The following is a 57,149-nucleotide window of genomic DNA, read 5'->3' as shown; positions in this document are numbered from 1 at the left end:
AAGGACACCGCCGGTACCTGGTGGGTCAACTCGGCCACCCCGACCCTGCGCGACACCTTCGTCGACCCCAACAACGACAAGGTCGACGGCACCTTCCAGATCTTCGACGCCGCCACCGACACCCAGGTGGGCAACGTCCTGGTCTCCCCGTACGTGCCCAGCGGCGCCCCGGCCTCCGTCACGGTCCCGGCCGGCGTGCTGACCAACGGCAAGACCTACAAGTTCCGCACCTCGCCGTACGACGGGCTGCACTACAACAACAACTGGTCGGCCTGGGCCACCTTCACGGTCGACACCTCCGCCCCGTCGGCGCCCGCCGCGCTCTCCTCGGCCGACTACCCGTCGGGCCAGTGGGTCAAGGGCGCCGGCCAGCCCGGCACCTTCACCGCGACCCCGCCCGCGGGCGACCAGAACGCCCTGGAGTGGTCGCTCGACGGCGCGACCTGGACCAAGGTGGCGACCAACGGCTCCAGCGCGCCGGTCACCTTCACCGTGACCCCGGCCAAGGCCGGCACCAACACCCTCCAGGTGCGGGCGGTGGACCGGGCGGAGAACAAGTCCGAGGCCCTGTCCTACACCTTCCAGGTCGGCGCCGGCGGCGTCACCGCGCCGAACGACGGCACCCGCACCGCCGCGCGCCTGCCGCTGGCCGCCGAGGCCGACGCCGCCAAGTACGACAAGGTGTCCTTCTCCTGGCGGCGCTCCGACGCCGACGGCTGGACCCCGGTCCCGGCCGGCGACGTCACCGCCGGCGGCACCGCGCTCACCGCCTGGCCGGTGGCCCTCACCGCGGGCAAGAGCCCCGCGCTGACCTGGAACGCCACCTCCACCGTGACCCCGGACGGAACCGTCCAGCTGCGCGCCGACTTCACCGGCCCCGCCTCCGCGGCCGTCTCCTCGGAGCCGATCCGGGTCGTGGTCGACCGCAAGGCCGACGACGCCGCGACGGAGAACGTCGGCCCGGGCGCGCTGAACCTGCTCACCGGCGACCTCCGGGTCCCGGCCACCGACGTGTCGCTGTTCGGCATGACGGTCGGCCGCACCCACTCCTCGCGCGACCCGCGGGCCGCCGCCGGCCAGGAGGGCCAGGCGGCGATCTTCGGCCCCAACTGGGTGTCCAGCGTCTCCTCGAACCTCTCCTCCTCGGAGTACACCGAGATCCGCAGGACCTCCAACACCTCGCTCAGCGTGATGGCGGCCGACGGCTCGGCCGTCTCCTTCACCTCGAACGCGGCGGGCAACGGCTGGGCGCCCGAGCCGGGCAGCGAGGACCTCACCCTGGCCGGCTCCTTCGCCGGCGGCTTCACCCTGTCCGGCGCCGAGGGCACCGTCACCGCGTTCGGCAAGGCCGACCCGGCCGCCGCCACCTGGACCGTCACCTCCACCCTGCTGGACGGGCGCGCCAACACCACCACCACGGTCGTCTCCGAGGCCACCGTGGTCGGCGGCAAGACCCTGACCCGGCCGAAGCTGGTCATCGCCCCGACCTCCGCCGTCACCCCGGCCGTCTGCGCCGCGAACGTGACCGCCAAGGGCTGCCGCGTCCTGCAGTTCGTCTACGCCGCCACCACCACCGCCACCGGGGTCACCGGCCCCGGCGAGTTCGGTGACGTCGCCGGGCAGGTCAGCTCGATCAAGCTGTGGAGCACCGCCCCCGGGGCCGCCGCCGCCACCGCCACCGACGTCGCCGTCTACCGCTACGACTCCGCCGGCCGGCTGCGCCAGACCTGGGACCCGCGGCTCGGCCAGAGCAGCCAGAACCAGTACACCTACTACACCCAGGGCGCCGACGACGGCCTGCTCGCCTCCGTCCAGCTGAGCGGCACCCGCGCCACCTCGCTGGCGTACGGCACCGTCGCCTCCAACCCGGCCGCCGGCCCCGGCATGCTGACGAAGGCCTGGCACGACACGCTCGCCCCCGGCACCACGGGCACCGTGAACGGCACCGCCACCACCACCGTCGTCTACGGCGTCCCGCTCACCGGCGCGAAGGCGCCCGAGGACCTCGGCGCCTCCGCCGCCGCCGCGTGGGGCCAGCGGGACCTGCCGACCGACGCCACCGCGGTGTTCCCGGCCGACCAGGTCCCGGCCTCCAACAACGGCGCCGACCTGGGCGCCGGTGACTACACCAGGGCGACCGTCGGCTACCTGAACGCCTCCGGCCGCCAGGTCAACCAGCTCACCCCGGGCCACCACGTCACCACCACCGAGCACGACAAGCAGGGCCACCAGGTCCGCAGCCTGACCGCGGCCAACCGCGAGCTCGCCCTCGGCGGCACCCCCGCGGCCAAGGCCCGGCTCGCGGACCTCGGCATCGACACCCTGCCGTCCGCCGAGCGTGCCCAGCTGCTCTCCAGCAGCAGCGTCTACAGCGCGGACGGGCAGCAGGAGACCGAGGTCTACAACCCGCTGCACCGCATCACCCTCGCCGCCGACGCGGTCTCCGGCAGCACGGTCCTGGCCAAGGCCGGCACCCAGCTGCCCGCCCGTCAGCACACCGTGAAGACCTACGACGAGGGCCGGCCGACCGACGGCACCGCCAAGATCAAGAACCAGGTCACCCTCACCACCACCGGTGCCCGCCTGCGCGCCTGGCCCGACCTGCTCACCGAGTCCCGCCAGGACCGCAGCGCCTACAACTGGGCGCTGGGCGTGCCCACCGCGCAGACCAAGGACAGCGGCGGCCTCGCCCTGACCACCACCACCGGCTACGACGCCCAGGGCCGGATGGTCTCCACCCAGCAGCCGGCCTCCACCGGAGCCGACGCGGGCACCGCCTGGACCAGCTACTACACCGCCGACGGCACCGGCGTCTGCGCCAACCGCCCGGAGTGGGCCGACCTCGTCTGCCAGACCGGGCCCGCCGCGGCCGTCACCGGCGGCGGATCCAACCCCGCCCAGCTGCCCGTCCGGACCACCCAGTACGGGCAGTTCGGCCAGGCCACCCGGACCACCGAGACCGCCAACGGCGTCACCCGGACCACCGTGACCGACACCGACGCGGCCGGCCGTCCGACCACCGTCACCGTCGCCGACGGCCTCGGTACCGCCGCCCCGGCCACCACCACGACCTACCACCCGGGCACCGGCGCCGTCACCCAGCAGACCTCCGCCACCGGCGGCACGATCACCAAGGGCTACGACGAGCTGGGCCGGCTGATCTCCTACACCGACGCCGACGGCGCCGTCACCACCACGGAGTACGACGCCCTCAACCGTCCCACCAAGGTCACCGACACCGCCCCGTCCACCACCACCTACACCTACGACACCGCCGTCGACCCGCGCGGGTTGGCCACCTCGGTGACCGACTCCGTCGCCGGCACCCTCACCGCCCGCTACGACGCGGACGGCACGCCGCTCACCCAGGGCCTGCCCGGCGGCTACACCCAGACCGACACCAAGGACCCGGCCGGCACCACCGTCAGCCGCGTCTACACCCGTGACGGCGACGGCGCCGTCCTGGTCTCCGACGGCATCACCGAGACCGTCCACGGCCAGCGGGCCACCCACACCGGCACCCCCGGCGTCACCGCGGCCCAGACCTACAGCTACGACCGGGCCGGCCGGCTCGTCCAGGTCCAGGACACCTCGACCGACGCCGTCTGCACCACCCGCACCTACACCTTCGACCGGAACACCAACCGCACCGGCCTGGCCACCGCCGACGCCGCCCGCGGCCAGGCCTGCACCACCACCGGAGGCAGCAGCCAGACCAGCGGCTACGACACCGCCGACCGCCTGGTCAACCCCGGCTACACCTACGACGCGTTCGGCCGCACCACCGCGCTGCCCGGCAGCACCGTCGCGTACTTCAACACCGACCTGGTGCAGCAGCAGACCAGCGGCAACAACCGGCAGACCTGGACCCTCGACTCGGCCCAGCGCTTCCGCGCCTGGACCACCGAGGCCAACAACGCCGGCACCTGGACCCAGACCGGCGTCAGGACCAACCACTACGGCTCCGACACCGACACCCCCCGCTGGACCACCGAGGACACCGCGGGCAACCTGACCCGCAACGTCACCGGCCCCACCGGCACCCTGGCCGCCACCACCACCAGGACCGGCGGCGGCGTCCTGCAACTCGCCAACCTGCACGGCGACATCACCCTGCGCCTGCCGCTGGACACCGCCGTCGCGCCGACCGTGCTCGACTACGACGAGTACGGCCAGCCGCGGGCCGGCCAGCCCGGCGCCCGTTACGCCTGGCTCGGCGACAAGCAGCGCTCCGACGAGACCCCCGGCGCGCTCACCCTGATGGGCGTGCGCCTCTACAACCCGGCCACCGGCCGCTTCCTGTCCCCGGACCCGGTCCAGGGCGCGAGCGCCAACGCCTACGACTACTGCAACGCCGACCCGGTCAACTGCACCGACCTCAACGGCCGGATGCCCGGCTGGCTGAAGGCCGCGCTCAAGGCCGCCGTCGCCCGCGCCGTCCAGCTGGCCGTGACCGCGGCCGTGGCCGCCTGGGTCCCGTTCCTCGCGCCGTGGGCGCTGCACATCGGCAACTGCGCCGGCGGCGCCTGCGCCGGCGTGCTGTTCGGCAGCGGCAACTGGAAGCAGCGCATCGTCTGGGCCGTGGCCGGCTGCCTGGCCGGCTTCGTCTTCGACCGCGGCGTCTCCCAGAAGATCATCGACAAGGTGATCGGCGTGGTCCGGAGGTTCGTGTGACGCCCGAGCAGGAACCGCCGGCGCGGGGCGCGAGCCCGCTGCGCCTGGCCGCGGCGAACGGGGCCTGGCTCGCCCCGTCGTTCCTCGCCGCGTTCCTGCTCGCCGACCGGCTGACCGCCGACGCCACCGCCCGCACCTGGTGCACCCTGCTGCTCGCACCGGTGATCGGCCTGGCCCTGCGCGCCGCGACGCAGCTCGCGGCCCGCCTGCGGCACCGGCGGAGGCACCGCCACTAGCCCGACCCGCACACCGCGCGGGCCGGCCCACCGCACCACGGTGGGCCGGCCCGCGCCGTTTCGGGCGGTTCCGGCGCCGTCCCGCGGGGAACCGGGCGCCCCACCGCGCCGTCCCCTGTACGAGGGAAGCCCGACGCCCGGGAACAGTGCCCCAACTCCGGCCGAACAACCACCATCCGAGGGGTTGACGGACGGGTGGGGCGGGAAGAGGCGGGGGCGGGACGAAGGTCCGGGGCGCGGAACTGGGGGTCGTGTGACGAAGCGTGCAGCCCATGCGATACGGAGCGGTGCCGTCGCACTGGCCGTCTGGTGGCTGTGGATGCCACTGGTCGCGCTGCTGGTGTGGCTGGTCAAGCACTTCGTCTTCGGCGGCTTCGGACAACAGGACCAGAGCTATCTGCTGCTGATCGAGCGGGAGTTCTTCCCCAACGGCGGCCCGCTGGACGCCGCTCCGCTGTTCTGGTTCTGGATCGCCGTGGGCCTGTGCGGCACGGTGTGGGCGGTCGTGCACATCGCGGAGGAGGCCGGGGCGGCCCTCCACGGCCTGCGGACGCGCCTGGCGGTGGCGGTCGTGGTGCTGGCGGTGGCCGGCTCGCTGGTGCGCGCCGGCACCGGACTGTGGGACGACGACAAGGACGCGGGCCGCTTCTACGCGGCGGCGACCGTGCTCGACGTCCCGGCCTCCGGCGCGGGCACCCCGCGCTCGGTGCTGCCGGTCATCGAGCACACCCGCCCGGGCGACGGCACCCGCTGCGACCTGCTCGGCACCGCGGACGTGCCCGCCTGCGTGAAGACCGCGCCGATGCCGGACTTCGACTTCGAGGCGCGCACCGCCTCCTACGCGGCGGCGACCAAGGCGCTCACCGACAGCGCCGGCCTGACCTCCGGGATCAACCTGCTGGGACACAGCCTGCACTACCTGCCCGACGGCTCGGCGGGCGGCGGTGTGTGGACGGCGGTCCTGGACGGCTCCGGCGAGCAGCCGATGGAGGGTGTCGCCGTCTGGGACGGCCGCTCGAACTCCGTCGTCACCTGCGCCTTCCGCGGCGACCACGCCTTCGGCCGGGCCTTCGGCGGGACGGGCGCGGTCAGCCTGCGCAACCTGCTCGCCGAGCGCTTCCCGGACCTGGTCTACAGCGACCAGGACATCTGGGGCTACTGCGACGGCACCGCCCCCCGCACCGCCCGGCCGGTGGTGGTGATCTCGGTCACCCGGCAGATCGGCTACCGGCAGCGCACGGTGCTGGAGCCGGCCGGCGTGCTGGTGCTGCGCGGCTCGCCGGACGGCCGCCCGGAGGTCACCCACCGGGCGGAGGTCTCCCCGGGCGAACTGCCGGGAGCGGTGTACCCGGCCTCGGTGGTCCGCTCGCAGATCCACGAGGTGCAGTGGCTCGGCGGGCGCGGCGCCAAGGACGACCGGGGCTTCGGCTACGACCACACCTCGGCGGCCACCAACGCCACCAACCCGGGCGAGTTCCTGCTGCGCTCCAAGGCCGACGGCCACCTGTACTACGTGACCCCGCTGGTGCCCCGCGAGAGCTCCTCGCAGCTGGTGGTGGCCTTCGCGGTGCTGCAGGCCGACCGGGTCGGCGGGGGCCTGGGCGACCTGCACGTGTACGTGCGCGGGGACGACGAGCCGCCGGTGAACCTGGACGTGCTGGCCGGCCGGATGGTGACGTACATGGCGCAGCAGACGTCGATCACCATCAGCGCCGGGAAGGACGGGGCGCTGCAGGAGATCATCCCGTTCGGCCGGGACAAGTGGCGCGGCTTCGTGGACTTCAACGGGCAGACCCAGGACTACATCGACCTGTCGGGCGACGCCGGGGTGACGCCGAACCTGGTGTCGGTGAACGGCGGCATCACCCCGCCCGGCGGCCAGCCGTCCGCGTCCCCGAGCCCGAGCCCCTCCGCTACGCCGGCTCCGTCCGCGTCCTCGTCCGCGACCGCACCCCCGACCGTACCGGTGGGCGAATGCGGGGGCGACCCTGCGAAGTTGACGACCGGACAGCTCGCCGCCTGCGTCGCGGAACTGTCCAAGGCGCTGCAGGGGCGCGTCCAGGACCAGGCGTCCCCCCGGCCCTGACTCCGCCCTGGTCCCGTTGTCGGTGGTCGGGTCTAGGCTGCGGCCGTATCGACGATCCGGTCGACGATCCGGGAGGTATGCGTCCGATGGCGACCTACGTACTGATCCACGCGGCGGCGGTCGACTCCTGGTACTGGGGGCCGCTGTCCGCCGAACTCCGCGCCCGGGGCCACCAGGTGGTGGCCCCGGACCTGCCGTGCGAGGACGAGTCGGCCGGGCTCCAGGAGTACGCGGACACCGTCGTCGAGGCGATCGGCGACCGCACCGGTCTGGTCGTCGTGGCCCACTCCTTCGGCGGGTTCACCGGCCCGCTGGTGTGCGAGCGGGTCCCGGCGGACCTGCTGGTGATGCTCCAGGCCCAGGTCCCGGCGCCGGGCGAGTCGCCGGGCGCGTGGTGGGCCGACACCGGCTACCCGGCCGCGCGGGCCGAGGCCGACCTGCGGCGGGGTGTCGCACCCGGCACCGAGGAGGACGCGGCCTCCCTCGTACTGCACGACACCCCGCCGGAGCTGGCCGCCGCGTTCCTGGCCGGCCACCAGCGGCGGCAGGCGCCCGCCCCGTTCGGTCGGCCGTGGCCGGCGGCCTCCTGGCCGGACGTGCCGACCAGGTTCCTGCTCTCCGCCGGCGACCGCTTCTTCCCCGCCGGGTTCATGCGGCGCCTGGTCGTCGAGCGCCTCGGTTTCGAGCCGGACGAGATGCCCGGCGACCACTGCCCGATGCTCGGCCACCCCGAGGAGGTGGCCGAGCGGTTGGAGGCCTACCGCACCGCGCTCTGAGCGCGGCGCGTCAGGAGACGGCGACCTCGCCGAGCTGCAGGTAGTGGTCACCGAACTGGTCGGTGCTCAGGCGGGTGCCGGTGATCTTCACGTAGCGGGCCGTGGCCGGTGCGAACGGGAAGGTCACGGTGCCGCCCGGGCGGGGCTGGCCGTGGCGGTCGGCGACGGTGGTCCAGGTGGTGCCGTCGGCCGACACCTGGATGGTGAAGTCGACCGGGAAGCCCAGGCCGGTGTTGGCGCCGTCGGTGCGCGGGGTCAGCCGGACCTGTTCGATCCGGCTGGCCCCCTGGAGGTCCACGGTGAGCGACTCGTTGGCCGTCGCGGTCGGCGACTTGAGGCTGCTCCAGCCCATCGAGTAGCCGGCCGCGGAGTTCAGCACGCCGTCGGTGGCCGCGGCCCGGCCCCAGCCGGAGACCTCGACCGAACTCGACGTGGTCACCGGCCGGTTGGCGGCCAGATTGTCGCCGGCGGCTTCGATCTCGGCGAGCTGCATGTGGTAGTTGCCGCGGGGGTCGGTGCGCAGCCTGGTCCCGGTGACCTTGACGTAGCGCACGTCGGCGGGCGTGAACCCGAAGACCTGTGCGGAGGCGTCGGGACGCGGGTAGTCGTGCCGGTCGGCGACGGTGGTCCAGGTGTTCTTGTCGGCCGAGACCTCGATGGTGAAGTCCACCGGGAAGCCGAGACCGGTGTTGGCGCCGTCGGCGCGGCCGAACAGGTCCAGGCGGCTGATCCGGCGGGTGGCGCCGAGGTCGACGGTGACGCCCTCGATGTGGTCGGTGGACAGGTTGTCGATGCTGCTCCAGCCGAGGGTGCCGGTCGGCAGGCCCCGGCGGCCGTCGGTCAGGGCGGCGGCGCTCCAGCCGTCGGACTCGTAACTGCTGGTGGGGGAGACGCCGGCGGCCTCGGCGGGGTCGCTGCCGGGGTTGAGCCGGACGTTGTCGAAGCGGGCGGCGGCGCCACCGGTGGCGAGGCCGATGTTGCCGACCGGGTAGCCCGGGTCGTCGACGGTGATCAGCTTCTTGGCGCCCGCGTACACGTCGAGCCTGGAACCGCGGGTGACCACCCGCAAGGTGACCGTCTGGCCCGGGGTGAAGCCGGGAACGGTCGCGGTGTCGAGGGTGGTGTTGCCGCGATTGACGAAGACCTCGCCGTTGTTGCGCAGGGCCACCAGGTAGCCGGTCTGACGGTCGGTCGGGTGTTGGCTGTGGACGGTCAGGCCGGCCCAGTTGGCGTTGCCGCCGCTGGCGTTGACGTCGGTGATCCGGACGTCCACGGAGGCGGCGACGTCCGCGTAGGCGCGCCCGGCCACCGCGGTGACGTTGTTCCACTCGTCGCCCGCGCTGGTCTGCGCGTAGGCCTTGTCCCCGGTGACGGTCCAGGTGCCGTGGGTGTGGCGCCACTGAGTGTCGGCGCCGGAGGAGAAGTCGTCGGTGAACGGGTAGGAGGCGTCGGGCCCCGGGTCGGTGAGGGCGTCCAGGATCTGCTTGTGGCGGTGGTCGATCTCGGCGCCCGAGGTGGTGAACTCGGTGGTGCTGGTGATCAGCGACGAGGTCAGGGCGTGGGCCAGCACGGGCTTGGTGGCGGCGAGCCGGGTGAGCAGCTCGTAGTCCTGGACGCCGGCGAGCATCGCCTCGCTGCGCAGGCTGTCGTAGATGTCGAGGGCGCCGTTCTCGCTCTTGGGGCGCACCAGGAACGGGTCGCCGGTGGTGGCGTCCTTGAAGGTGTCGACGTGCGCGTACCCGCCGTTCTTCGGCTGCGTCCAGATGTTCCAGCCCCAGTGGAGGTACCCGTTGCCGCCTGCCGCCGACACCATCCACGGCGTCAGCCGGGAGTCGGAGAGGGGGTAGCTGATGTAGCGGTTGGGGTGGGCGTCGTTGGGGTCGTTGCTGTAGTAGAGCCAGAGATCCTTGCCGGCCAGCCGCTTCTCCTGGTAGTAGGCGGCGTTGTTGTCGTACGAGTCGTCGACATGGGCGGCGATGGTCGAGATGCGGGAGTCGATCGCCTCGTTCGGCTGGAGGTGCGCTTCGCCGGTCATGGCCTGCGGGAAGTACTGGTGGAAGCGGTCGTTGAGCCAGGTGACGGCGGAGACCTGGGCGGTGTTCTCGGACAGCGGCTCGTCGGTCGCGGAGAGGTAGAACACGTCGCTCCAGCGCCGGCCCGGTGCGCAGCCCGGTCCCGGGTCCAGGCACTTGGTGTCCAGGTGGGCCTTGAGCGCGGGCAGGGCGGCGGCGAGGTACTTCGTGGCTTCGTCCGAGCCGGGTGCTACGTGGCCGACCCGCACCCCGCCGCTGCCGTCCTCGACGAGCGCCTCCAGTTCCACGCCCTCCAGGAGGTGAGGGGTGTAGATGTACTGGAGGGCGCCGGCGTCCTGGAAGAGCTGGACGAATCGGTCGAAGGTCGTCCAGTCGAAGGTGTAGGTGCCGTTCACCAGCGTGGTGCCGCGGGCGGCCAGTGCCTGGAAGTCCGCGAAGACGACGTTGTTGCGGTGCTTGGCGTGGTTCCTGGCGATGTTCCCCATCAGGGTCCACCAGCCGTCGGAGTACGCGTCCACCCCGTACTGGTCCGGGATCGAACTGGCCGTCCAGGTGTAGTCCCAGCCGACCGAGGTGAACCAGTTGTTCAGCCGGAACGAGGAGCGGTTGGCCGGGGGTAGTTCGACCGCGTACACCGTCACCGAGACCGGGACGTCCACCGGACCCGAGGAACTGTTCACGGTGGCCTTGCCGGTGTATGTGCCGGGCGCCTGCCCGGGGGGCACGGCCACGCTGTAGTGGTAGGGCTGGGTGGTGTTCGCCGCGAGGTCGTAGGGCGCGTTGCCGTAGAGCGAGTCGTAGTAGTCGTTGCCGCCGTTCGGGGGCTCCTCGCGGTGAGGGCTGCCGATCTTCACGACGTTCGGGTGGTTGTACTCCCGGTTGACGCTGATCCTGGAGGACGGGATCACCGCCCCGCCCGGTCCGGCGAGATCGCTCGCCTGCACCGACAGGCCGGTCAGGGCTGCCGCCGAGCGGACGGCGATCTGGGCCGCCTGGACCTCGTTGCGTGCCGCGAACAGGGTCACCCCTCCGGTCGGCCGCTGAGGGGTCGGTGAGGAGCTGAAGACGTGGTCGGCGCCACTGGCGACCCAGACCGAGGGCGGGGCGGCGGCGCCGGCCTGCCCGGGCAGTACGGAAGCCAGGACCAGCCCCGCCAGTGTCGCTATTGACACCCTTGTGGATATTTTCCCCACGGTATCCCCTTCGTGAATTCTGACTGTTCTGTACACGTCTAATAACTGGCACTGCAAGTCATATCGCATGAAGAGCATCTGGGTTGAGGGTTCGATGGAATTGGCCGTATCCGCTCCCTCTGTCGCCCCCCCGTCGCCCCTCCTGTCGTCCTCGGCCGGGACGCGGTGGCGGAAACGTCACCGGGCACCGGTATGTTGATCACCCGCCGGAGGTGGCCGGCCGTGCCTCGTCCCACCACTTCTCGAAGGAATCCGGATGACCCTCCCCGCCCCGTCCGACGGTCCCAAGCCCGCCGAGGAGGCCGCCGGCAACCCCTGGGCGCCGCCGGGCCCGGACCCGAGCGACCGCGGCGGTGCCGCGCCGGGCGGGGTCCCGGGCCAGGGCGGCCAGGGCTGGTCCCCGGCGCCCCCGACCCCGGGCGCGCCGTACTGGGGCCCCTACGCGATGCCGGTGCCGCCGCCGGCGCCGCGCAACGGCGTGGGCATCGCGGCCATGGTCATCGGGGTCGTCGGCATGGTGCTCAGCCTGGCGGTCCTCCTGTTCTGGCTGTCCTGGCTGCCGGCCCTGCTGGCCGTGATCCTCGGCGCCGTCGGCCTGGTGCAGGTGCGCAAGGGCATCGCGACCAACCGCGGGATGGCACTCGCGGGCGTGATCCTGGGCGTGCTGGGCCTGCTGGTCTCGACCGGCGCCGGAGTGTTCGTGGTGTCGGAGGTGCGCGCGGTCGAAAGGGAGCGCAAGGCGGAGGAGGAGGCCGACCAGGCCCGCTACGACGCCGCGATGAAGGAGGCCGAGGAACGGGCGGCCAAGGAGCGCGAACGGATCGAGGCCGAGCGCAAGCGGCTGGAGGCCGAGCGCGAGAAGGCGGCCGCGGACGAGAAGGCCCGGCGCCTGTCGTTCGGGCAGTCCTACACCTACCCGGACGGCCTGAAGGTCACCATGGGCAAGCCGGAGCGCTACGTCCCGGACGAGACGGTCTTCCGGGCCCCCAAGAACTCCAGGTTCTTCCAGGTGAGGATCACCATCGTCAACACCGGCTCGGTGAACCTCGCGCTGGAAGGGGCGGGCCTGCCCCTCGTCCGGGACGCCGACGGCGGCCTCCTCCTCGTGATGATCGACGGAAGCTCGCGGATGAAGGTCCCCACCGGGTCGCTCGCCGTCGGTCAGGAGGTCACCAGCCTGACCGCCTACGCCCTGCCGAACACCGCGGGCGAGTCGTTCTCCGTCGAGTTCGTCCACGGCTCCGTACTGAAGCACGTCACCTGGTCCGGCCCGGTCGGCTGACCCGGCCTGCGGGCCTGACCGGTCGGGCCGGCCGGGGCCCGTGCGGTCGATCCGTGTGCGCCGCGCGGGCGCATGCACCCGCCCGGGCGGCTCCGCCGTGCGTAGCGTGGGTGGTGATGAACGAGATGATGTCGTGAACGCCGAAGCGGAGCCGGCCGGGCCGCCGGGAGCGGGGGACCGGTCGGAGCCGGGCGGCGGGCTGGAGGGCGTCGCCCTCCAGCTGCACGCGCTGGCCAGGGCGAAGAACCGGTGGCAGGGTCTGTTGTCGGCGGTGCTGGCCATCAGCGGAGACCTGGAGCTGCCCGTGGTGCTCCACCGCATCGTCACGACGGCGATGGACCTCGCCGGTGCCCGCTACGGGGCCCTCGGTGTCCTCGGCCCCTCCGGCGACCGGCTGGAGCAGTTCATCACCGCGGGTCTGACACCCGAGGAGCGCGGGGCCCTCGCCGGGATCGACTTCCCGCACGGTCGCGGTGTGCTCGGCCACCTGATCCGCCACCCCGAACCGCTGCGGGTGGACGACATCCCCTCCCATCCGGCCTCGGCCGGCTTCCCGCCCGGCCATCCGCCGATGCGCACGCTGCTGGGCGTGGCGATCACCGTCCGCGGCGAGATCTACGGCGACCTCTACCTCTCCGAGCGCGTCGACGGCCGGCCGTTCGACGAGGACGACGAGGAGATCGTCCGGGCCCTCGCGGGCGCGGCCGGCATCGCCATCGAGAACGCCCGCCTGTTCGGCTACATGCGCGACAGCGCGGAGCAGTTCCAGCGGTTGCTGCTGCCCACGCTGCCGGACCTGGCCCCGTTCTCCGGCGCCGCCGTCTACCGCACCGCCCACGAGCCGGCCCGGGTGGGCGGCGACTGGTACGACGCCGCCGTGCTGCCCGACCGGGCCTGCGTGGCGGTCATCGGCGACGTGGTCGGCCACGACCTGCACGCCGCCGCGGCCATGGCCCAGGCCCGCAACATGCTCCGCGCGCTGCTCTACGACCGCAGGACCCCGCCCAGCTCGGTGCTGACCCAGCTCGACCACACCGTGCACGCCATCACCGACCTGCCCGTCACCACCGCGTGCCTGGCCCGGATCGAACCGGCAGCCGACGGCTGGACCCTCCACTGGAGCACCGCCGGCCACCTGCCGCCCCTCGTGCTCACCCCCGACGGCCGCGCCTGGTACCTGGAGGGCGAACCCGGCATCCCGCTGGGCGTGGACTTCGCCGTCGGCCGCCCCGACCACACCCACCCCCTGCCCGTCGGCGGCACCGTCGTGCTCTTCACCGACGGCCTCGTCGAGGACCCCGCCCGCTCCATCGACGAGGGCCTGGACGCCCTCGCCGCCCTCGCCGCCGCGCACGCCGCCGAACCCCTGGACGACCTCGTCCGCGCCCTCGCCGACCACCACCCCAGCGACGGCCACGACGACATGGCCATCCTCGCCATCCGCACCCCCGTCACCCGCTGACCGCCCCCGCCCGCAGGACGTCCGGAGCGGCCGACACGCCCGCGACCGGGCCCTCGGCAGGGCCCGGTCGCGGAACAGGTCGAACGGCGGGTCGTCACCGACGGACCATCACCGGCGGATCGTCACCGGTGGGTCGGGCCGGTCACCCGGAACAGGGCTTGCACTCCTTCACCTGGACGTTGTCGATGACCGGGCCGAACGCCCCGGCGACGGTGCTGGCGAAGCTCAGGGTGGTGGTGGTGTTCTGCGCGACGAAGCTGAACTGGCGTCCCACGTAGCCCATGGCGGCCTTGGTCTTGCCGGTGACGTCGAAGGAGAAGTCCTGGAAGTTCTGGCCGTCGATCAGCGCCCGGCCGGTCCGCACGGGGTTTCCCCCGGCCGGGTTGCCGGCCAGCGCGTAGGTGACGGAGTAGAGGGTGCCCGGGACGGTGGTGAAGCTCTGGGCGATGGTGCCGGTGGTGTTGCCGTTGAGGTCCACCGCCTGGTCGCCCTCGGCGACCTGCCAGAAGCCGGCGCCGGTCAGGTCGGCGCTGCCGGCGATGACGGTCCACGGACCGATGGTCTGACCGGCGTTCAGCTCGACGAAGTTGTTCGCCGGGGCCTTGGGCGTCTCGAAGCTGCCGTCGTCGAAGCGGCTCAGGGCGCGGTGGCCGTCGGCACCCTGGGCCGGGACGGCCGCGGCGGTGGCTCCGGCGACGAGCAGGACGGCGACGGCGGCGATGCGGGCACGCGGGAACGGCATGGGTGGCCCTCCTGGGGCTGGTGGACGGGGTCAGCCGGATCGGCTGCGCACCGAGCGTCCGCCGTTCGGGTGATCGCTGCCAAGGCCGGAGGCGGGGCGCCCGGTGTCGCACGGCGCTCGCCGCCGGGCTCTCGCGCGCCGGTTTGGCCGGGCCCGAACCGTCGTACCAGGCGGTTGTTCCGCCCCGGACGGCGCCGCGCGGCCACTCGCCGTCCCCCGTGCGGTCCCGTCCGGGGGAGCGGAGCCGGTCGCGCACACCCCCATCGCACCGCACGCGCCGCCGCTCCCGGCCGTGCCCCGGCGTGTACGCACGCCGGGGCACGGCAACCGGTCAGCCGTCCTCGTTCTCGCCCTGGGAGTCGCCGCCGCCACCCCGGTGGCGCCCGACGAACGCGGCGAAGGCCTGCCAGTCCTCGGTCGGCGGGGCGTCGGTGCCGGCCACCAGGTTGCCGCTGGTCGAACCGAACACCACCGCACGGCCGGCGGCGTCCACGAAGGGCGCCGTCGACGAGCCGTTGCCGAGCGAGCCGTCCGGCGCGGTGGACACCCGCTCGGTGCGGCCGGTGCGCAGGTCCTGGCGGTAGACGTCCCAGCCCTGGTGCTGCGGGCCGGGCACCAGGTTGTCGGCGGCCGACTCGAAGTAGACCCAGCGGTTGTCCGCGGTGATCGAGCCGTGGTCGGAGGAACCGACCGAGCTGGTGCCCGGCAGGCCGCCGCTGACCTTCGTCACCGTGCCCGTCCTCAGGTCCCGGACGTGGAGCACCGTGTGGTAGCGGTGACCGCTGGTCGAGCCGCCGGGCTCGGGCAGGGTGTAGATCGCGCGCCGCCCGTCCGGACTGATCGTCGCGTCGAAGCTGGAGTTGCCCAGCGTGCCGTCGAGGCCCGCGCTCACCGGGGTCAGCTTCCCGGAGCGCACGTCGTACGTGTAGTAGACGGCGGACGTCGGGTGGGAGAGGACCGTCTCCGTCGGGCCCTGCGGGGTGCTGCGCCGCGCGGCCTCGGCGGCGCTCGGGGTGAGCTCCGTGTCCGCGGACGCGGCGGCCGACGCCGCGGCGAGGCCGGGGGCCTGCTCCTCCGGCAGCAGCTGGGACAGCGAGGAGAAGCCGATGGTGCGGCCGTCCGCGCTGATCGTCGGGTGCAGCGAGAGGCTCTCGCCCGGCTTGCCGTTGGCGTCGCGGGAGATCAGCCGGGTGGTGTGGGTCCGGCGGTCGGTCAGGTAGACGTTGTACTTCCAGGTGTACGGCCTGTTCAGCGAGGGCTCGGTGTCCACCACCGTCGGGTCCAGGTCGGTCCGGGAGGACACGAAGGCCACGTACCGGCCGTCGGCGCTGATCGACGGCGCGTACGAGGCGTGGTACCGGTCGGTGTCGGTGTTGGCGAGGCTGCCGCTGATCAGCTCGGTGTGCCCCGTCCAGCGGTCGCGGATGTACACCTCGTCGCGCCCCGCCACCGGTGTACCGGGCACGACGCCCTCCGCGTCGCTGTTGAAGGCGACGTAGCGGCCGTTGGCGTTGATCGCGACGTAGTCGGTGAAACCGGCCAGCGGCTCGCCCGAGTCGGACAGGTTGACGCGCTCGGTGCGGCCGGTGCGCAGGTCCTTCACGAAGGCGTCGCGCCAGCTCTTCCCGGGCTGCTCCACCAGGTTGGTGGCCCAGGAGGTGAACAGGGCGTAGCGGCCGTCGGCGCTGATGCCCTGGCCGGAGGACTGGCCGTCCGGCACGGCGCCGTTGAACCCGATGCTGACCTGGACGGTGCCACGTGGCACCGGGCCGGCCTGGGCCGGGGCGGCGATCGCGGTGGCGGCGGTCGCGGCGACCAGCGTGGCCGCGGCCAGCAGACCGCCGCCCGCCCGCCAACGGTTGCGGATCGTCCGGGTGGTACGTGTCATGAGGTCTTCCCCTCTGCTCGCCCGGCCGGGCTCCCTCCCGGTGGCGGGCTTTCCGGGCAAGCCAATCCCCGGTGCGCCCCGCGGTCAACGCCCGGGCGCGTTCGGCGGCGAATAATACGTCAACCTGCTTACCCCACAACGGAGTCGGGCCGTCGCCGGAAGCGTCCGCCCCGGCCGTCGTCGCGCGAGACTCCGCTCCATCGGCTCGGCCATGTTCTCCTCCGGTCCTGTCGGCACCTCCGATGATCATCGCGGGCGGCACCGACAGGGGCGGCCGGCAGGAGGCGCCGACCCGGCCGGGGCCGGGTCGTTCGCAACCGGGGGACCTGACGCGGTGTCGTTCCTGTCGACGGTCCGATTCCGTGATGCGGGGGCATGGTGGGGACGATCGCAGTGGTGGGCGCGGTGGCCGGGCCCGAGGAGACCGCGCTGCTGGCAGCCCTGTACGGTCGCCGCGCCCTGGGCCGCCTCCTGCCGACCTTCGCCGCCCGGGCCGCACTCATCGGCGGCCGCGCGGCCCGGGAGACCGTCGCCCGCACGGATTCCGGCGGTGTGCGAGGGATCCGACGCCGGCCCCGCCGGGGACTACTGACGCCCCCTCGGGCCCACCCCGGCACCAGCCGGGCGGGCCCCGCTATGCACTCGCGGCCGATGCGGCGGCCGGTGCGGTCGCAGGGGAGCGCCGGTCGGCTCGGGCGAGCCTGGCGGCCGAGGCGAGGTGCAGGACCGCCAGCGCGCCGGCCCCGACGGCCATGCCCGGATTCCGCGTCGTCAGGCCAATGGCGACGTCCCCGATCTGGACCACTCCGGCCACCGTCAGCAGTGGCAGCAGCCCGCGTTTGGTGCGGCTGACGAGCAGCTGATGGACCAGGGCCGCCCCGAGGGGAAGGGTCCGAGCCGCGTATGCCTGGGCGTAGAGACGGACGCCGTCGGTGACCGCGCTGCCGTGGGGGAGGGCCAGGCCGGGGTCGACCAGGCCGGCGACGCAGAAGGCCGTCGAGAGCAGGGTGCCGGTGGTGTTCGCGACGACCAGCGACCGGGGCAGCGCGTCGTGGCGGCGAGCAGCCCGGTCGGGAGCGGAGGGAGCACGATCGGCGTCAGGCATTGCGTCAACTCCAGAATCGTTCGAGCTCTGAATCATTGGAGGGAAGCTAGCATCGTCGTCATGGACGATGTCAACCGTGCGCCGCTGACCTCCTCGCTGGTCTTCCGTCTCGGCACCCTCGGCACCGTGGCGACCGCACGCTTCACCGCGGCGATCGAGAGCCGCGGCCTCAAGCCCAAGCACGTCGGTCTGCTCGCCGCGCTCAGCTCCCGCGCGGCGCCGTCGCAGCTGGAGCTCTCCCAGGCCATGGGCGTGGCACCGAGCCTGGTGGTGAGCCTGGCCGACCAACTGGAGGCGATGGACGCGCTCCAGCGCGTCCGTGATCCGGCCGACCGCCGCCGCCAGACCCTCGTCCTCACGGACACCGGCCGCCGTCTGCTCGACGAGTGCACGGCCCTGGCACGGGACCTCGACACCGAGCTCGCCGCCGCCCTCACCCCCGACGAACGCGAGACCCTCCGACGGGTGCTGGGAGTCCTCGCCCGGGACGCGGGTCTGCCGGCCGAGTGACCGGCGCCCGCCCCCCCGGCCACCGAGGACCGGAAACGGTGTTCCTGCCCGCAGGATGGGAGGCCGCCGGACGCGCGGCGGGTCTCCTCGGGTGGAGGCCGATGTGCCGCGCCAGGAGCAGCGCGTCCGACGGTCGCCCGGCTCCCGATCGAGCGGGTTTCTCGCGGCCGGTCGTCACCCCCTGGCGAGGGTGACGACCGGCCGGTGGGCCGACAGGTCGTGCTCAGGCGGTGCTCAGGCGAGCTTCTGGCAGAGCAGCGCGTACGGCCGCGCCGCCCACAGCTGCCACCAGGGCTGGCTGTAGGCCACGCCCGCGATGAACTCGTCGTTGGAGCACTGGCCCTTGGCGAAGCCGTACGCGAAGTCACCGCCGCCCGGCACCGCGGGGCGGTTGTCGCCCTTGTCGAACCAGACCGTGCGGCTCGAAGTGCCCAGCGGAGTGGCCGACCTGGCGCACAACACGCTCATCGTCCGGCCGTTGCGGCCGTATCCGGACACGAAGGATCCGGCAGGGCACTGGGCCTTCGTGTAGCCCGGCGCCCAGTCGCCGGTCACGTAGGTGCCGCCGTGGTCGACGACGAACGCGTGGCCGGCGTCCCAGAGGTCCGCCTTCGTGGCGTCGGTGCACAGGCCGTCGTCGCCGCCGTGGCTGAGCCCGATCAGCCGGCCGCCGTCCGGGCAGGAGGCCTTGAGGGCGTACGGGTCCCAGTCCGGCCGGGTCCTCAGGTGGGCGGAGTGCTGGTCGTCGCCCAGACCGGAGCTGAGCGCGGTCCAGTCCACCAGGCGCGGGGGGTTCGGGCCGGTGCTCGCCGAGGTGAGCAGCCATTCGCGGTGGAAGGCGAGGAAGGGCAGATCGGCCGAGAGGATCGGCGTGCCGAGTATGGCGAGCTGCGCCGTCAGCGCCCCGTTGATGTCGATTCCGCCGTAGAGCGCGGCCGTGCCGTTGACCTCCGGCGTGCCGCCGGCGCCGCCGAGGACGACCGAGCCGCTGACAGCGGCCCGCAGGTACGGCTCGATCGAGGCCTTCACGCCGATCGTGTCGTACAGGGCGATGGAGCCCTCGGCGAGCAGGCCGGCCTTTGCCGAGGCGGAGCCCTTGAGGTCGAGGCGCAGCGGGGTGACGGTGGAGGTCCCGGGGTCGGTGGTGGTGGTCCAGCCCGGGCCCTTGACGTAGTCGGAGTGGACGCCCCACTGGCCGTCGTAGGTCTGCTCGGCGTCGAGGGTGACGGTGCCGTCGGCGGCGATGTCGGCGGAGAGGGTGAACTTCAGGTTGATGACGACGGGCAGCGGGCCCACCATCACCACGGGACTGGCGCTGTACGTGGCCAGCGGTATCCGGATGCCCGCGGCGCTCGCCGTGAGGTCCGCGCTGACGTGCCAGTCGGCGTGGGCGCCCAGGCTGAAGCCGATCCGCGCCTGCTGGGGGTCGATCAGACCGAGGCCGCCCCGGTATGAGAAGTCGACGGCCGGGGTGAGCGAGACCGAGCCGGAGAGCCTCGCCGAGGAGCCGTTCGGCAGCGGGACGGTGGTGTCGGCGCTGAGGCCCAGGCTGCCGGAGACGGAGCCCCGGCCGGCGGTGGCGCCGAGGTCGGTGGTGACCTGGACGCCGCCGATCTGCGGCTGGACCTGGAAGGCGCTGGGGCTGACGGCGCTGTGCAGGCTGGTGCTGGTCGCACCGAGCAGCTCGGGGAGCGTGGCCGGGCGGGTGGTGACGGCCACCTTGCCGTCGGTGGTCGGCTGCACGCCGGTGACGGCGACCAGCGCGCCCTGCGGGGCCGCCGGGGTGGGCGGGCTGTCGATCAGCTGCCCGGGCCGGACGGCGGCCGCGGCGGTCTCGGCGGCGCCCGGGGCCGCGGCCGGGCCGGACGGCGACTGCGCGTCGGCCGCGACCGGCGCGAGCTCGGCGGTGCCGGTGCCGGCGTCGTACGCGGAGAGCGTGAGGCCGGGGGCGGTGGTGGCGGTGGCCGGCGCGCTGCCCTGCGCCGGGGTCGCCACCGTGGCCGCGGCCGTTCCGGTGGTGGTGTCGGAGGCCGTGTCGGAGCTCGGGGGTGCCAGGGTCGCCGGCACACCGGGCGACGCGGGCGAAGTGGGCGAAGTGGCGTCCACGGCGTTCACGGCGTTCACGGCGTTCACGGCGGCCACCGTGGTCGCGGTGGTCGTGGTGACAGCGGCGGCCGATGCCACCGCCGCCCCGTTCAGGACGGTGCCGCAGAGGAGGAGCACGGTGGTTGTCGCGGCTGCTGACAGGGTCAGCTTGCGCACGGTCACGTGGAGGGTCCCTTCCGGTCAACGGTGCTGGAGCAGTGGTGACTTGCGGTGGGGCACGACGGCCGGAGCAGCCGCACGCCGCTCCTGACCGACGGGTAACTTAGCAGCCGCCCACGGCTCCGCTGACCGGTTCGCACGGTTCTCGGATTGCGCTTACCGAGATTTCACGATTCGGGAACAGGCCTTTCCCCCGCGGTTAATGCGGCGCCCTGGGCGATTCGGTCCCGGAGGCTCCGACGGGGCGAAATCGGACGATCCGACCAGCGGTCACATTCGCGCACGGAACGGTGAATTGCTGCCGAGGGCCGATCTCCGTGCGCACCGCCGGGCGTATCGGACTACCTATTCTTTCCGCCCGCCGTGCGGCAATGAATGGGGAAGGCCCCGGATTGATCCGACCGGCCGCGCAGGCTTGGCTCGCCGGGCGGCTCCCCTGTTCGTGGGTGCCGGTCGGACGTACCGTCAGCACTCCCTGCCCCCGCTCCCGATGGAGACCTCGTGAACCCCAGCAGTCCGGCCCGCGTGCCGCGGATCCGACGCCGATGCCTCGCGGCCGCCGTCGCGGCAGTGGCCCTCCTCGCCGGGGCGGCGGCCACCGCCCCGGCGACCGCGCGGCCGGCCGCGGCCCCGTACGCGGCCCCGCCCGCCCCCGCGGCCACCGCGCCGGTCCTGGACGGCGCCGCGCTCGCCGCTTCCTGGACCGGCCCGTTGAGCACACGGGGCCGCTACATCGTCGACGCGAGCGGTGACCGGTTCAAGCTGAAGGCGGGCAACTGGGCCGGCGCCCAGGGCACTTGGGAGGGCAGTGGCTCGACCACCGACCCGGCCAACAACCAGGCCCGTCAGGTGTCGTACAATATCCCGCTCGGTCTGGACCGGGCGCCGATCGGCCGGATCCTGGCGGACCTCCACGGGCTGGGCCTGAACAGCGTCCGGCTCCCGTTCGCCAACGCGATGATCCACGACACCACCCCGGTCCCGGACGCCGCCGTCACCGCCAACCCGCAGCTCAGGGGCAGGACCCCGCTCCAGGTGTACGAAGCCGTCGTCGCCGCGCTGACCGCCGACGGCTTCGCGGTGATCCTCAACAACCACACCACCGGCTACCGGTTCTGCTGCGGCCTGGACGGCAACGAGCGGTGGAACAGCGGCCAGACGACCCAGCAGTGGGAGGACGACTGGCTGTTCATGGTGAACCGCTACCAGGCCGACAAGCGCGTCGTCGGCGCCGACCTGCGCAACGAGGTCCGCCGGGACGTCTGGGACGACCCCAACTGGGGGATGGGCGACGGCCACGACGCGTACGCCGCCTTCGAGGAGGCCGGCAACCGGATCCTGCGGGCCGACCCGGACATGCTGGTGATCATGGAGGGGATCAACTGGTACGGCATCCCCGCCGCCGGGTTCTCCCACGGCCGCCCGGTGCTCGCCCCGGTCGCCACCCTGTCGAACACGCTCGTCCGGTCCGACAAGCTGGTCTACGCCGCGCACTTCTACGCCTACACCGGCCCGGCCAACACCGGCGCGGCCGGCGGCGCGGGTGCCACGAACGACCCGCGCTACCAGGACTTCACGCCCGAGCAGCTGGCGCGCGTGGTCGACGAGCAGGCGCTCTTCGTCACCCGCTCCGGGCAGCACTTCACCGCGCCCGTGTGGATCAGCGAGTTCGGCGCCGCCGGACGCGGTTCCACGAACACCGCGGAACAGGGCTGGTTCGACCGCTTCACCGACATCCTCGCCGCCAACGACACCGACTTCGCCGTCTGGCCGCTGGTCGGCTGGCAGAGCGGCGGCGTCCCGAACGACAACTGGGCCCTGCTCTCCTACGACGCCGACGGCCGGCGGATCGGTCTCGGCGACCCGGGCGACTGGCGGGCCGCCGACTGGAACAAGCTGCTCGACGCGCCCTCGTACCGCGGCCGGGTCGCGCCGGTGGACCACTGGAACATGCTCGACCTCGACCACGGCGACCAGAACGTCTCCGGTCGCATGCTGGCGCTGCCGGACTGGAGCAGCGGCAACCGCAAGGGCAACTGCCCCGACGGCCAGCGCCTGGTCGGCCTCGGCCGGGGCGACAGCCGCGGCCTGTGCACCGACGCCGGCTCGCCCGCCACCGGCGGCGGCACCTGGGTCACCGTCGCCGACCAGCGCTACGTCACCGAGGGTGACTGGGCTCCGGGCTACGACAAGCTCCAGTGCCCCGCCGGCACCTTCGCCGTCGGCTACAGCGTCAACCGGAACGCCATGTCCGCCCTGCTCTGCGCCCCGTCCGCCACCCCGCTGCCCCGCACCGGCCGGACCGTCTGGTTCGACCACGGCGACAACCGCCCGGCCACCGGCGGCTCCACCGGCAGTGACTGGGCCCCGGGGCACTACAAGGGCCAGTGCGCCGACACCGAGTACGTCGCGGGCGTCGCCTACACCTGGAAGTGGCTCCACTACGGCGTCCCGGACGCCCTGCTCTGCCGCCCGCCGGCCTGACCCCGCCGGCGCAACGCCGCAGTGGGCGCTGCCCATACGTGGCAGAACCGGACCGCCCGGCCGCCGGCTCCACTGAGCCTGCGACCGGGCGGTCCGGGGGTGTCCGCGGGGTCAGACGGTGACCGCCTCGCCCCGCTCCACCTGAAGGTCGGAGGCCGGCTCGGTGGCCGACCCGGTGGCCGGGGTCTTCTCCCGGGGGGTGGGGAGCACGGCCATGATCACGGCGGAGATGACGATGGTCGCCGCCCAGGCGAGCCCGTACCGGCCGATGGGCGTACCGGACAGCGGGCCGGCGAACCAGTCGCACTTGGTGAAGGCGAGCCCGGTCAGCAGGGCGAGCACCCAGGAGACCATGGCCTGCCAGCAGAAGCCGCCTGTGTACCAGTAGCGGCTGTTCCGGCTGGTGTCCATCAGCGCCTCGGCGTCGTAGCGCACCGCGCGCCTGCGGCGCCGGAACATGTCCACCGCGTAGACGCCGATCCAGGCCGAGAAGGAGACGGCGAGCAGGATCAGGAAGGTGATGAAGGAGCCCAGGAAGCTCTTGGCGACCAGCATCAGCAGCAGGCCGGCGACCAGCGAGATCACGGCGTTGATGCTGACGGCCATGGCACGCGGCAGCTTCACGCCCATGGTCTGCGCGGTGAAGCCGGCCGAGTACATGGAGAGGCTGTTGATCAGCAGCATGCCCACGATCGCGGTCAGCAGGTACGGCACGGCCAGCCAGGTCGGCAGCAGGTCGCCGAGGAAGGAGACCGGGTCCGCGGCGTCGGCCAGTCCGGGGGAGGCCACCGCCATCACGGCGCCCATCAGCACCATCGGCACCATCACCAGGCCGGCACCGGAGACCGTCACACCGACGATCTTCCGGCCGGAGGCGGAGTGCGGCAGGTAGCGGGCGAAGTCCGGGCCGGTGGGGACCCAGCTGATGCCGCCGGCGGCGATGGTCCCGATGCCGGCGATCATCATCGCGGTGGTCCCCGCGGGCTTGGCGAAGACCTCGCTCCAGGGCATGGTCGCGATCAGGTAGCCCAGCACCAGGACGCTGAAGACGCCGAAGAGGTACGTCGACCAGGTGTTGCAGATGTTCAGCGCCTTGCGGCCCAGCCCGGAGACCAGGAAGGTGGCGGCGACGAAGCCGACGAGCGTGACCACGATCAGCGCGGTGTTGCTCCTCACACCGAACAGCAGGTCGAGGACGGTCAGCACGGCGTAGGCGCCGGTGACGGCGTTGATCGTCTCCCAGCCGAACCGGGCGATCCACAGGATCGCACCGGGGAAGAGGTTGCCGCGCACCCCGAAGGTGGCCCGGGAGAGCGTGGCACCGGGGGCCCCGCCCCACTTCCCGGAGACCGACACCACGCCGACCAGGCCGAAGGAGACGAGTGCGGCGCACGCGGCGACGACCAGGACCTGCCAGAAGTTCAACCGGTTGAACACCACCAGGGCCGCACCCATGGTGAGAAGCAGGACGCTGATGTTGGCCGCGACCCAGGTCGGGAAGAGCTCGCGGACCCTGCCCCGGCGCTCGTGGTCCGGGACGGGCTCGATACCGCGGGTCTCGACGGCGCCGCCGGTGTCGGCGGTGGACGGATTGTCCATGAGGGTGGCTCCGTGCATGTGAAGCGGGAGATGAATCGGGCAAAATGGATCATTTATGGATCTCTCCGCGCATAGCGCGGGAGTCTATTCATCCTACTTTGTCCGTTTCGGTTCCATCGTCGGCCCAGTTGTGGACGTACCGTCCCTACGGCTGGATCACGAAGTGCGCCACCGTGCCGGCGGTCGGGCACAGGAACAGTTGCACCATGAAACCGGCGGGGATCGGCACCTCGCCCTCGCGCCCGGACCACACCTTCGATGGTGCGCTGTTCCATCGAAGGTGTGAACTTCCCCCCGGGTCATGGCCTCGCCGTTCGCTTTCGACCTAACGTGCGTCGGGAGCCGCGGCGGGCCGGCGGGCTGCGCCGTCGGGCGGGAGCGAAGGAGAAGGCATGCCGGCCAAGGTGAAGAAGCAGAAGTTCACCATGCTCTTCGACTGGTTCGACCAGGGTGGTGACGGCCTGCTCACGCAGGACGACTTCCAGGCGATGGGGGATCTCTTCGGCGGGCTGGCCGCGGACGACGACCGGGAGAACGCCTCGGCGATGCGGGAGGCGTTCGAGGAGTGGTGGCGGGTGCTGCTCGCGCACGGGGACGCCGACGGGGACGGGAGGATCACCCGCAAGGAGTTCCTCGACGTCATGGAGGTCAACGTCACGGCTCCGGAGCACTTCGGGACGGCGGTGCTGGCGATCGCCGACGCTCTGATGCGCGCGCTGGACACCAACGGTGACGGGGAGCTGAGCGAGGACGAGTACGTGCGCATGTACAGCGCCCTGGGAATCCCGCCCGAGCACTCGGGGGAGGCGTTCCGGCGGCTCGACCGGGACGGCAACGGGGCGATCAGCCACGAGGAGTTCAGGACGGCCATCACCGAGTTCTACCTGAGCACCGACGAGAACGCACCGGGGAACTGGCTGATCGGCCCCATCGCGTAGCGGCTGAGTGGCGGCGTTCCGGGGCCGGCCCGTGGTCGGCCCCGGGGCGGGGTTCAGCAGGCCCGTTCCCGGGCCAGCTCGGCGTGCAGTTCGGCCCGCAGCTCGGGGTCCGGGCCGGGGTCGGCGGCAAGTGCGCGGGTGAAGTCCTCGACGGCGGCGGACCGGTTGCCGAGCCGGCGGTGGGCCAGTCCCCGGTTGTAGAGGGCGAGGGGGTCGGGGTCCAGGGCGATGGCGCGGTCCAGGTCGCCGACGGCGCCGGGGACGTCACCCCGTTCGAAGCGGACCGCCGCGCGGTTGGCCCACGCGGTCGGCAGGTCGGGGGCGCGCTCGACGGCTCGGGTGAGCAGGGCCTCGGCCTCGGGGAGGCGGCTGCGTTCGGACTCGACCAGGCCGAGCACGCACAGCAGGTGGGGCTGGCCGGGGGACAGGCTCAGGCCCGCGTTCGCGTCACGTTCGGCGAGGTCGGGTTCGCCGCTGTCCAGGTACAGGCCGGCCCGGTTGACCAGCGCGTCGAGGTGGTCGGGGGCGATCCGCAGGGTCCGGTCGAGGTCGGCCAGGGCCGCCCGCGGCCGGCCCAGGTCGGTGTGGGTCTCGGCGCGGTTGTAGTAGGCCTCGGGAAGGTGCGGACCGAGGCGGATCGCGGTGCCGTAGTCGGCGATCGCATCGTCCGCCCGTCCGGTGGCCCGGTGGAGGGCGGCCCGGTCGACGTAGTACTCGGCGTTCTGCGGGTCCTGCGCGATCACCGTGTCGAGATCGGCGAGCGCGCGGTCGGGATCGCCCAGCGCGAGGTGCAGCTGGGCCCGGTTGTGCACCAGCCGGGCGCGGTCCTGGGGGCGTTCGCCGGGCGCCAGGGTCTCGGCGAGCCTGGCGATGCCCTCCTCGACCGTCCGCAGCGCCGCCGCGTGGTCGCCGGCCCGGCTGTCCAGCAGGGCCAGGCCCTGGCGGTGGAAGACCGTGGTCACGGTGCGCTCGCGCGGGTCGTCGATCTGTCCGGCGAGCGTGAGGGCGCGCTCCAGCCAGGTGCGGGCGGCGGCCAGGTCCCGGGCGGGCGCCGGAAGGTGGCGGGCGTGCAGCATGGCGGTGGAGTAGGCGGCGGACAGGTGGATCCTCGGCTCGTCGGTGACCTGCCGGGCGTGGTCGTAGAGCGCGAGCGCCTCCGCCGGGCGGTCCAGGGCGGTCAGCGCGGTGGCCAGCATGGTGGTGAAGGCCCACCAGTTCCGGGTGTCCGCCGACGGGGTGACCAGCGGCAGGCCGCGCTCGGCGAGCCGGACGGCGTGCTCGTAGAAGCCGCTGTTCAGGGCCGCGCCGAGGGCGGTGCGCAGCGCGTCGACACCGTCGGTGGCCGGGCGGGTGCCCCGTTCGCGGTGGTAGGGGATCGCGCCCAGTTGCCAGGACCACTCGCCGGTGGCGGCGAGTTCGTCGGCGCGCTCGTCGTGCCAGACGGGGCCGTGGGCCGGGGCGGCGTCCTCGGTGGCCGGCCCGGACGGGGCGACGGCCAGGGGCCGGGCGAACTCGGCGACGGTCTCCGCGAGCGCGTCGGGCAGCGAGGCGCCACCGACGTACAGCCTCAGCCGGGACGGGTCGACGCGCCGCAGCAGGACGTCGACGAGCTCGACGGTGGTGGCGTCCGCCTGGTCCAGCCGGTCCAGTACGACGGCGGCAGGCGCCCTGCGCTCCGCCGCCCAGGCCGCGACGAACTCGCCGATCCCGTAGGCGAGATGGCGGGTGCGCCGGGCCGGGTGGAACCTGATCTGGACGTCCGCGACGTCCAGGGCCGCGACGGCCTCGGCGGCCCACGGCATCGCTGGTTTCAAGTCCCTTACCGCACCGAGGAGTTCGACCTGGTGGCGGGCCACCAGCGGGGAGTGCCCCAGGTCGAGGACGAGGCGGCGGACGAACTCACCGACTCCGCCGTAGGGGCCGCGTTGCCAGACCCGGCAGTCGAAGGCGCCCAGGAGCCCTTCGACTCCCGCGGTCGCCGCGCGCCGGTCCCGGGGCCGGGGCGCCTCCAGCCAGACGTGCCGCATGCTCGACTCAATCCTCCTCGCGCCGGCGGGCCAGCGGCGCCCGCCGCGGGCTGCCGGTGGCCGTCGGCGGCTCTCGCTTCCGGGCGGCGGCGGCCGCCTGGTGGCGCGCCGGGGCTCCTGGAACGCCCGGCACGCCACCGGTGTCAGTGGTGGTACGCCGGAGTTACCAGCACCACTCGAACCAGAGCCGGCGGGTGTTGCCGGTCAGCGCGACGGTGCCGGACTTACGGATCGTCATCTTCCGCATGTCTGTCTCCTTCGGTGTGGGGGTGGTCGGCCGGGACTCGGGGCGACCTCCGTTCATGGTGTGATAAGTCATATGGCCTGTCAAGGAATTGGAGACTCCGCTTCCGGCGGATGCCGGGTCAGTCCGGCAGGCCCTTGAAGCCGCCGAGCAGCGCCGTCAAGGCCTGCTGCGCGGCCGGGTACGCCTCCTCGGCGGCGGGGGTTTCGGACGTGCTCGTCGAGACGTGGTTCTTGCCGACCTTGACCAGTTCGACCAGGACGCGGCCGTTGGTGCCGTAGAACACCGCCTCGCCGTAGTCGACGGGCGCCGGGCCGGGCTTGGAGGCGGCCAGCAGGTCGCCGTCGGGCGCGAGCTTCCCGTCCGGTCCGATGGTCCAGCCCGGGGTCTTCGGCGGGGTGGTGGTGGCCGGGGTGGCGGGGGCCGACCTGCTGAGCACGGCCACGCCGGGGCCGTCCGGTCCCGAGGTGATTCCCGCGGTGGTCAGCACCGGCGCCGTGGAAAGTGCCGGCGCGGTCGCCGTCGCGGGGTGGTCGGTGCTCGTGACCTTGCGCGGCTCGCACGCCCGGCCGGCCGTCACCAGGTCGGTGAGCACTTTGGTCTTGTCCGCGTCGCGCGCGAGCACGTACACGCTCACCCACAGACCGTCGGCCTCGGCGGGGACCCGCAACTCGTAGAGCGCCGGAACGGGCACGACCGGAACCCCCGCGCGGTCCTTGTCGGCGATCTGCACGCCGACCTGCGGCTGCTCCAGCCGGCAGGGCGAGAGGGTCAGCGGCTTTCCCGGCTCGGGACGGAACACCTGGCCGCCGCGCAGCCCCGCGGTTCCGGAGATGTACACCGACTCGACGATGTTCCGGAGGTGACCGGACGCGAACTCGCCGGCCTCGATGTCCTCCGCCGCGCTCCCTATCGTGCTCCCCGCCGCGCCCGAGGCCGTGTCCGCGGCCGGGGTGCCGTCCCCGGAGCAGCCGCTCGCTGCGAGGCAGGCGATCGTCAACACCACTGCCGCCCAAAGGCGTTCGGTCGTTCCCATACCGCAGACGCTACCCGTGCCGCTCGCCCGCTGTACGGTCAACGGCCAACCGGGCCGACGGTGACGGGCACGGAACCGACCGGCCGCCGGCCCGGGGCGGCTCCGCCGGTTGACGGGCAGGCGTCGACTTGCCTGTGGTGGGCCCCGCCGTCGGGCCGTACGAGGAGGCGCTGGTCGGCGACGGGATCCCCGCGGCTCCTTCGCCGTGGACGACGTGCGCGCCGAGTCCGAGCGGCTGCGCGGTCCGGGCGTGCGCTTCACCCAGGAGCCGGTGACGACAGGGCCGGTCACCACGGCGGTCCTCGACGACACCTGCGGCAACCGGGAGTGAGTCGACGGCGTCACGGGCGTGTGAGCAGCGGGAAACCCTCCGCCGCGGGATCGGGACCGGGACCAGCGCCGAGGCCGGGGCCGGCCCTGCCGCGGCGGACACGCCGTCCGGCCGTTCCCGGGGCGGGAGGCGGCGGATTGTTACGATCGACGCCCCGCCGTCGCCGGACCGGTGCAGAGGCACACCCCGAACGGCCGCTCCGTGGCCCGCGGCGCCATGGATGCCGTCGAGGCCGTTGAGAGGGAGTCCGTCATGACCTACACCGTGGATTTCGACACCGTGTCGACCGTGGGCCTGGAGTCGTCACCCGTCGCGGAAGCGCTCGCCGGGCTCCGCGCCAACGAGGCCCGCTACTTCAAGAACAAGTACGACCACGTCTTCACGGTGGAACGCGCGGAGGACGCCGCGGAGGTCGTCGACTGGGTGCACCGCGTCCTCCGCGAGGAACGCGAGATCGTCATCGTGTCCAGGCCGCTGGAAGCCACCGCGTTCCAGGTCGAGAACATCCGGATGGCCTACGTCTTCTACGAGAGCGGTCTGTCGGTCAACGTGATGTACACCGTGGACGATTCCGGCAAGCGGGCGGTCGGGTTCAAGCTCTCCGACGGGATGGAGGTCCCCGAGGAACTCGCCTCACGGTTCAAGTTCGCACGGCAGAAGTCGAAGCTCGCCGGCACCATCCGCGGATCGTTCTTCGTCATCAAGAACGAGTACTGAGTTCCGGCGCGGCGGAGACTTCCGGGCCGCGGGGCCTCAGAGCGTGGAGGCGTGCAGCAGGGCTCCGGCCGCGTAGGTGATCGCCATGGCCAGGGCGCCGCCGGCGACGTTGCGCAGGACGGCGGGGCGGACGGGTGCCCTGCCGAGGCGCGCGGAACCCCAGCCGCACACGGCGAGCGCCACGAGCACGGAGGCCACGGTCACCGCGATCCGCGCGTCGGCCGGTGGCAGCACGATGGCCAGCAGCGGCAGCAGGGCGCCGACCGTGAACGCCGCGAAGCTGGCCCCGGCGGCGTGCCACGGGTTGGTCAGCTCCTCGGGATCGATGCCCAGCTCGACCTCGGCGTGCGCGGCCAACGGGTCGTGTGCCGTCAGTTCCACCGCGACCTGCCGGGCCAGCTGGGGCGTCAGACCCTTGGCGACGTACAGGCCGGTCAGCTCGTCGAGCTCCTCCTGGGGCGCGGTGGCGAGCTCGCGTCGCTCCTGCGCCAGCGCCGCCCGCTCGGAGTCCCGCTGGGTGCTGACCGAGACGTACTCCCCGGCGGCCATCGACAGCGATCCGGCCAGCAGCCCGGCCAGACCGGCGGTCAGGAGTTCGCTCGACGTGGCCTGCGCACCTGCCACGCCCACCACGAGCCCGGCCGTCGACACCACTCCGTCATTGGCCCCCAGCACCGCGGCGCGAAGCCAGTTCAGCCGGCCGCCCAGGCCGCCCGCCTCGTGCGGCTCGCCGCGGTGCCTTCCGGCCGCCGCGAAGGGTTTCCCCGGGTCGTCGTCCGCGTTGCCCATCTGCGGAGTATGGCAGCCGGCGGCGGTGGACGGCGGAAGACCCACCGCGACGGCGGCGGACCGGGTGTCACGCGGCCGCGACGTACCGCTCGACCAGATCGCGCTCGGCGTCCCGCAGGTAGGAGGTCATCTCGTTGGCCGCCTTCGTGAAGGCCCCCGCCTCGATCAGCTCCAGGATCCTCCGGTTGCGCGCGCCGTAGACGACGTGGAACTCGCGGAGGTCCGACATCGCGTAGAACACGAGACGCAGTTCGGCCAGTACCCGGCTCATCAGCTCGTCCAGGCGGCGGCTGCCGGCCAGCGCCGTGAGCGCCAGGTGGAACCGCAGGTTGGCGGTGCCCAGGACCCTCCAGTCGGCCTCCGGCCCGGCCGCCTCGGACTCTTCGACGGCCGCCCGGGCCCGACCGAGGTCGACGGCCCGGCCCTTCAGGTCCCTGATGGAGGCCGGCTGCACCACCCGGCGCAGCCGGTACAGGTCGGTCACGTCGGCCACGGTCAGCCGGCGGACGAACACGCCCCGGCCGTGCCGGTGTTCGACGATCCCCTCGTGCGCCAGCAGGCGGAACGCCTCGCGCAGGGTGTTGCGGGAGACCTTCAGTCCCTGGCTGATCGTGTCCTCGGGCAGCCGGTGGTCGGGCAGGTGCTTCCCCTCGGAGATCCGCCTGCGCAGGATCGACGCGATGTGTTCGGCCTTGCTGCTCCAGCCCGCCTGGGCGAGTTCCTCGGCCCAGTCCTCGACCGCACTGCCCGCTTCGCGTTCCATGGCGTTGTCCACGGCGCCCCTCCCGGCTCTTCACCTGTGTCGCACCTTCGTACCACCTCGGGCGACGTTCCGTCAGGTCCCAGGGGGTGCAATGCAATTGTTCAACAATCCTCCTGGTGGATCGTCCTCCTTCCGACAAAGTGGATTGGGTGCCGACGATGCCTTGCGGGCCGATTCGTGAGGCTGTCACTGTCGATGACGAAAGAGCGTTCACCACAACGCAGTTGGGGGAAGATCATGCCACGATCGCGACAGGGCCGCCCGGCTCGGAGACGTACCCGCCGACCTCAGCGCACCGCCCGGTACGACCGCTCGCCGGTCGTGGCCGCGCTGTCCGCGGCGGTGATCGACGCGGGGCTGGACCTCCATCCCTTCCTACGACTGGCCGTCGCCGCGACCGCCGTGGTGCTCACCCTCGGAGGCCGGCTGCTCGTGACCGGACCCCTCTCGCTGTTCGCCGGACGCTACCGCGCTGCCGGTGCCCGCGGCCTGAGCGTGTCGGTCAGCAGCGGACCGGGGCCCGCCCGCCACCTGGCGGTGGGGGTGCGGCTCGGCGACCGCGGGGTCGGCATGGCCGCGGTCCTCGGACCCCTGTCGCCGATGACCACACTCTCCGGCCTGCTGGACCCCTCTGCGCGCTGACCCGGCGGTCGCCGCCCCCGCGCTTCCCCCGCGCCGCCCCGCGCTTCCCCCGCGCCGCCCCGTGCGCAACCGACCCCGCGCGACACGCCCCGCCGAACCGCCCCGGCATCCCCCTGTCGAGAAACCCCGCCCCGCCGACGAAGGAGATCCCTCCCATGACCGAGAACCACGCCACCCTCGCACCCGCCCGCGCCCGTGGACTGTTCCGGGCCGGCACCGCGGTGCCCACGGCCGGCTGGTGCCTGGGCCGCACCCAGGCGAACCTGATCAGCGTGCCCGTGGACTGGGCCGCCGACGTGGCCCGCTTCGCCGAACTCAACCCCGCCCCCTGCCCCGTCCTCGAACAGACCGTTCCCGGCGCCCGCACCAGCGCCCTGGCCCCCGGCGCGGACCTGGCCACCGACCTGCCCCGCTACCGGGTGTGGCACGACGGCCGGTACCAGGAGCACACCGAGGTCTCCGCGCACTGGCGCGACGACCTCGTCACCTTCCTCATCGGCTGCTCCTTCACCTTCGAGTCCGCACTGCTGGACGCCGGCATACCGCTGCGCCACGTCACCGAGGGCCGCAACGTCGCGATGTACCGCACCACCCGGCCGTGCGCGCCCGCCGGACGGCTGCACGGCCCGATGGTGGTCTCCATGCGTCCCGTCCCCCGCGACCTGGTCGCCGACGCGCGGGCGATCACCGCCCGGATGCCGGCCGTGCACGGGGCACCGGTGGCCGTCGGCGAGCCGGGGGACCGCTCCAACGCCGAGCTCGGCATCGCCGACCTGGGGCGCCCCGACTTCGGCGACCCGACCGTGATCGGGCCCGACGACGTGCCGGTGTTCTGGGCCTGCGGCGTCACGCCGCAGTCGGCCCTGATGGCCTCCCGTCCGCCCTTCGCGATCACCCACGCGCCGGGGCACATGTTCGTGACCGACCGGTTCGACCGTGACTACCTGCTCGCCGAGAGGGGCTGAACCGTCCTCATGGAGATCCTCCAGTACGGCAGCCGGGCCCTGCTGGTCGAGGTCCGCGACCTCGACCAGGCGGCCCGGCTGCACACCGCGCTGCTGCGCGACCCACTGCCCGGGGTACGGGAACTCGTTCCCGCCGCCCGCACTGTCCTGCTGCGCTACGACCCCCGGACCACCGACCGGGCCCGCCTCACCGCGGCCCTGCGCACCGTCGACCTGCGCACGGTCGACCCGGGGGCCTCCACCACCGCGGGCGCCGACGGGGCGGGGGTCGGGACCGTCGAGATCCCGGTCCGCTACGACGGCGCGGACCTGGCGGAGGTCGCCGGGCTCTGCGGTCTGACGGTCCACCAGGTGATCGCCCGCCACTGCGCGGCCACCTACCGGGTGGCGTTCTGCGGATTCGCGCCCGGATTCGCCTACCTGACGGGCGCCGACCCCGTCCTGCGGGTTCCGCGCCGCACCGTCCCGCGCACCCGGGTCCCCGCGGGCTCGGTCGCCGTGGCCGACGAGTTCACCGGCGTCTACCCCCGCGAGTCCCCCGGCGGTTGGCACCTGCTCGGCACCACCGGCGTGTCGCTGTGGAATCCCGGGGCCCACCCGCCGACTCCGCTCACACCCGGCACGACCGTCCGCTTCACGCCGGTCGGCCCGCCGGACCCGCAGGCCCCGCCACGCCGCCCGTGACGCGACCCGCCACGGCGGACCCGCCCCCGGAGCCGGCCGCTCCGGGGACGGGGACCCCCCCGGGGCCTGCGGCGGGCCCCGCGGGCCACGGCCACCCACCGACCCACCAGCACCTCACGGAGGACCTGATGACGGGCAGCCCCACAGCACCCACGCGCCGCGTACGAGTGATCCACCCGGGCTTCGGAGCCACCGTCCAGGACCTGGGCCGCCCCGGCCACGCCGCGCTCGGGGTCGGCCGCTCGGGCGCCGCCGACCGCCGCAGCCTGAGCCTGGCCAACCGGCTCGTCGGCAACCGGGAGGGCGCCGCGGCCGTCGAGGCACCCCTGGGCGGGCTCGTGCTGGACTTCGACCACCACGCCACCGTCGCCCTCACCGGCGCGCCCTGCCCCGCCCACGCCGACGCCCGCGTCGTCGACCTCAACGCCCCGGTCCGGCTGGCCCCCGGCAGCCGGCTGACCATCGGCGTCCCGTACGAGGGCCTGCGGGTCTACCTCGCCGTACGCGGCGGCGTGGCCGTGCCGCCCGTCCTCGGCTCGCGATCCACCGACACGCTGTCCGGAATCGGTCCCGCCCGGCTCGCCGCCGGCGACCTCCTGCCGGTCGGGGACCTCACGGCCGGCTGGCCCGCGGCGGACTTCGCCCCGCAGCGCGCGCTGCCCGCCGAACCCGTCCTGCGGATCCTGCTCGGCCCCCGCGACGACTGGTTCACGCCCGGGTCCCTCGCCACTCTGTGCGCCCGGCCCTACCGGGTCACCGACCGGAGCGACCGGGTGGGCATGCGGTTGACCGGGGCCGCGCTGCACCGCGCCCGCCCGGGCGAACTCCCCTCCGAGGCCGCCGTTCCGGGCGCGCTCCAGGTGCCGCCGGACGGGCAGCCGATCCTCTTCCTCGCCGACCACCCGGTGACCGGCGGCTACCCCGTCGTCGCGACCGTGCACGAGGACGATCTCCCGCTCGCCGCCCAGACCCGACCCGGGCAGGCCCTGCGCTTCCGTCCGGTGTGACCGGGCGCGGGCCACTGCGGTCACTGCCGGCCTCGGCCACGGCCCTCCGCCGCCGCTTCCCGCTCTTGTTCTCCGCCGGGGGAGGGGTGCCCGTGGGCGAACCAGGTGGGTGCCGGTGGTGGTGAGCCGGTGGGTCGCGCCGTGGCGGGCGTCGGCCGGGTCGCCGGACAGTTCCGTGCGGGTGAGTGTGCCGGGGCCGGTGGCCTCGCCGGCGAGGGCCCGGGCCGGGACGCCGGCGGAGCATGGGTGGGGCGTTGCTCCGGCCCGGGGAGCACGTGGTGGTTCCCGGGCCGGAGCAAGAGGTCAACCGGCGGTGTGGGTGCGGGCCAGGTGGGCGCCGGCGGTGGTGAGCCAGTGGGCGGCCCGGTGGCGGGCGTCGGCCGGGTCGCCGGACAGCTCCGTGAGGGTGAGCGCGGCGGGGTCGGCGGACTCACCGGCGACGACCCGGGCGGGGACGTCGGCCCGCCGTGCGCGGGTGAGGACCTCGCCGACCGCCTTGCCGAGCAGGCTGGTGCCGTCGAACCGGCCCTCGCCGGTGATCACCAGGCCGGCCCCGGCGAGGGCCTCGTCGAGCCCGGTGAGCCCGGCCACCGCCGCCGCTCCGGGGACCACCCGGGCGCCCCAGGCGGTCACCAGGCCGTAGGCGGTGCCGCCGGCCGCGCCCGAGCCGGGGAGGTCCGGGTCGCCGCCGAGGAGCTCGGCGAAGCGGCGCAGCCCCGCCTCCAGCAGGGCGGTCCCGTCCTGGTCGGCGCCCTTCTGCGGTCCGTAGACCGCGGCCGCTCCGGCGGGGCCGAGGAGCGGGTTGGTGACGTCGGTCAGCACCCGGACACCGCCCGGCGGGGCGGCGCGCAGGCCGGTGCGGTCGAGCCGGGCGGCCCGGGGGAGGGCGCCGCCGCCGTCCGGGAGGTCGGCGCCGGTGTCGTCCAGCAGCCGCAGGCCGAGGGCGGCCAGCAGTCCGGCACCGCCGTCGGTGGACGCGGACCCGCCGAGCGCGACGGTCACCTGCCGCGCGCCGGCGTCCAGCGCGGCGGCGATGGTCTCGCCGGTGCCGCGGGTGCCGGCGGTGAGCGGGGCGAGGGCGCCGCCGAGCAGCGGCAGGCCGCCGGTGTCGGCCAGTTCGACCAGCGCGGTGCCGTCCGGCAGCAGTGCGAAGCGTCCGGTGACCGGCCGCCCGTCGGGGCCGGTGCAGCCGGGGACCGGGTGCAGGACGGCGCCGGGCAGGGCCGCCGCGAGCGCGTCGAGCGTGCCCTCCCCGCCGTCGGCCATCGGACGGATCAGCAGCTCGTCGTCCGGCCGTACCGAGCGCCAGCCGGTGGCCAGCGCCCGGGCGGCGTCCCGGGCGCCGACGGTGCCCTTGAAGGAGTCGGGCGCGAGGACGACCCTCACGGCGAAGCCAGATGGGTGAGGTGGCGCTCGATCAGGGTGCGCAGCGTCAGCTCGCCCGGGGTGTCCCAGATCTCCTGGTTGAAGATCTCGACCTCGATCCAGCCCTCGTACCCGGCGGCGGTGACCAGGTCGGTGAGGGCGCGGAAGTCGATGTGGCCGTCGCCCACGTGGCCGCGGCCGAGCAGGGCGTCGGCGGGCAGCGGCAGGGTCCAGTCGCACACCTGGTAGGAGGCGATCCGGCCCTCCCGCCCGGCACGGGCGATCTGCTCGCGCAGCGCCGGGTCCCACCAGACGTGGTAGCTGTCGACGACCACGCCGACCTGCCGGGCGGGGTGCGGGGCGGCGAGGTCGAGCGCCTGGCCCAGGGTGGAGACCACCGCGCGGTCGGCACAGAACATCGGGTGCAGCGGCTCGATCGCCAGCCGCACGCCGAAGTCGCCCGCGTGCGGGGCGAGTTCGGCGAGCAGATCGGCGACGGCGGCGCGCGCGCCGACCAGGTCGCGGCTGCCCGCCGGCAGGCCGCCGACGACCAGCACCAGGGTGTCGGTGCCGAGTTCGGCGGCCTCCTCGATGGCCAGCAGGTTGTCGGCGAGCGCGGCCCGGCGCTGCTCGGGCCCGTCGGCGGTCAGAAAACCGCCCCGGCAGAGGCTGCTGACGGCGAGCCCGGCGTCCCGGCACAGCTTCGCGGAGCGGGCCAGGCCGGTCTCGGCGACCTTGTCGCGCCACAGCCCGATGGCCGGGATGCCGGCGTCCGCACAGCCCCGCACGGCCTCCGGCAGGCTCCAGCCCTTGGTGGTGATCTGGTTGAGCGACAGCCGGTCGAGGCCGTTCACCACGGGGGAGCCGCTCATGCCGCCACCCCCGCGACCGCGAGCAGCCGGCGCATCCGGTCGGCCGCGAGATCGGGGTCGGGGAGCACCCCGGCCGCGTCCGCGAGCCGGAACAGCTCCACCAGGTGGGGCAGCGAACGCCCGCTCTGCGCACCGCCGACCATGGTGAAGTGGTCCTGGTGGCCCGCCAGCCAGGCGAGGAAGACCACGCCGGTCTTGTAGTGGAAGGTCGGCGCGGCGAACAGGTGCCGGGCCAGCGGCACGGTCGGCGCGAACAGCTCGTCGTAGCGGTCGAGGTCGCCCTCGTCGAGCGCCCGCAGCGCGGCCGCGGCGATGGCCGCGATCGGGTCGAAGACGCCCAGCAGGGCGTGGCTGTGGCCGAGTTCGTCGCCGCGGATCAGCTCGGGGTAGTGGAAGTCGTCACCGGTGTACATCCGCACGCCGGGCGGCAGCGCGCGGCGCAGCGCGATCTCCCGGTCGGCGTCCAGCAGGGAGACCTTGATGCCCTCGATCCGGTCGGCGTGCGCGCCGATCAGCTCCAGCACGGTGGCGGCGGCCGCGTCGAGGTCGGCGGAGCCCCAGTAGCCGGACAGCGCCGGGTCGAACATCTCGCCGAGCCAGTGCAGCAGCACCGGCCGGTCGGAGGCGGCGATCAGCCCGCCGTACACCTCCAGGTAGTCCTCCGGGCCGCGCGCGGCGGCGGCCAGGGCGCGGCTGGCCATCAGGATCGGCTGTGCGCCGGCCTCCTGGACCACGGTCAGCTGCTCCTCGTAGGCGGCCCGGACGGCGTCCAGCGGGTGGGCGCCGGGGGCGAGCTGGTCGGTGCCGACGCCGCAGGCCAGCCGGCCGCCGCAGGCGCGGGCCGCGGCTCCGGAGCGGGTGATCAGCTCGCGGGTGGCGGGCCAGTCGAGGCCCATGCCGCGCTGGGCGGTGTCCATCGCGTCGGCCACGCCCAGGCCCAGCGACCACAGGTGCCGGCGGAAGGCGAGGGTGGCGTCCCAGTCGACGGCGGCGGGTGCGCCGGGGGCGTTGTCGCCCAGCGGGTCGGCGACCACGTGGGCGGCGGCGAAGGCCGTCCGCGAGCGGGCGGGGTCGGCGGAGGCGGGCGGCGCGGCGGGCTCGCGCAGCCGGATCCGGCCGTGGCCGGGCAGGTCGATCTCGGTCATGGTGTCAGCGCATTCGTCTCGTCGGCGGGCGGCTGCGGGGCGGTCGGTTCCCCGGCGGCCGGGTGCGGGGCGGCCGGCCGGGGTGCGGCCGGCGGGCCGTCACAGGGACAGCTCGGGGACGTCCATCCGGCGTCCCTCGCGGGCGGAGCGCAGGCCGAGTTCGGCGAGCTGCACGCCCTTGGCGCCCTCCAGCAGGTCCCAGTGGTACGGGGAGCCGGTGGTCACGTGGCGCAGGAACAGCTCCCACTGCGCCTTGAAGCCGTTGTCGAACTCCTCGTTGTCCGGCACCCGCTGCCACTGCGCGCGGAACGGCTCGGTCACCGGCAGGTCCGGGTTCCAGACCGGCTTGGGGGTGGCGGCGCGGTGCTGGAAGCGGCACTCGCGCAGCCCGGCGACGGCGCTGCCCTCGGTGCCGTCGACCTGGAACTCCACCAGCTCGTCGCGGTCCACCCGGACCGCCCAGGAGGAGTTGATCTGGGCGGTGATGCCGCCCTCCAGCTCGAAGACGCCGTACGCGGCGTCGTCGGCGGTGGCCCGGTAGAGCTGGCCGCGCTCGTCCGTCCGCTCGGGGATGTGGGTGGCGGTGTGGGCGTAGACCGAGCGGACCGGGGCGATGATGCCGTCCAGCACGTAGCGCCAGTGCGGGAACATGTCGAGGACCATGCCGCCGCCGTCCTCGGCGCGGTAGTTCCAGGACGGCCGCTGGGCCTGCTGCCAGTCGCCCTCGAAGACCCAGTAGCCGAACTCGCCGCGCACGGAGAGGATCCGGCCGAAGAAGCCGCCGTCCACCAGCCGCTTGAGCTTGCGCAGACCGGGGAGGAAGAGCTTGTCCTGGACGGCGCCGTTGCACACGCCGGCCTCGCGGGCGAGCCGGGCGAGGTCGAGCGCGGCCTCCAGCGACTCGGCGGTGGGCTTCTCGGTGTAGACGTGCTTGCCGGCGGCGATCGCCGTGCGCAGCGCGGTCTCCCGGGCGGGGGTGACCTGGGCGTCGAAGTAGATCTCGGCGAGCGGGTGGGCGAGGGCCTCGTCGAGCGAGGTGGTCCAGTGGGTGAGGTCGTGCCGGTCGGCGAGGTCCTTGAGCTTGTCGGCGTTGCGGCCGACCAGGATCGGCTCGGGCCACAGCGTCTCGCCGTCGCCGAGCGGCAGGCCGCCCTGCTCGCGGATGGCGAGGATGGAGCGGACCAGGTGCTGGCGGTAGCCCATCCGGCCGGTCACGCCGTTCATGACGATGCCGATCACCCTGCGGGACATGGGGGTACTCCGATTCGTTGCTGGTACGGGGGAGCGCGTACTGCGGGGAGCAGGCGCGCGGCGGGGAGCACGCGTCGCGGGAGCGTGTCGTCCGGGCAGCGCGCGTGCTGCGGTGGCGCGTGGTGAGGGGCCGCGCGGCACAGGGGCGCGGCGCGCGATCACGCGGTGCGGTGGACGTCCTCGGCGAGGACGGGGTGGGCGAAGGGCTGCCCGGCGGTGTAGCGGGCGAGCTCGTCCGCGGCGGCGGCGGCCATCCGGTGCAGCTCACCGCCGAGCGAGCCGGCCACGTGGGGGGTGAGGAAGACGTTCGGCAGGTCGTAGAGCGGGGAGTCGGCGGGCAGCACCTCGGGCTCGGTGACGTCGATGACGGCGCCGAGGCGCCCGGAGGCGACCTCGCGCACCAGCGCCTCCTGGTCGACCAGGGAGCCGCGCGAGGTGTTGACCAGGGTGGTCCCGTCAGCCATCAGGGCGAGCCGGCGGCCGTCGATCAGGTGCCGGGTGGCCGGGAGTTCGGGGGCGTGCACGCTCACCACGTCGGAGGCGGCGCAGAGTTCGTCGAGGCCGACGGAGCGCGCGCCGAGCCGGGCGGCCTCGGCGGGGTCGACGTACGGGTCGTGCAGCAGCAGGTCCAGGTCGTGCGGACGCAGCAGTTCCAGCACCCGCCGGCCGATCCGGGAGGCGCCGACGATGCCGACGGTGCGCCGGTAGTTGCCCGCCGTGGCGTACGCCAGCTGCCAGTCGTACGGGGCGCGGCGGCGCCGGTACTCCTCGCGGATCGGCAGCAGCCGCTTGTTGGCGAACAGCACGACGGCGACGGTGTACTCGGCGACCGGCAGGGCGTTGGCCCAGGCCGCCGAGGTGACCTGCAGGCCGCGGCGCCAGCAGGCCTCGGTGACGTGGTGCTTGACCGAGCCGGCGGCGTGGATGACGGCGCTCAGCCGCGGGGCGGCGGCCAGCACCTCCTCGTCGATCGGCGGGCAGCCCCAGCTGGAGACGATCACCTCGGCGTCGGCGAGTGCGGCGCGGGCCTCGGGGGTGGTGAAGTCGTCCAGGACGAGCGCCGGGTCGAGGTCGGCCAGCGCGGTGAGCCGGGCCATCGTGTGCGGGTCGATCAGGCGGCCGGAGAGCTCGCGGTGCATGGCGAGGACGGCGCGGGGGCGGCAGGCGGGCCGGCCGTCGGGCACGGTGGTCTCCCGGTCGGGCGTAGGGGCGGACGCGGCGGCGGTACCGGTCGCGGCGACGGTGTCCGCGGTGGTGGCGGGGTTCGGGTTCACTTGACGCTCCCTGCGGTCAGGCCGGCCTTCCAGTGCCGCTGGAGCAGCACGAAGGCGAGCACGAGCGGCACGACGGCGAGCAGCGAGCCGGTGATGACCAGCGGGTAGTACTCGGGGAAGGCCTTGGTCTGGGCGTTCCAGCTGAACAGGCCGAGGCTGACCGGGAACAGCTTGCTGTTGGAGAGCATCACCAGCGGCAGGAAGAAGTTGTTCCAGATGGCGGTGAACTGGAACAGCAGCACGGTCACGAAGCCGGGCATCACCATCCGCAGCCCGATCGACCAGAAGGTCCGCAGCTCCCCGGCGCCGTCCATCCGGGCGGCCTCCAGGACCTCGTTCGGCACGTAGCCGGCGCAGAACACCCGGGCGAGGTAGACGCCGAAGGGGTTGACCAGCGAGGGCAGGAAGACCGCCCAGAAGGTGTTGACGATGCCGAGCTCGGAGGCCAGCAGGTACATCGGCAGGGCGAGCGCGGTGGTGGGCACCAGCACGCCCAGCAGCACGAGGCCGAACAGCTTCTCCTTGCCGGGGAAGCGGTAGACGTGGAAGGCGTAGCCGGCCGCGACGCACACCAGTGCGCACAGCACGGAGCCGATCCCGGCGTACAGCAGCGAGTTGAGGTACCAGCGGAAGTAGATGCCGTCGCCGGTGGTGGCCAGGTCGTGCAGGTTCTGCCCGAGCCGGAAGTTGTCGGCGCCCAGGGCGTTCCCGCCGAGCAGGTCGGCGGTGTTCTTGGCGGAGGCCGTGAGCAGCCAGCCGAGCGGCCACAGGGTGTAGACGGTGGCCAGGACCAGGGTGCCGTTGACGGCGGCCTTGGAGAGCGTCCAGGGGCGGCGCGGGCGGTTGGCGCGGTCCGGGCGGCGCGGCGGGGCGCCGGCGGGGCGGGTGGCGGTGGTGGTCATGCGTCGGCCTCCCGCCGGCGGTCGGAGCGGCCCCGGGTGAGCCGGGTGACGGCGAAGGAGAGTCCCGCCGCGGCGAGGGCCAGCAGCACCGAGGCGGAGGCGGCGAGCCCGTAGTCGTGGCGCTCGAAGGCGGCCGTGTAGGCGTACATGTTCGGGGTCCAGGAGGAGGTGACGCCCGGCGAGGTGCCGTAGAGGATCATCGGCTCGGTGAACAGCTGGAGCGAGCCGATGACGGTGAACAGGCCGACCATGGCGATCGACGGCCGGATCAGCGGCACCTTGATGCTCAGGGCGGTGCGCAGCGGTCCGGCGCCGTCGACGACGGCGGCCTCCAGCACCGAGCGGTCGATGGCCTGCAGGGCGGCGTAGAAGATGACCAGGTTGTAGCCGGTCCACTGCCACAGCGCCATGTTGACCACGGCGGGCAGCGGGTGGCCGAGCGGGTCGGGCTGGGTGCCCAGGGACTCCAGCGCGTCGAGCACGGGGCTGATGCCGGGGGTGTAGAGGTACATCCACAGCAGGGCGGCGATGATGCCGGGCACGGCGTGCGGGATGAACAGCGTCAGCTGGAAGAAGCGCCGGGCGCGGGCCAGCGTGGAGTCCAGCAGCAGGGCCAGCACGAGCGCCAGGCCGGTCATCAGCGGGATGTAGATCAGGCAGTACTGGGCGGCGGTCAGGAAGCCGCCGCGGAACGCCTCGTCGCTCAGCGCCCGGGTGTAGTTGCCGAGCCCGGTGAAGACCGTCTCGGCGTCGCCGAAGCCGAGGCCGGATCGGTGCTCGGTGAACAGGCTGAGCCGGATCGCGTAGCCGATCGGGATCAGCGTGCACGCGGTGAAGAGCAGGAGGAACGGGGCGAGCAGCACGGCGGGCGCCCCGTACCGCCCGCGTCGCCGGCCGGCGACGCGGGCGGTACGGCCGGGATGGGTGCCGGAGGTCACTGGGCGACCTTCAGTCCGCGGTTCTTGAACTCGGCGACGGTGGCCTGCTGCGCGGTGGTGAGCGCCTCGTCGATGGTGCCGCTCTTGCCGGAGACCTTGCCGAAGGAGTCCTTCAGCGAGCCGTTGGTGACGCCCATCGCCGGGCCCCAGGTCCAGCCCTGCTTGATGGACTTGGCGGCGTCGGAGTAGAGGGCGTAGAGGTCCTGGCCGCCGTAGAAGTCGGTGTTGAAGGCCTGCTTGGCGACCGGCACCAGCTCGGTGGCGGCCGGGTAGGCGGAGGAGGTGCCGGAGGAGATCCGGGCCTTGAAGCCGTCGGCGGTGGTGGTCGCCCAGGTGGCGAACTCGACGGCGGCCTTGGCCTTCTTGCTGTCCTTGGACACCGCGAAGGTGGTGCCGCCGAGCATGCCGCTGGCGGGGGTGCCGTCCCAGCTGGGCAGCGGCGCGGCCGCCCAGGTGCCGTTGACCTCGGGGGTGGTGCCGACGTTGGCCTTCAGGACGCCGCCGCCCCAGGTGGCGCCGAGGTAGCCGGCCGTCTCGCCCTTCTGCAGGGAGGCGGTCCACTGCTGGCTGAAGGACGGCATGACCCGCACCAGGTCCTCGTCGGCCAGCTTCTGCCAGTACTCGGAGACCTTGCGGGTCTCCGCCCCGGTCAGGTCGGCCTTCCAGGACTCGTCGGCGGCGGTGAACCAGTGGGCGCCGTTCTGCCAGGCCATCGCCTCGAAGGTGGTCGGGTCGTCGGGGAAGAAGGTGGCGATGCGGGTGTCGGGCTGGGCGGCCTTCAGCTGCTGCGCGGCGGTGCGGAACTCGTCCCAGGTCTTGGGGACGGTGATGCCGGCCTTGGCGAAGAGGTCCTTGCGGTAGTAGAAGACCTGGGGGGCGGCGTCCAGCGGCAGGGCCCAGGTCCGGCCGCCGAGCGAGGTGAGCTCGACGGCCTGCGGCAGGTACTTGGCCTTGAGGTCCGCGCCGACGAGCTTGCCGATGTCCTGGACGGCGCCCTGGCTGACGAAGTCCGGCAGCTGCGGGTACTCGATGTTGAAGACGTCGGGGGCGTTGCCGGCCTTGACCGCGTTGGAGATCTTGGCGTAGCCGCCGGCCGCGCCCGCCGGGATCTCCTCGAAGGTGACCTGGATGTTCGGGTGGCTCGCGTTGAACGCGGCGACCACGTCCTTGGTGCCCTTCGCCCAGCCCCAGAACGTCAGGCTGACCGGCTTGCCGTCGTCCGTGGCGGCGGCGGACCCGGCCCCGTCGCCGCTGCTGCCGCAGGCGGCGAGCACGGTGACACCGAGCGCGGTGGCGGTGGCCGCGGCGGCGAGGCGGAGGGCTCTGCGCCGGGAGAGGGGGGTCGAGCGCATCGGTGGGCTCCTTAGGGCGAGGGTGCGCGGGCTGCGGAACGGTCGGCTCCGACCGGAACCCGCAGAGGGTGGGGGCGATTGGCTGTCATCCTGAGCAGGTCGGCGATCGGAGTCAAGAGATTTGGATCAAATGATCCGACCTGATCGGCCCGACCGGTGCCCGGCGGCACCGCTGTGAGCACCGGAAATGCCGGAAAATCGGGGCAATCGGCCACCTCGACGGCAAGGTCACAATCCGATCAAGCCGCTCATTTGATCGCCCCGGCTTGACGAATGATCAGGCGCTGCCTAGATTCCGGCTCACCACCCGATCACGGAGGACCCATGCGCCTGCCCCCGGAGGACCGCGACCTCAGCCCGTACACCGGCTGGACCAGGGAGCACTGGGAGGCGGTGGCCGACGCCCTGCTGACCGCGGTCCGCCCGTACGCCAGCCCCGCCGGGGCGCTGATCGACCTGCCCGGCCCCCGCCCGAGCTGGTCCGGACGGCGCTCGGACGGCCTGGAGGGCTTCGCCCGCACCTTCCTGCCCGCCGCCCTGCGGGTGGCCGGCGCGGGCGGCGCCGACCCGCACGGCCTGCTGGCGCACTACGCCGCCGGACTCGACGCCGGCACCCGCACCCCGACCGGCGAGCGCGACCTCGCCGACGGCGACCGCGAGTCCTGGCCGCTGATCACCGACCGGGGCCAGGCCATGGTCGAGGCCGCCTCCATCGCCTTCGCGCTGCGCCTCACCCGCCCCTGGCTCTGGGACCGGCTGCCCGGACCCGTCCGCGACCGGGTCGGCCGCTGGCTGGCCGACGCCCTGCACCGCGCGCCCAACGACAACAACTGGTGGCTCTTCCCGATGTCCGTCGGCGGCTTCCTCGCCGAGGCCGGAATCGCCGAGCGCGAGGCCCGCGCCGCGGTCCGCCGCGGACTGGAGAACATCGACCGCTGGTACCTCGGCGACGGCTGGTACACCGACGGCCGCCCCCGCGCCTTCGACCACTACAACGGCTGGGCCCTGCACCTCTACCCCGTCCTGCACGCCCACCTCGCCGACGACCGGGCCCTGCGCGCCGTCTACGGCGAGCGCCTCGCCGCCCACCTGGCGGGCTACGCGCACACCTTCGGGGCCGACGGCGCGCCCGTCCACCAGGGCCGCTCGCTCACCTACCGCTTCGCCGCCACCGCCCCGCTCTGGGCCGGGGCCCTCACCGGCCACACCCCGCTCGCCCCCGGCACCACCCGCCGCCTCGCCTCCGGCGCTCTGCGGCACTTCCTCGACCGCGGCGCCGTCGACGAACGGGGCCTGCTCACCCTCGGCTGGCACGGACCCGACCTGCGGCTCGTCCAGCCCTACTCCGGCCCCGCCTCCCCGTACTGGGCCGGCAGCGCCTTCCTCGGCCTGCTGCTCCCGCCCGGCCACCCGGTGTGGACCGCGCCCGAGGACCTCGCGCCCGCCGAGCGGCGCGACACCGTCCTCGCCCTGCCCGGGCCCGGCTGGCTGGTGCAGTCCACCGCCGCCGACGGCCTGGTCCGGCTGCACAACCACGGCAGCGACGACCAGCCCGCGGACGCCGTGGGCCCCGACGATCCGCAGTACGCGCGGCTCGCCCACTCCACCGCCACCGGGCCGTCCCTCGACGGTCCCGCCGACAACCACCTCGCCCTGCTGACCGACGCCGGACCCACCGAACGCGGGCGCGTCCACCCGCTGGGCACCGGATCCGGCTGGGCCGCCTCCCGCTGGCACCCCCGTGTCGGCGGCCGTGAACTGCCCGGCGTCACCGTCACCTCGCTCACCCTGGCCCACGGCGCCGAGGAGGTTCGCGCCCACCTGGTCACCGGCGGGCCGGCCGGCACCCCGGTCACCCAGACCGGCTGGGCCGTCGCGGGCCGACGCACCGAGCAGTCTGCCGTCGCGTGCAGCGGGCAGTACCCCGCCGCGGACGCCGCCGCCGGACAGCCCCTCGGCGCCCAGGTCGCAGCCGGGCAGCACGCCGCCGGCACCGCCGACGCCGCAGCCGGACAGCACGCCGCCGCCGGTGTCCGCGCGGACGGCCGGCTGGCGTCCGAGCTGCGCGCCCTGCACGGCTTCACCGCCGCCGACAGCGAACGGGTCCCCGGCGGCACCGCCTTCGGCCCCGAGGCGGCACTGCCCCGGCTCACCGGGGAACTTCCCGCCGACGGCCCCGCCCTGTTCGCCTGCGCCGCCCGCCTCACCGCGGCCGAGCACCCGCCGGCCCTCGCCGACGCCGTCACCCTGGAGGCCCGCCCGGACGAGCGCGACCCGGCGGCCGTCGTCCTGACCGTGCGCCCCGCCGGCGCCCCCGCCCTGCGGATCCGGCTGGCGCCCGGCGCGGTCGCCGTCCACCCCGCCGAACAGGACTGAACCGCCGTGCCCCTCGCCCTCGCCACCCTCGGCCTGCCCGGGCTCCCGCTCGACCGGGCCGCCGCCCTCGCCGCCGAGCACGGCTGGCACGGCCTCGAACTGCGCTGCGCCGACGACCAGCCGGTCCGCCTCGGGCTGGACGCGGAGAAACGCCGGCGCACCGCCCGGCTGCTGGCCCGGGCCGGCCTGCTCCCGCTGACCCTCGCCTCCTACGTCGGCGTCGCCGCCCCCGGGCCGGACGCGCCGGTGCTCGCCGCGCTGACCGCCCACCTGCGGCTGGCCGCCGACCTCGGCTGCCGGTACCTGCGGGTCTTCCCGCAGGGCGGCCCCGGCCCGGCGGCCGAGGCCGACGAGCGCGCGGTCCGCAGGCTGCGGGCGGCGGCCCCGCGGGCGGCGGCCCTCGGCGTGCGGATCCTCGTTGAGACCCACGACTCGCACCGCGCCGGCGCCGCGCTGGCGCCGCTGCTCGACCGGGTGGACCACCCCGCGGTCGGCGCGCTGTGGGACCTGCTGCACACCTGGCTGGCCGGTGAGACCCCGGCGCGGACCCATCGGGCGCTCGGTCCCCACCTGGGGTACGTGCAGGTCAAGGACGTCGCCTCGGCGGACGACCTCACCCCGCTGGCGCTCGGCGCGGGCGTGCTGCCGATCGCCGACTGCCTGCGCCTGCTGCCGCCCGGTGCCTGGGCGGCCTGGGAGTACGAGGCCCCCTGGCACCCGCGTGCCGCGCCGCTCGCGCCGCAGCTGGGCCCGGGGGCGCGGCACCTGTCCGCGCTGCTGCCGGGGTAGCCGGACCGGACGGGCCGGCCGGGCCTCCGGGCTGTCGGGCTGTCGGACGTGCCGGATCGGCCGGTCGACGGCGAAGCTCCGCGGCGGGCGCCGCGCCCCTCACCCCAGGGGCGCGGCGCCCGTTCGTGCCGCCGCCTGCTCGGCTCCGCAGGAGGCGCGCACGTGCAGCACCGGGAGCAGCGCGGTGCGGTGCACCGGCAGCTCGGCGCCGGCCGCCAGCCGGCGCAGCAGCAGATCGACCGCCGCCGCGCCCACCGCGCGCTTGGGCGGGGCGACGGCGGTCAGCGGGGGCGCGGCGAGCGCGGCGAAGACGTCGTCGTAGGCGACCAGCGCCACGTCCGCGGGCACCGACAGACCGTGCGCGCGCAGCAGCGGAGGCAGCCGCAGCGCGTCCTGGTCGTTGTGGACGAGCACCGCCCGGGTCCCGGACCGCACGGCTTCGGCGATCCGCGCCACCAGCGGCTCGGGGTCGGCCGGCACGTTGCCGGGCCCGAGCGTGTCCAGCGCCGGCAGGTCGGGCAGCCCGAGCAGCCGGGTGCCCTCCCGGTACCCGGCCCGCACTTCGGCGGCCGTCCAGGAGTCGCCCCGGGCGGCCAGCAGCACGCTTCCGTGGCCGAGCCCGGCCAGGTGGCGCAGGGCGCTCAGCACTCCGTGGCGGTGGTCGGAGGCCACCGTGTCCAGCCCGGAGCCGGGGCCGTCCGGGGTGGGGGAGCGGCGTTCCACCAGGACGGCGGGCACCGGCAGGGTGTCCAGCCAGGCGTAGTCCTCGGCCGCCCGGCCGGGGACCAGCCCCGGGGCCAGCAGCAGGCCCTCGGCGCCGGACTCCAGCAGGCGTTCGGTCTGCAGCCGGTCGCCGCCCGCGCCGTACGGGGCGATGCCCAGGACGAGCCGGGCCCCGGCGGTTGCGGCGGCGGCCCGGGCCCCGGCGATCACCTCGTCGAAGTAGGAGCCGACCGAGGGCACCAGCAGGCCGAGGGCGCGGCCCGCGCCGGGCCCGGGGGCGATCGGCGTGCCGGCGGCGTCCGGGCGCTCCAGGGAGACGAAGCCGTGCGAGCGGGAGAGCCGGCCGGCGTCGGCGAGCGCGGCGACGTCACGGCGGACCGTCACGGCCGGGATGCCCAGCCGGTCGGCCAGCTCCGTGAGGCGCACCCGACCGCCGAGCTCACCGACGGCCGACACGATCAGCCTGCGGCGCTCTTCCCCCGAAATGGCCATCCTGGCCTCCATCTGTCGTGCCCGCGCAAGCGTCGCCCGGAAGCGGTCTGCCGATGATATTCCGATCGAAGAGTATCGTTCGATCGAAAATTGATCAATAATGCCGATGATCGCCGATCGATTGACCGTGCGATCACCGAACTCCTAGGGTGACCCCGGTGGCCGCCGCCGACCCGCCCGCGGCCACCCGCGCAGCCGTGCGCCCGGACCCACCCGGGGTCCCACGCCCCCTCACTCCCGCTCCCCTCCCGCGGAGGACCCGATGGCCGACCAGGCCCCCCACCCCGCCCTCACCGTCGACGGCGACACCTTCCTGCGCGACGGACGTCCGCACCGGATCGTCTCCGCCGCCGTCCACTACTTCCGCATCCGCCCCGAACAGTGGACCGACCGCCTTACCCGGCTGCGGGCCATGGGCGTCAACACCGTCGAGACCTACGTCGCCTGGAACTTCCACCAGCCCACGCCCGACCGCGCCGACTTCACCGGCGACCGCGACCTCGCCGCCTTCGTCCGCGCCGCCGGCGACCTCGGCCTCGACGTCATCGTCCGCCCCGGCCCCTACATCTGCGCCGAGTGGGAGTTCGGCGGCCTGCCCGGCTGGCTGCTCGCCGACCCCGCGATGCGGCTGCGCCGCCTGGACGCGCCCTTCCTCGCCGCCGTGGAGGCCTGGTTCGACCACCTGGTGCCGGTGCTGCTCCCGCTGCTCTCCTCCCGCGGCGGCCCGGTGGTCGCCGTCGCCGTGGAGAACGAGTACGGCAGCTACGGCAACGACACCGCCTACCTCGAACACCTGAGGGACGCCCTGGTCGCCCGCGGCGTCGACGTCCTGCTGTTCACCGCCGACGGCGCCGAGGACGGCTTCCAGCTCGGCGGCCGGGTGCCCGGACTCCTCACCACCGGCACCTTCGGCTCCCGCCCCGAGGAGTCCCTCGCCTGCCTGCGCCGCCACCAGCCGGTCGGCCCGCTGGTCACCATGGAGTACTGGTGCGGCTGGTTCGACCACTGGGGCACGCCGCACCACGTGCGCGACGCCCGGGACGCCGCCGAGGTGCTCGACGCCCAGCTCGCCGCCGGCGCCTCGGTCAACATGTACATGGGCCACGGCGGCACCAACTTCGGCTGGTGGAACGGCGCCAACCACGACGGCACCACCTACCAGCCGGACGTCACCAGCTACGACTACGACGCCCCGGTCGGCGAGGCCGGCGAACTCACCGAGAAGTTCCACCTCTTCCGCGAGGTGATCGAACGCCACCTCGGCCCCAACCCCCACCCGCTGCCGCCGCTGCCCGCACGCCTCGCCCCCCGCACCGCCCCCGTCACCGCGAGCCGCCCGCTGCTGGGCGGCGTCGGTGAACCCGGCTCCCTCGGCGCCCTCGACGAGCTCTCCACCGCGCACCACCTCCCCGAGCCCCGCCCGATGGAGGAACTCGGCCAGAACTTCGGCCTCATTCACTACCGCACCCGCCTGCGCGGCCCGCTCGCCCACGGCGAACTGCGCGTGGACGGCCTCGCCGACCGCGCCCAGGTCTTCCTCGACGGCGAACCCCTCGGCGTCCTCGACCGCAACCACCCCGAGCACGCCCTGCCGCTGCGGGTCCCCGAGGGCGGCGCCGTGCTCGACCTGCTCGTCGAGAACCTGGGCCGGATCAACTACGGCCCGCTGCTGCACGACCCCAAGGGCATCACCGGCGGCGTCCGGGTCGACCGGCAGTACCAGTTCGGCTGGGAGGTGCGCCCGCTGCCGCTCGACGACCCGACGACCCTCGCCCTCGGCGCGCCCTCCACCGCCGACGGGCCCGCCTTCCACCGCGCCGAACTGACCGTCGACACCCCCGCCGACGGCTTCCTCGCCCTTCCCGGATTCACCAAGGGCATGGTCTGGCTGAACGGGTTCGCGCTCGGCCGCTACTGGGACCGCGGCCCGCAGCGCACCCTCTACGCCCCGGCGCCGCTCTGGCGGGCCGGCGCCAACGAACTGCTGATCCTCGAACTCCACGGCCCGGGCGACCACGTCGAACTGGTCGAGGGCCCCGACCTCGGCCCCGTCGTCCCCGAGGAGCGCTACGGCTCCTGACCCCCTGCCGCCCCGCGGGCGCGTGCCGGCCCCTCCGGCCCGCGCCCGCGGGGCCGTCCGCCCGCGAGGGGAACAGGCACGGGCCGCCCGTCCGCCCCTCCGGTGACCGAGTGGTAGGTTCCTGTCCACTTCGACAGACCGGTCCACCGACAGGGAGTGCCATGCCGATCCCGGCGGACGATCGTCGTGCCCGCATCCTCGACACGGTGCGCGGCCTGGGCACCGTCCGGGTGGTGGACCTCGCCGAGCGCCTGGGACTGCCCGCCGTCACCGTCCGCCGGGACGTCGCGACCCTCGCCGACGCCGGCCTGCTGCGCCGCACGCACGGATCCGTCTCGTTCGGCGGCCCCGCGGCCACGCCCGCCCCCGAGCCGGCCCGCCCCGCCGAGGTCCCCACCCTGGGCCTGCTCGTCCCCGCCGTGGTGCAGTACTTCGACGAGGTGATCGCCGGCGCCCGCACCGCCGCCGCCGAGGCCGGCGTCCACCTGGTCCTCGGCATCTCCTCGTACGAGGCCAGCGCCGACCGCGTCCAGGTCGACCAGCTCCTCGCCTCCGGTGTCCAGGGCCTGCTGCTCGCCCCGAACTGGACCGCCGCCGACCGTCCCGAGGACCACGTCTGGCTGGCCGAACTCCCCGTTCCCGCCGTCCTGCTGGAACGCCGCCCGGCCCCCGGCAGCCCCGCCGCCGCCCTCGACGCGGTCGGCTCCGACCACCGGCACGGCGTCCTGCTCGCCCTGTGCCACCTCGTCGCCCTCGGCCACCGCCGGGTGGCGCTGGCGGCCCGCACCGACACCTGGACGGCCCACCAGGTCCGCCTGGGCTACGCCGAGGCCTGCCGCGCGCTCGACCTGCCCGCCGAACCCGTCGTCGACGTCCGCACCCCGGCCGCCGGCGTCGACGGTGTCGCCCACCGGCTCGCCGAGGCGGTCGCCGACGGGGTCGGGGCCGCGCTCGTGCACAACGACCAGGACGCCCTGCAACTGCTGCCGCTGCTGCGGACCAGGGGTGTACGGGTCCCCGAGGACCTCGCCCTGGTCGCCTACGACGACGTGTTCGCCGCCCTCGGCGCCCCGCCGCTGACCGCCGTGGCCCCGCCCAAGCGCGCCGTCGGCGCCGCCGCGGTGGACCTTCTGGTGCGCCGGCTGACCCCCACCGGGAGCGCCTTGCCGGTGCACCACCTCGACCTGCTGCCGGACCTGACGGTGCGCGAGTCCTCCGGAGCCTGACCGCCTGCGCCGCGTGGCCGTCGCGCCCGGGCGTTCGCTCACGATTCCCGATCGACGGCAGCTGTCGCACACCTGTCGGTCCTTCACATCCGTTGCTACAGTCCCTGCTTGCAACAACACTGCACGTGCCCGGACTCCCCTCGATCCACCAGAGAAAGTGGAGCACAGCCATGGGTTCGCTTCCCCGCCGCACAGCCGCCGTCGCCCTCACCACGGCGGCCCTGCTGGGCCTCGCCGGTACCGCCACCAGCGCGTCGGCCACCACGATCAGGTACTTCAAGGCCTACGGCCCCAACCCGGCCGTCGCCGCCCCCCACGCCTGGGCCGCCGCCCACGCCGCCGGGTACACCGACGCCCAGTGCGGCCAGGAGAACGAGGTGATCGCGCCCGGCTACTGGCAGGTCATCGTCACCTGTGTGAGCTGACCCCCGGCACCCGCAGAGGGCGGTGCCGCCGCCGGCCGCACGTCCGACCGGCCCCGGCACCGCCCACGCCCCGGTGCGGGGCGGTCTGCCGCTGACGAAGAACCCCGGTGGCCCCGGCGCGCCGTCCGGATAGAGTTGCGCCGTGCCCGAGCTGAAGCAGTTGAACGCCGGCCTCGCCCCGGCGGTGCTGGCCTTCGAGCTGGCGAACCGTGCCTACTTCGCGGCCTCGGTCCCCGACCGGGGCGACGAGTTCTTCGAGCGCTTCGCCGACCGGCACAGCGCCCTGCTGGCCGAGCAGGAGGCCGGCACCTGCGCCTTCTACGTGCTGGTCGCCGAGGACGGCGCGGTGCTGGGCCGGTTCAACCTGTACGACCTCGCGGACGGCGCCGCCGTCCTCGGCTACCGGGTCGCGCAGCACGTCTCCGGCCGTGGCGTGGCGACGGCGACTGTCCGGGAGCTGTGCCGGCTGGCGGCGGAACGGCACGGGCTGCGCACACTGCGGGCCGCCACCACCCACGCCAATGCCGCCTCCCGGAAGGTGCTGACCAAGGCCGGGTTCGTCCCGGCGGGCCCCGCCGACCCCGCCGACCTCGCCGGTGAACCGGGCACCTGGTACCGGCGCGAGCTGGCAGGGCGGCCGTAGCCCACGCGTCGTTCGAGGCTCCGGGTGTCCCGCTACCAGTCGCAGACGAACCGGAAGTCGGCTCCTTCGCCCTCCTCGTGGTGCAGCATGCTCCGGAGCGACCGGATCTCCGGGTCCCTCGCGGCGAACCCGGGGAGGTCGTGGGACAGGGCGACGGGAAACGGTTGGTGGGCCGTGCGGAACTCCGCTGCGGGATCTGCGCCGATGAGCTCCAGCGCCCGGTACAGGAGTGCCATGCGGGGGATGATCTCGCGGGCATCCTGGGTGGTGGCCATCGCCAGTTGCACGGCCGCCAGCCCGTCGCGGGCGGCCTGCACGTCCCGGGTGCGCACGGCGAGCGTGGCCATCCGCCCGGCGAACGCCCCGAGAACCTCCGAGGCGTCGGGATTCATGAGGGGGAGGACCTCCGCCAGTCGACCGGGACCGGACGCGGCCCGTACGACCTCCTGGATGGCCCGGTCCCGAGCGTTCGGAACCGACCTCGGTCCGTATCCGTCGGCCCGTCGCGGATTCAGCGCGCGGTCCTGTGCCTTCGTCAGCCGCATGCCGCTCACTTCACCGGAGTCGGAGGAATCAGCGGCCCCAGCGTAGCCCGCGGCGGCGGAGGCCCGGAATGGCGGGCCGGGCGGGGAGCACGGGCACGGAGCAGTCGTGCGCCCGGCGCGCGTCACGCCGTCCACGCGCGCCCTGTTGTGGTCCGGCGCGGGCGGTCAAGCTTCCCGGGGTGGCCCGGCGGCCGGCCGGGTTCGCCGTCAGAGGATGCGCACGCCGACCGGCGGGTGGCGGCCTGCCGTGATCAGGGTCCGCCCCGCCCGCCCCGCGCCGTCGTGCAGAGAGGTGGATGGCATGACAGTGGTCCCCAGCGGACGGGCCGGATCCCCGGGCCGACTTCGACGGTTACGGCGCCGTGCGCTGGCCGCCGCGGTGGCCGGCGCGCTCGGCGCCCTGGGCGCGGTCGTACCGGTGTCGTCGGCCCACGCCGCCGACCAGGCCGACCGGGCGCACCAGGCCGACCCGGCCCCCGCGCACCGGCTGGTCTACATCGCCAACCTGCGGTCGAGTTCGGTGACGGCGTTCGACCCGTCGACCGGCACGGCCGTCGCGACCGTCCCGGTCGGCACCGGGCCCCAGGGGGTGGCGGTCTCCCCGGACGGCTCCCAGGCGTATGTCGTCAACAACGGCAGCGGCACGGTGTCGGTGATCGACACCGCCGCCAACACGGTCGCCGCGACCGTCCCCGTCGGCCGGCTGCCCGGACCGGTGGCGTTCTCGCCCGACGGCACCCGCGCCTACGTCGGCCACTACGTCAGCCCGGGCACCGGCGGCGTGGACGTCATCGACACCGCCACCCGGACGGTCACCGCGACCGTCCTGGTCGGCAGCCAGCCCTTCGGCATCGCCGTGACCCCCGACGGGACGCGCGCCTACGTCGCCAACCTGATCGGCGGCACGGTCTCGGTGATCGACACGGCCGCCAATACGCTCAGCGCCACGATCGCGGGCGCGAACGCCCGGATGCCGATGGCGGTCGCGGTCTCCCCGGACGGCTCCCGCGCCTACGCCGCGAACTTCAACAGTGGCAACGTCTCGGTGATCGACACGGCCACCAACACCATCACCGGCACCATCCCCACCGGGTCCGGTCCCGGGGGAGTGTCGGTCGCCCCGGACGGCGCGCACGCCTATGTGACGAACCAGAACGCCAATACGGTGTCGGTGATCGACACCGCGGCCGGCACCGTCACGGGCACGGTCGCCGTCGGTGGGACGCCCGTCGGTGTGACGGCCGATCCGGCCGGCGGCGCCGTCTACGTGACCAACAGCCGCTCCAACACCGTGTCGGTGATCGAGACCGCCGGTAACACCGTTACCGGCACCGCCGCCACCGGGAGCAGCCCCTACGCCGTGGCCACGGCCACCGTCGCGCCCACCGTCACCGGGGTCCGGACCGGTCACGGCCCGGCGGCGGGCGGCGGAACCGTCACGATCACCGGTACCCACCTGGCGGGCGCGCGGTCGGTCCGGTTCGGCACCGCGCCGGCCACCGGCGTCACCGTCGTCGACGACTTCACCGTCAAGGCGACCGTACCCGCAGGCGTCGGCGGCACCGTGGACGTCACGGTGACCACCCCCGCCGGCAGCAGCGCCACCGGTGTCGCCGCCCGGTACACCTACGAGTACCCCTTCGGCGGGTTCCAGCCGCCGGTCGCCGACCCGCCCGCCGTCAACCAGGGCCACGCCGGCCGGGCGTTCCCGATGAAGTTCAGCCTCGGCGGCGACCGTGGCCCGGACGTCATCGCCCGCGGCTACCCCACCGCACGGAACGTCGACTGCGTCACCGGCGCCCCGCTCGACCCGCCCGCGCCCGCCGTCACCGCGGGCGGCAGCGCCCTGCGCTACGACCCGGCCGGTGACACCTACACCTTCGTCTGGAAGACCTCGTCCTCCTACGCCGGGACCTGCCGGCTGTTCACGCTCGGCCTGACCGACGGCACCACCCACACCGCTCTCTTCCGGTTCAGCTGACCACCCGGGCGGGCCCCGCCCCGCCCGGGCCGCCGACGCCTCCCTGACCGAAGCGCAGGCCGCCCCCTACCCCGACCCCGACGGCGCCCCGGCCACGCCGTCGGGGTCGACGCTCTTCCCTCAGCCCCTTCCTGAACCACCACCCCACCACCCCACCGCCGAGACGTCCGGGCCGTCCGGGCCGTCAGGGCTGTCCGGGCCGTGGGCCGGCTACCCCTCGGGGTAGAAGACGAAGAGCGTGCAGCCCTCCGTCATCTGCGGGACGTGCGACGACCCGGCGGGTGCGTGGATGAACGATCCCGCGGGATAGTCCCGCTCGCCGTCGTTGAAGACGCCGGAGAGCACGAAGACCTCCTCCGGCCCGGGGTCGTGGACGTCGACTGAACAACAACCTGAGCTGCTACCGGCGGCGAAGTCGGGCAGCCGCCGGTGCCGCGCGGCCGTCCGGCACTCGTGGCGCACCCGGCGGCTGCGGGTTCAGCGGGCCGGGGCACGAACGGGCGGCGGACACTCCTGGGCGGCGGGTGCAGTCCACGGGGGTGGTCCCGCAGGACCGGGCGGGGCTGCGGGGCGGCGTGCTGGCGGACAACACGCTGCTGCCCTGCCCTGCCCTGCCCTGCCCTGCCCTGCCCTGACCCGGACCGGCGCCGGGGCCCGCCGGCCGCGCCCGTCGGCCCCGCCCGCGCGGGGGCGGCCGGCCCTCGGCTAGCCTCCCCTCGTGAACGATGGTCCCGAGCCCCCGACCCTCCGTGTCTTCGTGGCACTGGCCCCGCCCGACGACGCCAAGGACGAACTGGCCCGGGCCCTGCAGCCCGCCTACGCCGCGTACCCGGGGCTGCGGTGGAACCGCATCGAGGACTGGCACATCACGCTGGCCTTCCTCGGCGAGCTGCCCTCCACGGCCGTGCCGCCGCTGCGGTCCGTGCTGGCCAGCACCGCCGCGTCGCACCCCGCCCCGGCCCTGCGCCTGCGGGGCGGCGGCCACTTCGACCAGCGTCTGCTGTGGAGCGGGATCGACGGGGACCTGGAGGGACTGTACACCCTCGCCGCCGACGTCCGGGAGCAGGTCAGGTCCTGCGGGATCGGCTTCAGGGACCGCGCGCTCCACCCCCACCTGACGCTGGCCCGCGCCCGACGCGACGATCCCACCAGTGTGCCGCGCCTCGCGGCGGGCCTCGCCGCCTTCGCGGGCCGGACATGGTCTGCCGAACGCCTGCACCTCGTCGGCAGCAACATCGGCCGCGGTCCGGGTCCGATCCGGTACCGCGACATCGAGGCGTGGCGGCTGGGCGCCGTCGTCCGGACCCGCGGCGACGGCGCCCCCGCCACGCCGTGACCGGCCGCGGCGTCCCCGCCCCCGCCGGCCTCCACCACCTCGGCGGTGCGCGGTCAGGCGTCCTCCGGCCCCGGCCGTTCCCAGTTCGCCTCGACGCGGGCCCGCTCGGCCTCGACGAGCCGTCGGACCACGTCGTCGTCGGTCTGGTGGGAGATCTCGGCGAAGCAGTGGAGCCATTCGGCGAGGTCGGTGGGCAGGTGGACGGTGACGCGGCGTGTTGCGGGCCGTTCGCGCACGGGGTCTCCTGTGGGGCCTGCGGGCTGCCGGGCGGCGGTGGGGTCCGCTCAAGCCTCGCCGGGGCGGGCGGGGCGGTCATCCGTCTGCGGTGGGAACGGCGGCTCATCCCTGGGACGGACCGGCCGGGGTCCGTCCGCACGTGCGCCGGTTGACCGTTGTTCATCTCGCGGTGGGTGCCGGACGGCCCCGGCCGGGTGCTGTCATGGGGCACATCCCCGATGTGCGGGGCCGGTCGCAGGCTTGAAGGGAAGACGTCCCATGATGACCCGTCAACGTCTCGTCTCCGCCACCGCGGCGGTCGCCCTGGCCGGTGCGGCGCTCGTCGCCGGCACGGGCGGTGCGCACGCCGCCACCTGCTCGCAGTCCTACCTGCCGCTGCCCGACCCCCGCTGTACGCCCGGTTCGTACAACGGCGCCGTCACCCAGGCCACCATAGGCTCCACGATATGTGTGGCGGGCTGGACCGCCACGGTCCGCCCGCCGACGTCCTACACCAACCCGCTCAAGGCCCAGGGCATCGTCGACTACGGCTACAGCGACACCAACATGGCCGACTACGAGGAGGACCACCTCGTTCCCCTCGAACTCGGTGGCGCTCCCCGCGACCCGGGCAACCTGTGGCCCGAGCCGCACTCCGGCACCAAGAACTCCTCCACCAAGGACGGCGTGGAGACCAAGCTGAAGAACGCCGTCTGCGGCGGTGTCATCACCCTGGCCGC

The 57,149-nt window shown here is 74.1% G+C and carries 45 protein-coding genes and 2 pseudogenes (2 of these 47 only partly in view); 24 read left to right on the top strand and 23 right to left on the bottom strand.

The genetic code is table 11. The features are described 5' to 3' along the window. The 4 genes from ACFU9E_RS17680 to ACFU9E_RS17665 all read left to right on the top strand — a co-directional run. On the top strand, positions 1-4,674 hold the 3' portion of the coding sequence (locus tag ACFU9E_RS17680) for a DNRLRE domain-containing protein (protein WP_380686080.1). It extends 1,548 nt beyond the left edge of the window; 4,674 of the gene's 6,222 nt are visible here — the last part of the coding sequence; the start codon falls outside the window, past its left edge; it ends in the stop codon at positions 4,672-4,674. Next, positions 4,671-4,910, top strand: coding sequence for a hypothetical protein (locus ACFU9E_RS17675; RefSeq protein ID WP_380686078.1), 240 nt, complete (start codon positions 4,671-4,673; stop codon positions 4,908-4,910). The genes ACFU9E_RS17680 and ACFU9E_RS17675 overlap by 4 nt, the downstream gene beginning before the upstream one ends. Before the next feature lie 253 nt (positions 4,911-5,163). After that, positions 5,164-6,996 carry a hypothetical protein gene (locus tag ACFU9E_RS17670; RefSeq protein ID WP_380686120.1) on the top strand — a complete coding sequence of 611 codons (1,833 nt, stop codon included), beginning with the start codon at positions 5,164-5,166 and terminating at the stop codon, positions 6,994-6,996. A gap of 86 nt (positions 6,997-7,082) precedes the next feature. Further along, entirely contained in the window at positions 7,083-7,772 is a 690-nt protein-coding gene (locus ACFU9E_RS17665; protein WP_380686118.1) for an alpha/beta fold hydrolase, read from the top strand. Between the two features lie 10 nt (positions 7,773-7,782). Here ACFU9E_RS17665 and ACFU9E_RS17660 read toward each other — a convergent pair whose 3' ends face one another. Beyond that, positions 7,783-10,977, bottom strand: coding sequence for a discoidin domain-containing protein (locus ACFU9E_RS17660; protein WP_380686116.1), 3,195 nt, complete (start codon positions 10,975-10,977; stop codon positions 7,783-7,785). A 277-nt stretch (positions 10,978-11,254) separates the two neighbouring features. On the opposite strand from ACFU9E_RS17660, the gene ACFU9E_RS17655 reads away from it, so the two are divergent. Both ACFU9E_RS17655 and ACFU9E_RS17650 read left to right on the top strand, forming a co-directional pair. Further along, positions 11,255-12,280, top strand: a complete 1,026-nt coding sequence (locus ACFU9E_RS17655; RefSeq protein ID WP_380686114.1) for a DUF4190 domain-containing protein — start codon at positions 11,255-11,257, stop codon at positions 12,278-12,280. 133 nt (positions 12,281-12,413) lie between these two features. Beyond that, positions 12,414-13,742 (top strand): PP2C family protein-serine/threonine phosphatase, encoded by a 1,329-nt coding sequence (locus ACFU9E_RS17650; RefSeq protein ID WP_380686112.1) that lies wholly within the window; start codon positions 12,414-12,416, stop codon positions 13,740-13,742. Between the two features lie 142 nt (positions 13,743-13,884). On the opposite strand, the gene ACFU9E_RS17645 is transcribed toward ACFU9E_RS17650, so the two are convergent. The 3 genes from ACFU9E_RS17645 to ACFU9E_RS17635 form a co-directional block, all read right to left on the bottom strand. Then, complete coding sequence (locus tag ACFU9E_RS17645) at positions 13,885-14,484, bottom strand: choice-of-anchor C family protein (RefSeq protein WP_380715123.1); 600 nt, start codon at positions 14,482-14,484, stop codon at positions 13,885-13,887. Positions 14,485-14,815: 331 nt separating this feature from the next. Beyond that, a complete protein-coding gene (locus ACFU9E_RS17640) occupies positions 14,816-16,372 on the bottom strand; it encodes a TolB family protein (RefSeq protein ID WP_380715121.1) in 1,557 nt (518 codons plus the stop codon). Between the two features lie 634 nt (positions 16,373-17,006). Then, on the bottom strand, positions 17,007-17,477 hold the full coding sequence (locus tag ACFU9E_RS17635) for a hypothetical protein (protein ID WP_380687968.1): 471 nt from the start codon (positions 17,475-17,477) through the stop codon (positions 17,007-17,009). A 60-nt stretch (positions 17,478-17,537) separates the two neighbouring features. On the opposite strand from ACFU9E_RS17635, the gene ACFU9E_RS17630 reads away from it, so the two are divergent. Continuing rightward, on the top strand, positions 17,538-17,987 hold the full coding sequence (locus ACFU9E_RS17630) for a MarR family winged helix-turn-helix transcriptional regulator (protein ID WP_380687966.1): 450 nt from the start codon (positions 17,538-17,540) through the stop codon (positions 17,985-17,987). 234 nt (positions 17,988-18,221) lie between these two features. On the opposite strand, the gene ACFU9E_RS17625 is transcribed toward ACFU9E_RS17630, so the two are convergent. Next, complete coding sequence (locus tag ACFU9E_RS17625) at positions 18,222-20,255, bottom strand: hypothetical protein (RefSeq protein WP_380687964.1); 2,034 nt, start codon at positions 20,253-20,255, stop codon at positions 18,222-18,224. A gap of 498 nt (positions 20,256-20,753) precedes the next feature. Between ACFU9E_RS17625 and ACFU9E_RS17620 the strand changes: the two genes are divergently transcribed. After that, a complete protein-coding gene (locus tag ACFU9E_RS17620; protein ID WP_380715119.1) occupies positions 20,754-22,736 on the top strand; it encodes a glycoside hydrolase family 5 protein in 1,983 nt (660 codons plus the stop codon). Between the two features lie 111 nt (positions 22,737-22,847). Here the strand turns inward: ACFU9E_RS17620 and ACFU9E_RS17615 are convergent, their stop codons facing one another. After that, the gene (locus ACFU9E_RS17615) at positions 22,848-24,335 is read right to left on the bottom strand and encodes a purine-cytosine permease family protein (RefSeq protein ID WP_380688928.1); all 1,488 of its coding nucleotides are present in this window, start codon (positions 24,333-24,335) and stop codon (positions 22,848-22,850) included. A gap of 392 nt (positions 24,336-24,727) precedes the next feature. On the opposite strand from ACFU9E_RS17615, the gene ACFU9E_RS17610 reads away from it, so the two are divergent. Further along, positions 24,728-25,273, top strand: coding sequence for an EF-hand domain-containing protein (locus ACFU9E_RS17610; protein WP_380688926.1), 546 nt, complete (start codon positions 24,728-24,730; stop codon positions 25,271-25,273). Between the two features lie 53 nt (positions 25,274-25,326). Here the strand turns inward: ACFU9E_RS17610 and ACFU9E_RS17605 are convergent, their stop codons facing one another. The 3 genes from ACFU9E_RS17605 to ACFU9E_RS17595 all read right to left on the bottom strand — a co-directional run bounded on the left by ACFU9E_RS17605 (position 25,327) and on the right by ACFU9E_RS17595 (position 28,580). Next, entirely contained in the window at positions 25,327-27,300 is a 1,974-nt protein-coding gene (locus ACFU9E_RS17605) for a tetratricopeptide repeat protein (RefSeq protein WP_380688924.1), read from the bottom strand. Between the two features lie 163 nt (positions 27,301-27,463). After that, positions 27,464-27,604 (bottom strand): hypothetical protein, encoded by a 141-nt coding sequence (locus tag ACFU9E_RS17600; RefSeq protein WP_380687081.1) that lies wholly within the window; start codon positions 27,602-27,604, stop codon positions 27,464-27,466. Between the two features lie 61 nt (positions 27,605-27,665). Further along, positions 27,666-28,580 (bottom strand): hypothetical protein, encoded by a 915-nt coding sequence (locus ACFU9E_RS17595; RefSeq protein WP_380687083.1) that lies wholly within the window; start codon positions 28,578-28,580, stop codon positions 27,666-27,668. A gap of 143 nt (positions 28,581-28,723) precedes the next feature. Here ACFU9E_RS17595 and ACFU9E_RS17590 point away from each other — a divergent pair. Beyond that, positions 28,724-28,911: pseudogene (locus tag ACFU9E_RS17590) on the top strand (VOC family protein); the annotation flags it as partial. Between the two features lie 252 nt (positions 28,912-29,163). Then, positions 29,164-29,628 carry a phage tail protein gene (locus tag ACFU9E_RS17585; RefSeq protein ID WP_380687085.1) on the top strand — a complete coding sequence of 155 codons (465 nt, stop codon included), beginning with the start codon at positions 29,164-29,166 and terminating at the stop codon, positions 29,626-29,628. Between the two features lie 36 nt (positions 29,629-29,664). Here ACFU9E_RS17585 and ACFU9E_RS17580 read toward each other — a convergent pair whose 3' ends face one another. Then, positions 29,665-30,417, bottom strand: coding sequence for a VIT family protein (locus ACFU9E_RS17580; RefSeq protein WP_380687087.1), 753 nt, complete (start codon positions 30,415-30,417; stop codon positions 29,665-29,667). 67 nt (positions 30,418-30,484) lie between these two features. Further along, positions 30,485-31,180: a GntR family transcriptional regulator gene (locus tag ACFU9E_RS17575; protein WP_380687089.1), complete on the bottom strand. Its 696-nt coding sequence runs from the start codon at positions 31,178-31,180 to the stop codon at positions 30,485-30,487. A 237-nt stretch (positions 31,181-31,417) separates the two neighbouring features. On the opposite strand from ACFU9E_RS17575, the gene ACFU9E_RS17570 reads away from it, so the two are divergent. The 4 genes from ACFU9E_RS17570 (at position 31,418) to ACFU9E_RS17555 (ending at position 34,478) form a co-directional block, all read left to right on the top strand. Then, entirely contained in the window at positions 31,418-31,822 is a 405-nt protein-coding gene (locus tag ACFU9E_RS17570; RefSeq protein WP_380687091.1) for a hypothetical protein, read from the top strand. A 155-nt stretch (positions 31,823-31,977) separates the two neighbouring features. Next, positions 31,978-32,787: a putative hydro-lyase gene (locus tag ACFU9E_RS17565; RefSeq protein ID WP_380687093.1), complete on the top strand. Its 810-nt coding sequence runs from the start codon at positions 31,978-31,980 to the stop codon at positions 32,785-32,787. Between the two features lie 9 nt (positions 32,788-32,796). Beyond that, positions 32,797-33,471, top strand: a complete 675-nt coding sequence (locus ACFU9E_RS17560; RefSeq protein ID WP_380687096.1) for an allophanate hydrolase subunit 1 — start codon at positions 32,797-32,799, stop codon at positions 33,469-33,471. 128 nt (positions 33,472-33,599) lie between these two features. Then, positions 33,600-34,478, top strand: a complete 879-nt coding sequence (locus ACFU9E_RS17555; protein WP_380687098.1) for a biotin-dependent carboxyltransferase family protein — start codon at positions 33,600-33,602, stop codon at positions 34,476-34,478. A gap of 303 nt (positions 34,479-34,781) precedes the next feature. On the opposite strand, the gene ACFU9E_RS17550 is transcribed toward ACFU9E_RS17555, so the two are convergent. The 8 genes from ACFU9E_RS17550 to ACFU9E_RS17515 form a co-directional block, all read right to left on the bottom strand. Continuing rightward, positions 34,782-35,864 carry a glycerate kinase gene (locus ACFU9E_RS17550; protein WP_380690274.1) on the bottom strand — a complete coding sequence of 361 codons (1,083 nt, stop codon included), beginning with the start codon at positions 35,862-35,864 and terminating at the stop codon, positions 34,782-34,784. Next, positions 35,861-36,715 (bottom strand): sugar phosphate isomerase/epimerase family protein, encoded by an 855-nt coding sequence (locus ACFU9E_RS17545; protein WP_380715117.1) that lies wholly within the window; start codon positions 36,713-36,715, stop codon positions 35,861-35,863. Before ACFU9E_RS17545 ends, ACFU9E_RS17550 begins: the two co-directional genes overlap by 4 nt. Further along, on the bottom strand, positions 36,712-37,860 hold the full coding sequence (locus ACFU9E_RS17540) for a dihydrodipicolinate synthase family protein (RefSeq protein WP_380688020.1): 1,149 nt from the start codon (positions 37,858-37,860) through the stop codon (positions 36,712-36,714). Before ACFU9E_RS17540 ends, ACFU9E_RS17545 begins: the two co-directional genes overlap by 4 nt. Positions 37,861-37,959: 99 nt before the next feature. After that, entirely contained in the window at positions 37,960-39,111 is a 1,152-nt protein-coding gene (locus tag ACFU9E_RS17535; RefSeq protein ID WP_380688018.1) for a Gfo/Idh/MocA family protein, read from the bottom strand. A 158-nt stretch (positions 39,112-39,269) separates the two neighbouring features. Next, a complete protein-coding gene (locus tag ACFU9E_RS17530) occupies positions 39,270-40,250 on the bottom strand; it encodes a hydroxyacid dehydrogenase (protein WP_380688024.1) in 981 nt (326 codons plus the stop codon). A 131-nt stretch (positions 40,251-40,381) separates the two neighbouring features. Then, positions 40,382-41,287, bottom strand: a complete 906-nt coding sequence (locus tag ACFU9E_RS17525) for a carbohydrate ABC transporter permease (RefSeq protein WP_380688016.1) — start codon at positions 41,285-41,287, stop codon at positions 40,382-40,384. Continuing rightward, positions 41,284-42,225, bottom strand: coding sequence for a carbohydrate ABC transporter permease (locus ACFU9E_RS17520; RefSeq protein ID WP_380715115.1), 942 nt, complete (start codon positions 42,223-42,225; stop codon positions 41,284-41,286). Before ACFU9E_RS17520 ends, ACFU9E_RS17525 begins: the two co-directional genes overlap by 4 nt. Then, positions 42,222-43,577, bottom strand: a complete 1,356-nt coding sequence (locus ACFU9E_RS17515) for an ABC transporter substrate-binding protein (protein ID WP_380688818.1) — start codon at positions 43,575-43,577, stop codon at positions 42,222-42,224. Before ACFU9E_RS17515 ends, ACFU9E_RS17520 begins: the two co-directional genes overlap by 4 nt. A gap of 324 nt (positions 43,578-43,901) precedes the next feature. On the opposite strand from ACFU9E_RS17515, the gene ACFU9E_RS17510 reads away from it, so the two are divergent. Then, complete coding sequence (locus ACFU9E_RS17510; protein WP_380688816.1) at positions 43,902-45,953, top strand: DUF2264 domain-containing protein; 2,052 nt, start codon at positions 43,902-43,904, stop codon at positions 45,951-45,953. 6 nt (positions 45,954-45,959) lie between these two features. Next, positions 45,960-46,742 carry a sugar phosphate isomerase/epimerase family protein gene (locus ACFU9E_RS17505; RefSeq protein ID WP_380688813.1) on the top strand — a complete coding sequence of 261 codons (783 nt, stop codon included), beginning with the start codon at positions 45,960-45,962 and terminating at the stop codon, positions 46,740-46,742. Between the two features lie 99 nt (positions 46,743-46,841). Here the strand turns inward: ACFU9E_RS17505 and ACFU9E_RS17500 are convergent, their stop codons facing one another. Then, entirely contained in the window at positions 46,842-47,957 is a 1,116-nt protein-coding gene (locus ACFU9E_RS17500; protein WP_380715113.1) for a substrate-binding domain-containing protein, read from the bottom strand. A 262-nt stretch (positions 47,958-48,219) separates the two neighbouring features. On the opposite strand from ACFU9E_RS17500, the gene ACFU9E_RS17495 reads away from it, so the two are divergent. The 4 genes from ACFU9E_RS17495 to ACFU9E_RS17480 all read left to right on the top strand — a co-directional run bounded on the left by ACFU9E_RS17495 (position 48,220) and on the right by ACFU9E_RS17480 (position 52,331). Then, on the top strand, positions 48,220-50,037 hold the full coding sequence (locus tag ACFU9E_RS17495; RefSeq protein ID WP_380689664.1) for a beta-galactosidase family protein: 1,818 nt from the start codon (positions 48,220-48,222) through the stop codon (positions 50,035-50,037). A gap of 161 nt (positions 50,038-50,198) precedes the next feature. Next, a complete protein-coding gene (locus ACFU9E_RS17490; protein WP_380688681.1) occupies positions 50,199-51,263 on the top strand; it encodes a substrate-binding domain-containing protein in 1,065 nt (354 codons plus the stop codon). Positions 51,264-51,433: 170 nt separating this feature from the next. After that, complete coding sequence (locus ACFU9E_RS17485; protein WP_380688683.1) at positions 51,434-51,688, top strand: hypothetical protein; 255 nt, start codon at positions 51,434-51,436, stop codon at positions 51,686-51,688. A 142-nt stretch (positions 51,689-51,830) separates the two neighbouring features. Next, on the top strand, positions 51,831-52,331 hold the full coding sequence (locus ACFU9E_RS17480; RefSeq protein WP_380688685.1) for a GNAT family N-acetyltransferase: 501 nt from the start codon (positions 51,831-51,833) through the stop codon (positions 52,329-52,331). A gap of 32 nt (positions 52,332-52,363) precedes the next feature. Here the strand turns inward: ACFU9E_RS17480 and ACFU9E_RS17475 are convergent, their stop codons facing one another. Continuing rightward, entirely contained in the window at positions 52,364-52,723 is a 360-nt protein-coding gene (locus ACFU9E_RS17475) for a hypothetical protein (protein ID WP_380688687.1), read from the bottom strand. Positions 52,724-53,177: 454 nt separating this feature from the next. Here ACFU9E_RS17475 and ACFU9E_RS17470 point away from each other — a divergent pair, with 454 nt between their 5' ends. Then, entirely contained in the window at positions 53,178-54,857 is a 1,680-nt protein-coding gene (locus ACFU9E_RS17470; RefSeq protein WP_380688689.1) for a PxKF domain-containing protein, read from the top strand. Positions 54,858-55,067: 210 nt separating this feature from the next. On the opposite strand, the pseudogene ACFU9E_RS17465 reads toward ACFU9E_RS17470, so the two are convergent. Beyond that, positions 55,068-55,235, bottom strand: a pseudogene (locus ACFU9E_RS17465) (cupin domain-containing protein); the annotation flags it as partial. 340 nt (positions 55,236-55,575) lie between these two features. On the opposite strand from ACFU9E_RS17465, the gene thpR reads away from it, so the two are divergent. Further along, on the top strand, positions 55,576-56,193 hold the full coding sequence (gene thpR / locus ACFU9E_RS17460) for an RNA 2',3'-cyclic phosphodiesterase (protein WP_380715111.1): 618 nt from the start codon (positions 55,576-55,578) through the stop codon (positions 56,191-56,193). A gap of 53 nt (positions 56,194-56,246) precedes the next feature. Here the strand turns inward: thpR and ACFU9E_RS17455 are convergent, their stop codons facing one another. Then, the gene (locus ACFU9E_RS17455; protein WP_380684253.1) at positions 56,247-56,429 is read right to left on the bottom strand and encodes a hypothetical protein; all 183 of its coding nucleotides are present in this window, start codon (positions 56,427-56,429) and stop codon (positions 56,247-56,249) included. 259 nt (positions 56,430-56,688) lie between these two features. Here ACFU9E_RS17455 and ACFU9E_RS17450 point away from each other — a divergent pair, with 259 nt between their 5' ends. Then, a protein-coding gene (locus ACFU9E_RS17450) for a hypothetical protein (RefSeq protein ID WP_380684254.1) crosses the window boundary here: on the top strand, positions 56,689-57,149 show its 5' portion. Its footprint extends 61 nt past the window's final position; the window shows 461 of its 522 coding nt (coding positions 1-461); the start codon lies at positions 56,689-56,691; its stop codon lies beyond the right edge, outside the window.

The sequence above is a fragment of the Kitasatospora sp. NPDC057595 genome (assembly GCF_042800875.1).
GTDB lineage: Bacteria > Actinomycetota > Actinomycetes > Streptomycetales > Streptomycetaceae > Kitasatospora.
This window is presented reverse-complemented; position numbering and strand designations above follow the sequence as displayed.

Bases quoted from the DNA above. Each gene is read 5' to 3' on its own strand.
- ACFU9E_RS17540 (WP_380688020.1), bottom strand. From the start codon at position 37,860: ATGACCGAGATCGACCTGCCCGGCCACGGCCGGATCCGGCTGCGCGAG.
- ACFU9E_RS17605 (WP_380688924.1), bottom strand. From the start codon at position 27,300: ATGCGGCACGTCTGGCTGGAGGCGCCCCGGCCCCGGGACCGGCGCGCG.
- ACFU9E_RS17585 (WP_380687085.1), top strand. From the start codon at position 29,164: ATGACCTACACCGTGGATTTCGACACCGTGTCGACCGTGGGCCTGGAG.
- ACFU9E_RS17495 (WP_380689664.1), top strand. From the start codon at position 48,220: ATGGCCGACCAGGCCCCCCACCCCGCCCTCACCGTCGACGGCGACACC.
- ACFU9E_RS17645 (WP_380715123.1), bottom strand. From the start codon at position 14,484: ATGCCGTTCCCGCGTGCCCGCATCGCCGCCGTCGCCGTCCTGCTCGTC.
- ACFU9E_RS17535 (WP_380688018.1), bottom strand. From the start codon at position 39,111: ATGTCCCGCAGGGTGATCGGCATCGTCATGAACGGCGTGACCGGCCGG.
- ACFU9E_RS17640 (WP_380715121.1), bottom strand. From the start codon at position 16,372: ATGACACGTACCACCCGGACGATCCGCAACCGTTGGCGGGCGGGCGGC.
- ACFU9E_RS17490 (WP_380688681.1), top strand. From the start codon at position 50,199: ATGCCGATCCCGGCGGACGATCGTCGTGCCCGCATCCTCGACACGGTG.
- ACFU9E_RS17545 (WP_380715117.1), bottom strand. From the start codon at position 36,715: ATGAGCGGCTCCCCCGTGGTGAACGGCCTCGACCGGCTGTCGCTCAAC.
- ACFU9E_RS17580 (WP_380687087.1), bottom strand. From the start codon at position 30,417: ATGGGCAACGCGGACGACGACCCGGGGAAACCCTTCGCGGCGGCCGGA.
- ACFU9E_RS17665 (WP_380686118.1), top strand. From the start codon at position 7,083: ATGGCGACCTACGTACTGATCCACGCGGCGGCGGTCGACTCCTGGTAC.
- ACFU9E_RS17575 (WP_380687089.1), bottom strand. From the start codon at position 31,180: ATGGAACGCGAAGCGGGCAGTGCGGTCGAGGACTGGGCCGAGGAACTC.
- ACFU9E_RS17475 (WP_380688687.1), bottom strand. From the start codon at position 52,723: ATGAATCCCGACGCCTCGGAGGTTCTCGGGGCGTTCGCCGGGCGGATG.
- ACFU9E_RS17515 (WP_380688818.1), bottom strand. From the start codon at position 43,577: ATGCGCTCGACCCCCCTCTCCCGGCGCAGAGCCCTCCGCCTCGCCGCC.
- ACFU9E_RS17615 (WP_380688928.1), bottom strand. From the start codon at position 24,335: ATGGACAATCCGTCCACCGCCGACACCGGCGGCGCCGTCGAGACCCGC.
- ACFU9E_RS17655 (WP_380686114.1), top strand. From the start codon at position 11,255: ATGACCCTCCCCGCCCCGTCCGACGGTCCCAAGCCCGCCGAGGAGGCC.
- ACFU9E_RS17485 (WP_380688683.1), top strand. From the start codon at position 51,434: ATGGGTTCGCTTCCCCGCCGCACAGCCGCCGTCGCCCTCACCACGGCG.
- ACFU9E_RS17565 (WP_380687093.1), top strand. From the start codon at position 31,978: ATGACCGAGAACCACGCCACCCTCGCACCCGCCCGCGCCCGTGGACTG.
- ACFU9E_RS17570 (WP_380687091.1), top strand. From the start codon at position 31,418: ATGCCACGATCGCGACAGGGCCGCCCGGCTCGGAGACGTACCCGCCGA.
- ACFU9E_RS17555 (WP_380687098.1), top strand. From the start codon at position 33,600: ATGACGGGCAGCCCCACAGCACCCACGCGCCGCGTACGAGTGATCCAC.
- ACFU9E_RS17525 (WP_380688016.1), bottom strand. From the start codon at position 41,287: ATGACCACCACCGCCACCCGCCCCGCCGGCGCCCCGCCGCGCCGCCCG.
- ACFU9E_RS17635 (WP_380687968.1), bottom strand. From the start codon at position 17,477: ATGCCTGACGCCGATCGTGCTCCCTCCGCTCCCGACCGGGCTGCTCGC.
- ACFU9E_RS17610 (WP_380688926.1), top strand. From the start codon at position 24,728: ATGCCGGCCAAGGTGAAGAAGCAGAAGTTCACCATGCTCTTCGACTGG.
- ACFU9E_RS17560 (WP_380687096.1), top strand. From the start codon at position 32,797: ATGGAGATCCTCCAGTACGGCAGCCGGGCCCTGCTGGTCGAGGTCCGC.
- ACFU9E_RS17600 (WP_380687081.1), bottom strand. From the start codon at position 27,604: ATGAACGGAGGTCGCCCCGAGTCCCGGCCGACCACCCCCACACCGAAG.
- ACFU9E_RS17630 (WP_380687966.1), top strand. From the start codon at position 17,538: ATGGACGATGTCAACCGTGCGCCGCTGACCTCCTCGCTGGTCTTCCGT.
- ACFU9E_RS17510 (WP_380688816.1), top strand. From the start codon at position 43,902: ATGCGCCTGCCCCCGGAGGACCGCGACCTCAGCCCGTACACCGGCTGG.
- ACFU9E_RS17470 (WP_380688689.1), top strand. From the start codon at position 53,178: ATGACAGTGGTCCCCAGCGGACGGGCCGGATCCCCGGGCCGACTTCGA.
- ACFU9E_RS17530 (WP_380688024.1), bottom strand. From the start codon at position 40,250: ATGCACCGCGAGCTCTCCGGCCGCCTGATCGACCCGCACACGATGGCC.
- ACFU9E_RS17595 (WP_380687083.1), bottom strand. From the start codon at position 28,580: ATGGGAACGACCGAACGCCTTTGGGCGGCAGTGGTGTTGACGATCGCC.
- ACFU9E_RS17500 (WP_380715113.1), bottom strand. From the start codon at position 47,957: ATGGCCATTTCGGGGGAAGAGCGCCGCAGGCTGATCGTGTCGGCCGTC.